The organism is Pinirhizobacter sp., from assembly GCF_036499745.1.
Lineage (GTDB): Bacteria > Pseudomonadota > Gammaproteobacteria > Xanthomonadales > Rhodanobacteraceae > Pinirhizobacter.
Genome location: NZ_DASYDG010000041.1, coordinates 1 through 57,671, shown reverse-complemented (window position 1 = coordinate 57,671; position 57,671 = coordinate 1). Strand labels below are relative to the sequence as shown.

At 60.7% G+C, this 57,671-nt stretch carries 44 protein-coding genes and 1 pseudogene (1 of these 45 running past the window's edge); 23 read left to right on the top strand and 22 right to left on the bottom strand.

All coding sequences use genetic code 11. The annotated features are described in order from the left end of the window. Positions 1-737, bottom strand: the 5' portion of a protein-coding gene (locus VGM61_RS14600) for a type II secretion system F family protein (protein ID WP_331523559.1). 532 nt of this gene lie to the left of the window's left edge; only the first 737 of its 1,269 coding nucleotides appear in the window; it begins with the start codon at positions 735-737; its stop codon lies beyond the left edge, outside the window. 131 nt (positions 738-868) lie between these two features. Next, on the bottom strand, positions 869-2,584 hold the full coding sequence (pilB, locus tag VGM61_RS14595) for a type IV-A pilus assembly ATPase PilB (protein ID WP_414694886.1): 1,716 nt from the start codon (positions 2,582-2,584) through the stop codon (positions 869-871). Between the two features lie 287 nt (positions 2,585-2,871). On the opposite strand from pilB, the gene VGM61_RS14590 reads away from it, so the two are divergent. Next, entirely contained in the window at positions 2,872-3,777 is a 906-nt protein-coding gene (locus VGM61_RS14590; protein ID WP_331523557.1) for a glycosyltransferase family 2 protein, read from the top strand. Positions 3,778-4,142: 365 nt separating this feature from the next. Next, the gene (locus tag VGM61_RS19555) at positions 4,143-4,829 is read left to right on the top strand and encodes a class I SAM-dependent methyltransferase (protein ID WP_414694891.1); all 687 of its coding nucleotides are present in this window, start codon (positions 4,143-4,145) and stop codon (positions 4,827-4,829) included. A 6-nt stretch (positions 4,830-4,835) separates the two neighbouring features. On the opposite strand, the gene VGM61_RS14585 is transcribed toward VGM61_RS19555, so the two are convergent. After that, positions 4,836-6,053: a lipopolysaccharide biosynthesis protein gene (locus VGM61_RS14585; RefSeq protein ID WP_331523556.1), complete on the bottom strand. Its 1,218-nt coding sequence runs from the start codon at positions 6,051-6,053 to the stop codon at positions 4,836-4,838. 179 nt (positions 6,054-6,232) lie between these two features. On the opposite strand from VGM61_RS14585, the gene VGM61_RS14580 reads away from it, so the two are divergent. The 4 genes from VGM61_RS14580 to VGM61_RS14565 are packed head-to-tail and all read left to right on the top strand — an operon-like array spanning position 6,233 to position 9,913. Continuing rightward, positions 6,233-7,105 (top strand): glycosyltransferase family 2 protein, encoded by an 873-nt coding sequence (locus VGM61_RS14580; protein ID WP_331523555.1) that lies wholly within the window; start codon positions 6,233-6,235, stop codon positions 7,103-7,105. Further along, on the top strand, positions 7,102-7,821 hold the full coding sequence (locus tag VGM61_RS14575; protein ID WP_331523554.1) for a class I SAM-dependent methyltransferase: 720 nt from the start codon (positions 7,102-7,104) through the stop codon (positions 7,819-7,821). Before VGM61_RS14580 ends, VGM61_RS14575 begins: the two co-directional genes overlap by 4 nt. Before the next feature lie 11 nt (positions 7,822-7,832). Further along, the gene (locus tag VGM61_RS14570; protein ID WP_331523586.1) at positions 7,833-8,948 is read left to right on the top strand and encodes a glycosyltransferase family 4 protein; all 1,116 of its coding nucleotides are present in this window, start codon (positions 7,833-7,835) and stop codon (positions 8,946-8,948) included. Continuing rightward, positions 8,945-9,913 carry a glycosyltransferase gene (locus tag VGM61_RS14565; protein ID WP_331523553.1) on the top strand — a complete coding sequence of 323 codons (969 nt, stop codon included), beginning with the start codon at positions 8,945-8,947 and terminating at the stop codon, positions 9,911-9,913. The genes VGM61_RS14570 and VGM61_RS14565 overlap by 4 nt, the downstream gene beginning before the upstream one ends. Before the next feature lie 8 nt (positions 9,914-9,921). Here VGM61_RS14565 and VGM61_RS14560 read toward each other — a convergent pair whose 3' ends face one another. The 5 genes from VGM61_RS14560 to VGM61_RS14540 all read right to left on the bottom strand — a co-directional run bounded on the left by VGM61_RS14560 (position 9,922) and on the right by VGM61_RS14540 (position 17,203). Further along, positions 9,922-11,862 (bottom strand): hypothetical protein, encoded by a 1,941-nt coding sequence (locus VGM61_RS14560; protein WP_331523552.1) that lies wholly within the window; start codon positions 11,860-11,862, stop codon positions 9,922-9,924. Further along, a complete protein-coding gene (locus VGM61_RS14555; protein ID WP_331523551.1) occupies positions 11,859-13,892 on the bottom strand; it encodes a tetratricopeptide repeat protein in 2,034 nt (677 codons plus the stop codon). Before VGM61_RS14555 ends, VGM61_RS14560 begins: the two co-directional genes overlap by 4 nt. 206 nt (positions 13,893-14,098) lie before the next feature. Next, positions 14,099-14,566, bottom strand: a complete 468-nt coding sequence (locus VGM61_RS14550) for a pilin (protein WP_331523550.1) — start codon at positions 14,564-14,566, stop codon at positions 14,099-14,101. 302 nt (positions 14,567-14,868) lie between these two features. Beyond that, the gene (locus tag VGM61_RS14545) at positions 14,869-15,309 is read right to left on the bottom strand and encodes a pilin (RefSeq protein WP_331523549.1); all 441 of its coding nucleotides are present in this window, start codon (positions 15,307-15,309) and stop codon (positions 14,869-14,871) included. A 169-nt stretch (positions 15,310-15,478) separates the two neighbouring features. Continuing rightward, positions 15,479-17,203: a peptide MFS transporter gene (locus VGM61_RS14540; RefSeq protein WP_331523548.1), complete on the bottom strand. Its 1,725-nt coding sequence runs from the start codon at positions 17,201-17,203 to the stop codon at positions 15,479-15,481. Positions 17,204-17,335: 132 nt separating this feature from the next. Between VGM61_RS14540 and VGM61_RS14535 the strand changes: the two genes are divergently transcribed. Together VGM61_RS14535 and VGM61_RS14530 are read left to right on the top strand one after the other, a co-directional pair. After that, positions 17,336-19,408 carry a S9 family peptidase gene (locus VGM61_RS14535; RefSeq protein WP_331523547.1) on the top strand — a complete coding sequence of 691 codons (2,073 nt, stop codon included), beginning with the start codon at positions 17,336-17,338 and terminating at the stop codon, positions 19,406-19,408. Positions 19,409-19,454: 46 nt separating this feature from the next. After that, entirely contained in the window at positions 19,455-20,630 is a 1,176-nt protein-coding gene (locus VGM61_RS14530; RefSeq protein WP_331523546.1) for a DegT/DnrJ/EryC1/StrS family aminotransferase, read from the top strand. A gap of 67 nt (positions 20,631-20,697) precedes the next feature. On the opposite strand, the gene VGM61_RS14525 is transcribed toward VGM61_RS14530, so the two are convergent. Next, positions 20,698-21,249 (bottom strand): hypothetical protein, encoded by a 552-nt coding sequence (locus tag VGM61_RS14525; protein WP_331523545.1) that lies wholly within the window; start codon positions 21,247-21,249, stop codon positions 20,698-20,700. Positions 21,250-21,288: 39 nt separating this feature from the next. Continuing rightward, positions 21,289-21,480: pseudogene (locus VGM61_RS14520) on the bottom strand (IS3 family transposase); the annotation flags it as partial. Between the two features lie 596 nt (positions 21,481-22,076). Between VGM61_RS14520 and VGM61_RS14515 the strand changes: the two are divergent. The 7 genes from VGM61_RS14515 to VGM61_RS14485 all read left to right on the top strand — a co-directional run bounded on the left by VGM61_RS14515 (position 22,077) and on the right by VGM61_RS14485 (position 38,803). Then, positions 22,077-23,759 carry a ShlB/FhaC/HecB family hemolysin secretion/activation protein gene (locus VGM61_RS14515; protein ID WP_331523543.1) on the top strand — a complete coding sequence of 561 codons (1,683 nt, stop codon included), beginning with the start codon at positions 22,077-22,079 and terminating at the stop codon, positions 23,757-23,759. A 166-nt stretch (positions 23,760-23,925) separates the two neighbouring features. Beyond that, positions 23,926-32,769 carry a hemagglutinin repeat-containing protein gene (locus VGM61_RS14510; RefSeq protein ID WP_331523542.1) on the top strand — a complete coding sequence of 2,948 codons (8,844 nt, stop codon included), beginning with the start codon at positions 23,926-23,928 and terminating at the stop codon, positions 32,767-32,769. Positions 32,770-33,266: 497 nt separating this feature from the next. Then, on the top strand, positions 33,267-34,715 hold the full coding sequence (locus VGM61_RS14505) for a hypothetical protein (RefSeq protein ID WP_414694884.1): 1,449 nt from the start codon (positions 33,267-33,269) through the stop codon (positions 34,713-34,715). A gap of 809 nt (positions 34,716-35,524) precedes the next feature. After that, positions 35,525-35,797 carry a hypothetical protein gene (locus VGM61_RS14500; RefSeq protein WP_331523541.1) on the top strand — a complete coding sequence of 91 codons (273 nt, stop codon included), beginning with the start codon at positions 35,525-35,527 and terminating at the stop codon, positions 35,795-35,797. A gap of 732 nt (positions 35,798-36,529) precedes the next feature. Continuing rightward, positions 36,530-36,994 carry a hypothetical protein gene (locus tag VGM61_RS14495; protein WP_331523540.1) on the top strand — a complete coding sequence of 155 codons (465 nt, stop codon included), beginning with the start codon at positions 36,530-36,532 and terminating at the stop codon, positions 36,992-36,994. 74 nt (positions 36,995-37,068) lie between these two features. Further along, positions 37,069-37,650, top strand: a complete 582-nt coding sequence (locus VGM61_RS14490; protein WP_331523539.1) for a hypothetical protein — start codon at positions 37,069-37,071, stop codon at positions 37,648-37,650. Between the two features lie 631 nt (positions 37,651-38,281). Further along, a complete protein-coding gene (locus VGM61_RS14485; protein ID WP_331523538.1) occupies positions 38,282-38,803 on the top strand; it encodes a hypothetical protein in 522 nt (173 codons plus the stop codon). Positions 38,804-38,868: 65 nt separating this feature from the next. Here VGM61_RS14485 and VGM61_RS14480 read toward each other — a convergent pair whose 3' ends face one another. From VGM61_RS14480 to miaB, 7 genes are all read right to left on the bottom strand, one after another. Next, positions 38,869-39,399 carry a hypothetical protein gene (locus VGM61_RS14480; protein ID WP_331523537.1) on the bottom strand — a complete coding sequence of 177 codons (531 nt, stop codon included), beginning with the start codon at positions 39,397-39,399 and terminating at the stop codon, positions 38,869-38,871. 79 nt (positions 39,400-39,478) lie between these two features. After that, complete coding sequence (locus VGM61_RS14475) at positions 39,479-40,507, bottom strand: magnesium and cobalt transport protein CorA (protein ID WP_331523585.1); 1,029 nt, start codon at positions 40,505-40,507, stop codon at positions 39,479-39,481. 53 nt (positions 40,508-40,560) lie between these two features. Next, entirely contained in the window at positions 40,561-41,748 is a 1,188-nt protein-coding gene (locus VGM61_RS14470) for a DUF4105 domain-containing protein (RefSeq protein ID WP_331523536.1), read from the bottom strand. After that, positions 41,745-42,611, bottom strand: a complete 867-nt coding sequence (locus tag VGM61_RS14465; protein WP_331523535.1) for an HlyC/CorC family transporter — start codon at positions 42,609-42,611, stop codon at positions 41,745-41,747. The genes VGM61_RS14470 and VGM61_RS14465 overlap by 4 nt, the downstream gene beginning before the upstream one ends. Positions 42,612-42,679: 68 nt before the next feature. After that, positions 42,680-43,162: an rRNA maturation RNase YbeY gene (ybeY, locus tag VGM61_RS14460; protein ID WP_331523534.1), complete on the bottom strand. Its 483-nt coding sequence runs from the start codon at positions 43,160-43,162 to the stop codon at positions 42,680-42,682. Further along, positions 43,137-44,129, bottom strand: a complete 993-nt coding sequence (locus VGM61_RS14455; protein ID WP_331523533.1) for a PhoH family protein — start codon at positions 44,127-44,129, stop codon at positions 43,137-43,139. Before VGM61_RS14455 ends, ybeY begins: the two co-directional genes overlap by 26 nt. A 26-nt stretch (positions 44,130-44,155) precedes the next feature. Next, positions 44,156-45,505 (bottom strand): tRNA (N6-isopentenyl adenosine(37)-C2)-methylthiotransferase MiaB, encoded by a 1,350-nt coding sequence (gene miaB / locus VGM61_RS14450; RefSeq protein WP_331523532.1) that lies wholly within the window; start codon positions 45,503-45,505, stop codon positions 44,156-44,158. Positions 45,506-45,596: 91 nt separating this feature from the next. Here miaB and VGM61_RS14445 point away from each other — a divergent pair, with 91 nt between their 5' ends. Then, positions 45,597-46,574: a lytic transglycosylase domain-containing protein gene (locus VGM61_RS14445; RefSeq protein ID WP_331523531.1), complete on the top strand. Its 978-nt coding sequence runs from the start codon at positions 45,597-45,599 to the stop codon at positions 46,572-46,574. Here the strand turns inward: VGM61_RS14445 and VGM61_RS14440 are convergent. Further along, positions 46,558-47,775, bottom strand: coding sequence for a S1C family serine protease (locus tag VGM61_RS14440; RefSeq protein ID WP_331523530.1), 1,218 nt, complete (start codon positions 47,773-47,775; stop codon positions 46,558-46,560). The two genes, VGM61_RS14445 and VGM61_RS14440, sit on opposite strands and share 17 nt — an antisense overlap. Positions 47,776-47,974: 199 nt before the next feature. On the opposite strand from VGM61_RS14440, the gene petA reads away from it, so the two are divergent. From petA to VGM61_RS14415, 5 genes are all read left to right on the top strand, one after another. Continuing rightward, positions 47,975-48,574: a ubiquinol-cytochrome c reductase iron-sulfur subunit gene (gene petA, locus VGM61_RS14435; protein WP_331523529.1), complete on the top strand. Its 600-nt coding sequence runs from the start codon at positions 47,975-47,977 to the stop codon at positions 48,572-48,574. Next, positions 48,574-49,848 carry a cytochrome bc complex cytochrome b subunit gene (locus VGM61_RS14430; RefSeq protein WP_331523528.1) on the top strand — a complete coding sequence of 425 codons (1,275 nt, stop codon included), beginning with the start codon at positions 48,574-48,576 and terminating at the stop codon, positions 49,846-49,848. Before petA ends, VGM61_RS14430 begins: the two co-directional genes overlap by 1 nt. Next, a complete protein-coding gene (locus VGM61_RS14425; RefSeq protein ID WP_414694883.1) occupies positions 49,841-50,587 on the top strand; it encodes a cytochrome c1 in 747 nt (248 codons plus the stop codon). Before VGM61_RS14430 ends, VGM61_RS14425 begins: the two co-directional genes overlap by 8 nt. Before the next feature lie 78 nt (positions 50,588-50,665). Next, positions 50,666-51,292, top strand: a complete 627-nt coding sequence (locus VGM61_RS14420; RefSeq protein WP_331523527.1) for a glutathione S-transferase N-terminal domain-containing protein — start codon at positions 50,666-50,668, stop codon at positions 51,290-51,292. Positions 51,293-51,318: 26 nt separating this feature from the next. Beyond that, positions 51,319-51,744, top strand: a complete 426-nt coding sequence (locus VGM61_RS14415) for a ClpXP protease specificity-enhancing factor (RefSeq protein ID WP_331523583.1) — start codon at positions 51,319-51,321, stop codon at positions 51,742-51,744. Positions 51,745-51,748: 4 nt separating this feature from the next. Here the strand turns inward: VGM61_RS14415 and VGM61_RS14410 are convergent, their stop codons facing one another. From VGM61_RS14410 to VGM61_RS14395, 4 genes are all read right to left on the bottom strand, one after another. Next, positions 51,749-52,198, bottom strand: a complete 450-nt coding sequence (locus VGM61_RS14410) for a DUF3301 domain-containing protein (protein WP_331523525.1) — start codon at positions 52,196-52,198, stop codon at positions 51,749-51,751. A gap of 46 nt (positions 52,199-52,244) precedes the next feature. Next, on the bottom strand, positions 52,245-53,114 hold the full coding sequence (nadC, locus tag VGM61_RS14405) for a carboxylating nicotinate-nucleotide diphosphorylase (protein ID WP_331523524.1): 870 nt from the start codon (positions 53,112-53,114) through the stop codon (positions 52,245-52,247). Then, entirely contained in the window at positions 53,111-55,396 is a 2,286-nt protein-coding gene (locus VGM61_RS14400; RefSeq protein WP_331523523.1) for a DUF1631 domain-containing protein, read from the bottom strand. The genes nadC and VGM61_RS14400 overlap by 4 nt, the downstream gene beginning before the upstream one ends. 96 nt (positions 55,397-55,492) lie before the next feature. Further along, positions 55,493-55,765: a Trm112 family protein gene (locus VGM61_RS14395; RefSeq protein ID WP_331523521.1), complete on the bottom strand. Its 273-nt coding sequence runs from the start codon at positions 55,763-55,765 to the stop codon at positions 55,493-55,495. Between the two features lie 64 nt (positions 55,766-55,829). Here VGM61_RS14395 and purE point away from each other — a divergent pair, with 64 nt between their 5' ends. Continuing rightward, positions 55,830-56,333, top strand: a complete 504-nt coding sequence (gene purE, locus VGM61_RS14390) for a 5-(carboxyamino)imidazole ribonucleotide mutase (protein WP_331523520.1) — start codon at positions 55,830-55,832, stop codon at positions 56,331-56,333. Then, the gene (locus VGM61_RS14385; protein WP_331523519.1) at positions 56,330-57,484 is read left to right on the top strand and encodes a 5-(carboxyamino)imidazole ribonucleotide synthase; all 1,155 of its coding nucleotides are present in this window, start codon (positions 56,330-56,332) and stop codon (positions 57,482-57,484) included. Before purE ends, VGM61_RS14385 begins: the two co-directional genes overlap by 4 nt. Positions 57,485-57,671 lie beyond the last annotated feature (187 nt).

Sequence of the window (57,671 nt, the reverse complement as noted above, 5' to 3'; positions counted from 1 at the left end):
ATCACCACCCACCAGTAGCTCTGCATAAACCGGGACGCAGACACCACGATCTGGGTGGGTGCCGGAAGTTCCGCGCCTGCGTTCTTGAACGTGTCTTCGAACACGGGCACCACGAACAGCAGAAGGATCATGCTAACCAACAGCGCCACCACCAGGATCATGATCGGGTAGAACAGGGCCTTCTTGATCTTGGCCTTGATGCTCTCGGTGCGTTCCTTGTAGGTGGCGACGGTGTCGAGCACCGAATCGAGCACACCGGCGGATTCGCCGGCTTGCACCAGGTTCCGATAGAGCTCGTCGAACTGCACCGGATGAAGGGCCAGAGCTTCGTTGAGCGAGGAACCGCCTTCAATAGCCTGCTTCACGTCGATCAGGATGTTCTTCATCCTGGGATTTTTCTGGCCGTTCGCGATGATGTCGAACGACTGCACCATCGGGATGCCGGCCGCCATCATGGTGGCGATCTGGCGGCTGAAGATGGCCACTTCGCGAGGCTTGACGGCCTTGCCGGCGGAGCCGAAGAGAGGCTTTGATTTCTCGCGTACCGTCTGCGGGTTCATGCCCTGACGGCGGAGCTCAGCCTTCACCAGCGCCGCGTTCTTGGCCTGCATCTCGCCTTTCATGCGCTTGCCGCGCTTGTCCAGAGCTACCCAGTCGTACATGACAAGAGCGCCGACACTTGCGCGCGCAGTGCCAATGGCCCGCGCATTCTTATTGATGGCAGTTACAGTAGCCATGGCCCAACTCCCCCTGGAAACAGCATTGTTTCAACCCCTTCCCCCCGTGGGAGGGCAAGCCGGGCCATTGTACGTAAGTTTGCGGCGCCAAGTGTAAGCCAGCGCACACTTTTTAGGTCGGCTGGCAGTCGTCAATCTTTAGTCACGCGGTCGATCTCGGCCAGGCTGGTCATGCCGTCCTTGACCTTCTTCAGGGCGGAGGCGCGCAGGTCGTTGATGCCGGTGCGTTTGGCCACTTCGGCAATCTGCATGGCATTGCCGCCATTAAGAACGATGGCTTGGATCTCCTCGGTCATCGGCATGACCTGGTAGATGCCCACGCGGCCCTTGTAGCCGTCGTTGCAGTGGTCGCAGCCCACGGGCTCGAAGATCTGCATGCCTGCGTCGATATCCGCCTGGGTGAAACCGGCGTCCAGCAACATCTTCGGTGGCAGGGCCTGGGGTTTCTTGCAATCGTGCAGGCGCCGCGCCAGGCGCTGGGCAATGATCAGGGTGACGGACGAGGTGATGTTGTAGGGCGCAATGCCCATGTTCATCAGTCGCGCGATGGTCTGCGGGGCATCGTTGGTGTGCAGGGTGGAGAGCACCATATGGCCCGTCTGGGCAGCCTTGATCGCGATCTCGGCGGTTTCCAGGTCGCGGATTTCGCCGACCATGATCACGTCCGGATCCTGTCGCAGGAACGAGCGAAGGGCTACGGCGAAGGTCATGCCGCGCTTCACATTCTGCTGAACCTGGTTGATGCCCTCGACGCGGATTTCGACTGGGTCTTCCGCGGTTGAGATGTTGCGCCCGTCGATATTGAGGATATTGAGAGCGGTGTACAGCGAAACTGTTTTACCGGAGCCGGTGGGGCCGGTGACAAGCACCATGCCGTAGGGCTTCTCGATGGCATCGAGGTATAGCTTCTTCTGGTCTTCCTCGTAACCAAGCTTATCGATGCCCAGCTTGGCGGAAGATCCGTCCAGCACGCGCAGCACGATCTTTTCACCGAACAAGGTGGGTAGCGTGCTCATTCGGAAGTCGATGGCGCGGGTCTTGGACAGGTTCAGCTTGATGCGGCCGTCCTGCGGCACACGGCGTTCGGCGATGTCCAGGCCGCTCATCACCTTTAGGCGCGAGGCAATTCGGTTGCCGAGCTTTACCGGCGGGCTGGCCACGGGGCGCAGGATGCCATCCATACGCAAACGCACGCGGTAATTAGCTTCGTAGGGCTCGAAATGGATGTCCGAGGCGCCACGCTTGATGGCATCCACAAGGATCTTGTTGACGAACTTCACCACCGGGCCATCGTCCGTGCCGGTGGCATCGATGCCCGTCATTTCCTCATCGCCCTCGCCGCCTTCCAGCGCGAGTTCGTCAAGGCCTGCATCATCGAAGGCGGGGACGGTCGCGTTTAGCGCATTTAGGGCACTTTCGATCACCCGGCGCAGCTGTCCGCGTTCCACCAGTACCGGCTCCACCATGTGGTTGGAGTGGAACTTGATCTCGTCCAGGGCGTGGGACTGCATCGGGTCGGCGATGCCCACGAACAGACGCTTGCCGCGCTTGAACAGGGGCAGGGCCTGATGTTTGGTGATCAGGGCTTCGGTAACCAGGCCCAGTGGCAGGTTGGCAGGGGCGACCGCCGACACGTCCATCAGCGGCATCCCGAACTCGGCTGAGGCCACCTGGGTTAGCTTCAGGCTATCCACCAGATTGCGATCGATCAGCCAGGAAGACAGCGCAACCTTCTGCTGCGCCGACTCCATGACGGCCTGGCGGACATCGGCCTCCGGCACCACGCCTTCGGATACCAGCCGACGTGCCATGCCGGTAAGGCCGACAAGGTTCGACTGCTGTTGCATTTGCGACGCCATAAAATCCCTGCCCAGCCCCCTGTTACGTTAAGAATCTACAGCAGAACATGACTTTGGGCCATGTTCCCGGGCGAGCCATCTCGCCTTCTGCCGGATTATTGACGCTTCCCCGGCATGTAGATGGGATGCAAGTCGCGTACCGAAGGCGTGAATGACGAGCCAAGGCAAGCTAAGATTTCATGGCCACGAGGAGCTAACTTGAGCAGATTGCCTAAGTTCCCACAGCTCCTCGCCCGCCAGAGCCCGGTTTTTCGTATATGCGGCAGAGGACGTTTGTGAGCGAAGTCGTTGCGCTGCTCCTTCATTTTCGTAATGCCGTGCAAACGCACGCCTGCGTCCTTTCCCTACTTCGAGAAGGGGTCGACCGCTTGGTAGTTGTGGACAATTCGGGCGACGGAGGGACTTCCCTGGCGGCCCTGAAGACCATGAGTGGCGTTGCAAGCTCCCCCATTTTCTACATGGAGCCTGACCAGAACCTTGGATTTAGCCGCGGCATAAATGCAGGTATGGCATTCATTTCATCGAGGTGGACTGGGGCTTCCGTGTTGGTCATCAACAACGATGCAGTGCTGTCGGAGGGAAGCCTTGAAAAACTTCGCGGTGCCGTAATTGGTGTGCTACCCGTTATTGCCGCCCCAAGAATTCAGGGGCCATACGGCGTGGTAAGCCCCAAGGTGTTCTATCGGCACCTGTCGGCAACATTACGTTCGAAATCGGGAAGTCGATTCGAACACGCCTTGCTGGGAGGGGCTTGCCTCATGGTTCATTCGTCACTTTGCACAGCGGACTTCTTCGACGAGACGTTCTTTTTCTATGGTGACGATATTGAGCTAAGCCACCGCATGGCGGCACGTGGCGTGGCGCTTGTGGAGGTTCCCGGTGCCCTGCTCGTCCATGAAGGGTCAGCCAGTAGCCGGATGGGCTCGCTATTCTATGAGTACCACATGGCCAGGGCGCACCTCCTCGTTACAGGGCGTTTGGGCTATCGTTTGCCCGGGCGCTTGGGATTGCTTGTGTGTCGCGTATTTACTCTTGCCGCTCGTGCATTTTTTAGGAGCATTCGTTTCGGCTCCATGAAGCCATGGAAGGGCCTAATCATGGCTTGGTGGGATTTTCTGCGGGGACAGACACGTGCCCTGAATCCGGCACAAGCCAGTACTTCCAAACAGGGGGAATCATGAATGTCGCCCCGGCCAACATGCCGGAATTGAAGTGGTCACATGGCGACGCGACGAGTGTCCCTATGTGTCCAGGGTGTGGCGGCACTGATCGCCATCCGGCGCTCACTAACGCGCCGGACATGATGCTTCCCGCCCGCGTGGATCGATGGTCGATGTGGACGTGCGAGGGATGTGCGTCAATTTGGCTTGATCCCCGACCGGCCGAGGCATCATTGTCTGCTGCGTACGATTTCGACTATTACACCCATTCCCCGGTTGTGACGCAACAGACGCGGCCGTCATGGATATGGAGATTGATAAACGGGTACTTGCAGGTGCGCTTCCGATTGCCCGCGAAGCCAGCATCGAAGTTTGGCAGCATCGTTATGCGATGCCTTCCGCCGTTGCGGTTGAAGCTTGATTACTACGGACGACACTTGCGCGGAGTTGGTCGTCGCTTATTGGATGTTGGGTGCGGAAATGGCGAATTTGTGGCGCGGGCGCGGGATATGGGGTGGGATTCCCATGGTGTCGACCCGGATCCTGCGGCGGTTGCCGCCGGCCGGTCCCGAGGTCTACAGATAACTCACGGAACGCTTGCCGACGTATCCGTGCCCAATGATGCCGACGCGTGGGACGTTATAACTCTATCTCATAGCATTGAGCACGTTACCCAGCCTAAAGTTGTCCTTTCACAGGTCCTCAATATGCTTCGGCCTGGTGGATACGTCTGGATGGCTTGGCCGAACCCGCAGTCCATGGGACGCTTTTATTGCGGTCGTTACTGGGAGAGTTTTGACCCGCCTAGGCATCTTTGTCTCTACAGTCGCCGATCGATGCAGCTACTTCTGTCTGAGGCCGGTTACGAGTCGATCAGGTTCCATCGACGAGGATCGCATGCCGGACGCATCTACCGCGTTTCTGCAGAGGCATCGCAGCGTGCTGGAAGCGGATCATGGCGTTTTTTAGCTCCGATCCGCATCCTGTTAACGTTGATCGCGGATCTGATCGCCACAATCGATCCTCGGTGGTCTGAAGAGCTCGTCGTGACGGCCTTCAAGCCGAAGGCTTGATCTCCGTCATTTTTCATTGGTTTTTTTCCTGACGTAGCGAATCACCATGATCACGCCAAGGATGGCGAAAACGAGTTCGCTGACAACCAGGGCAGTAGCAGCTCCAGTCAGACCCTGGCGCGGCAGCATGATTGACATGGTTGCCACGAGCACTGCCAAGCCAACGGCTTCATAGCCTGCCCTGACCAACGGATGGCCGATAGCTATAAGTATGCCTCCACAACCAATACGAACTGCCATCGGTATGGCTGCCCATGAGACATCTCGCAAGACTTGGTCGAGTCCCACGAAACCGGCGCCAAACAACTGCCCTAGTGGAGATGCCAATATTTGAATGGAGCCAGTGGCCGCAATGCCCCATCCGAAGCAGGCAAACACGATGACTTGCACAAGGCGCCCCATGCCTGGATCGGTCGCGTGCGCATGACGGAATAGCCTAGGCTGACTCGTCATAACCATGCCGATCATTGGCGTGATCGCCGCCGCGAGAGTCCGCGTGGCAGCGGCATAGTACCCTGCTGGACCTGCGCCCAAATAGCGGAGTGCCAGCGCCTTGTCTAGTTCTGCTGGATTGAGTGCAGTAAAGGCCATAGCGGCGTACGACGCGCCCTCTCTTAACTCCGAAAGCGACGCTCGACGATGGCGAAGGTCAAGGCCGAGCCGTCGTCGTCCGACTCTGGCGGCGACACCCAGTGCCGCCAGCGTGGCAAGCACGTGTAGCCCGACGTATGCCGCCAACCGTTGATCACTTGGCCAGAGATACGTGATTCCGATAGCGAGCAGTCGAAACACGAAAGGAAGCAACTGGAGGTATTGCCCGAGGGCTACAAATCCGCCCCCCTGCATGGCCGCTCCGATATTTGCAAGTTGGGGTCCAACAATTAACTCGCCGAAGGCAATGGTTAGGATGATGCCGATCGTTAGTGTCGTATAGTGCAGCACTAATGGCGCCCCGAGCACGTAGACGACGCCCAGTGTTGCGCCGCAAATCAGGGTAAGGGGCCACGCCATCCGCCAGGCGTCAAGTCCCCCCGTGGGGTCGCGCGACATCCTTGCGAGCACAATGTAGTTCGATCCGACATTAGCTATCGCCGCTATTCCAATGGCAAGCGAGGTAGCCCCTGCAAAACTCCCATACGCCTCATGGCCCAGAAGGCGGGTGACCGCCAGCAGCCACCCTGCCTGCGCTATTAGCTTTACGCTCAGCGCCACTGCCGTGCGCATGCTGTCCCGGGCTATTGGGCCCGCGAAACAACGGCCTATTCTTCGGATGAGCTCTTCGTTTGTAATGGGGTGGGATTCCTTGGACGAACTGGCGGGAATTTAGCGCACTTTCGCCGATGGGCGCATGCTGTGAGGGCGCCATGGCGGTATGATCTGCTCATCCACGGGGAGCCACGCCTTTGAGCCGCCTAAGTATTATCCTGCCCGCCAAGAACGAGGCTGCGGCCTTGGTAGACGTGCTGCCCCGCCTTAAGGCGGGATACCCCGAAGCCGAGATAATCGTCGTGGACGATGGTTCGACGGACGAGACACGCGCGGTCTGCCAATCCAGCGACGTTAGTTGCCTGAGCTCTCCTTATTCCATGGGTAACGGTGCTGCAGTCAAACGGGGTGCTCGTGCCGCCCGTGGTGACATTCTGGTATTCATGGACGGCGATGGGCAGCACGATCCCGCGGATATCGCGCGCCTTGTCGGGCGACTCGATCAAGGCCTGGACATGGTGGTGGGTGCACGCGACTGGAACAGTCAGGCTGGCGTTGGCCGTGGTGTTGCCAATACTCTGTACAATTGGCTTGCCAGCCACATTACCGGGCACGTCGTCAAGGATCTCACATCCGGATTCCGTGTTGTGCGCGCGGACAAGTTCCGGGAATTCCTTCATCTACTGCCCAATGGATTTTCCTATCCCACCACAAGCACAATGGCTTTTTTTCGTAGTGCTTATGGCGTGGCTTATGAGCCAATCAAGGCGCACAAGCGGGTGGGCCGCAGCCATATCAAGCCAATTCGCGACGGTTTGCGCTTCTTGCTGATTATCTTCAAGATCGCAACACTATATTCACCATTGAAGTTATTTTTGCCAGCAAGTTTCTTGTTTTTCACGCTGGGGTGCGCCAACTATGGGTGGACATTCTTCCATGAGGGAAGATTGACCAACATGAGTACGCTCATGTGGAGTGCAGCGGTGATCGTATTCCTTATTGGTCTCATTTCGGAGCAAATCACCGCGCTTACTTACCGTCTGGACGCCAGGCAGGATGATCGGCGATGACCTCCCCTGACGCATCCCAAGATCATCGCGAGATCCGTGATTTCTACGAACAAACTTACTATGGAAAACTCGGGATTCGTCGCTGCATTCCTTGGCATTGTCGACGAATTGCCAGAAAGTTTGGTTCGTTTGGAGGCGATATGGTGCTGGATGTAGCCTGTGGAACAGGCGAGTGGCTTGAGCATTTTGCATCGCAAGGGGCGCAAGTTGGCGGCATTGACCTGTCGGCTAGAGCAATTGCTGAGTGTGAGCGAGTTTTGCCCCAAGGTGAGTTTCATACCGGCCCTGCAGAGGTGCTACCGTTCGCCACGGGTCGGTTTGACGCTGTTACGTGTATGGGTTCGTTGGAGCATTTCATAGATAAGCCAGCGGCACTGCGGGAAATGATTCGGGTTTCCACGCCTACTGCTCGTTTCATGATCCTCGTGCCCAATGCTGGCTTCCTCACTCGCAAGCTTGGTCTTTTTCGGGGTACGCACCAGGTGGCAGTGCGGGAAGATGTGCTTGAAATCGATCAGTGGACCGCATTGTTCGAAAGCGTCGGTCTCTCGGTATATTCGCGATGGCGGGACCTACATCCTCTAAGCATTTCGTGGATCACCAACGGTTCGTGGGTACGGATTCCCCTTCGTATGATTCAGGCTTTCGCTCTCACGCTTTGGCCGGTCCGTTGGCAATATCAGGTGTATTTCTTTTGCAAAAAGAAAACCCCATAGCGCTGTGCACAATGCTCGTTTCCCGGAATCTGCCACCACTTCGCGGCGGTATGGAACGGCTAAACTTGCATATAGCACGAGAACTTTCTGCCATGGGGAAGCTCATCGTCATCGGGCCTTCGGGTTGTCGAGTTAGCCTTCCATCATCGGTCACGGTGGACGAACTGGCGGTACAACCGCTCCCTTTGTTTTTGCTTCGTGCCGCCTGGCGTGCGCTGATCCGCGCAATCGGTTCGCGTCCTCGCGTGATTGTCGCGGGGAGTGGCCTTGCTGCGCCCATCGCCGTCATCACTGCCAGATTGCGTGGCGCCCGCAGCGTCGTCTATCTCCATGGACTAGACCTCGTTGTCGACCACTCAGTCTATCGACTGCTATGGCTGCCTTGGATTCGTCGTTGCGACACGTGCATCGCAAACAGTGCAAGCACGCTACAACTAGCGATCGATGCGGGGGTGAGGCCATCGCGTCTTAAGGTTGTCCACCCGGGCGTGACTCTTCCCGATGATATTTCCACTTTGCACTGTGAGGAATTTCGTCAATCCATGGGATGGGAGGGACGGAAGGTAATGCTTTCCGTGGGAAGGCTGACTCAGCGGAAGGGATTGGTGGAGTTCGTTCAAGACGTGCTTCCGTTGATCGTCGCACGTTACCCGGGTGTTCTGCTGGTGGTAATTGGCGACGACGCCCCCGACGCGCTTGCTGGCGGTCGCTCCAACGTACGAGCGCGCGTGATCGCGATTTCCGAGCGGCTTGGCCTTTCTGGCAACATTCATTTGCTCGGCCCGTGCGACGAATCCACATTGAAGCTGTCGCTGGCCACGGCGGACGTACACGTGTTCCCCGTGCGGGCCGTTGCCGGTGATGTCGAAGGTTTTGGGATGGTGGCGATTGAGGCAGCCGCGCACGGCCTGCCAACGATCGCGTACGCAGTGGGTGGTGTGCCGGATGCTGTAGAAGACGGAGTATCCGGGTGGTTGGTAGAGGCGGGTGATGAAGTGGGTTTTTCCAACCGCATTATCGAGACCCTAGCTGACGGACGAAAGGCCTGGGACGGCGGAGCGCGACGATTTGCGGCCGCGTTCTCTTGGGACAACTTCGGCCGCAAGTTCCGCGAGACTATCGCATGACACCGCGCGTCCTGGTCGATCCGACAGACATGCACAATATTGCCGAAAGCATTCTCGAGATGGATGCCTTCGTCGCCGTGATAGTTACATTCCATCCGGATATCATGGTGCTTACACGTCAAGCGACTGCACTGGGCGAACTAGCCGCGGTAGTAATTGTGGATAATGGGTCGACAGTTGCTGAAGTGGACGGGTTACGAGCGCTGGCGAGTGGGACGACCGGTCGAATTTTTCTTGTCGAAGCCGGACGGAATCTCGGGCTCGCCGGAGGCCTGAACCTTGGTGTGGCTGAGGCAAAACGCTACGTACCCAATTCTTCTGCGGTGCTCTTGCTGGATCAGGATTCGGAGTTTTTCGATGATGTACCTGGAAAGTTGCTCGCGCGGCTGAATCAGGTGCAGGCCGAAAACGGTACAGCGTGCTGCGTTGGCCCTTCAATGGATGACATTTCTACCGGAATGTCGCACGGATTCCATCACATCGTCGGAGGCTGGCGCTGGGCGCGTGCCTATCCCACCAGCATGGGCGACTTGCCAATGTCGGTGGCTAACCTCAATGGCAGCGGCACCACGATGCCACTGGCGTTGTACGAATTGCTCGGCGGCATGGATGCGGATCTGTTCATCGACCACGTCGACACCGAGTGGTCATTTCGTGTGCTTGCGGCCGGCGGACTGTTGTTCGGCGATCCAACTGTTTCGTTCACTCATCGAATGGGTGAGGCAGGCCGTCGAATATGGTTACTGGGCTGGCGCGTGTGGCCCGAGCGATCACCTCTTCGGCACCAGTTTCTCTATCGAAACACTCTAAGACTTCTTCGGCGGCCATATGTCCCCCGGGTGTGGAAATGTTGGGCCCTCGCCAAAATGATCGTGACCTTTTTCATAACTCTTGCGATTGATTCGCGCCGAGGCGCCCAGGTGCGCGCCATGCGGACTGGAGTTGTTGAAGGCTGGCGACGTTAACACCAGGATTAATTGTCGTCGTCCGTCGAGCCGTGGGCGATGCGCTCCCGAAGGCTGCTGATCTCGGCGTCTAGACTGCCGCCTCGATTGAGAGCTTCGAGACGAATTTGTTGCTCTCTGACTTTTGACCACTGGGACGTGGCTGCGTACATTCGAGCGAGCGTAACGTGGTAGACCGGCTCGGATGGAATGGCGACCGTTGCGCGCTCTAGAAGTGAAATGGCTAGGGAGCGATTCGCTAAAGCGTTCCAGGCAAAGTCCCCATATATCGCCATAAGGCGAGCGCTCGGTCCAGGTTGTTGCATCGCGGCCTCAAAGCTGGTCTGTAGCTGCGAAGCCGGAAAGTCGCATTTCTTATCTACAAGACAGCGAGAAAGCGCGTCAAGCGAACTCTCGTCCTGGACACCTGCAGGCCGCGCCCGAAGCTTTCGATCCATACTTTGCCACCACACATCCTTGATTGGTCGATGCATGTGTGCGTTGAAGAATATTAGTGCCTGTTCGGCGAGAATGGATGACCCTGGAATTGCGGCTGCCTTTTCGAGCGGCGAGTATGCGAGTGGAGTAAAGGGTGAGGCTGGATCGTAGTGGGAATAAATGATGTAGGTGCGTCCAAGTTCATACTGGGCGCGAGGAGAGCCCGGCGCACGCCACGCGAGGTCCCTTGCAAGTGCAAGGGGATCCCCCCAGGCGATGCTTGCAATCGCAGTCTGGAAAAGCCAGTAGGACAAGAGTGCCGCAAGGAGTGCGCGACGGGCGACAGGCATCGGTAGTAGGTTGTTCCCGCACCCTCTCCGAACAATCAGCGGCGGCACTACGACAAGCAAGATTCCAATGCTAGAAAAGTAGTTTCTATGTTCATAGACGAGTTCCAGCGGGAGTATTGTTCCGGTGAGTAGATTGGAGCCAAAGTAAAGAGCGATCCCTAAGGTCGCCAATGGATACCGCGAACGAAACAGCGCGGCAAAAGCGACCAGCATCGCCAAGAAAACGTACGATGCAATTGTTGTCCATGGTGAGAATAGAGACGTCGAAATCACATAATCGTCGTGGTAGAAGGACAATGCATGTGGTGTTGGGAAGATCGTCGAAAAAATATACCCCGAAACAATTCTTCCTTCGGAGAGAAGACGAGTGGCGAGGGTAAAGTCGCGGCGTATCCATGCGGCCGGATCAAGTACTTCTGGAATAAGAATCGCAAGCCCGGCTATCGCTGGGATAGCGAGGGTCGCCATGAAGAAAACCAAGATACGTCGATCGACAGGGCGAATCATCGCGGGATCACCGTAACGAATAACCGTCATTTCGATCGCAAGGGCATACAACGGCAACATTACGGCCGTTTCCTTAGCAAGGCTGCCAAGAAATGTTCCAAGTACGACACTTCCCATCGATAACAATAGCCCTCGTTGGCTAGTGAGCGATCTCGAACGACCTTCAACGTAGCCGATCAACCCCAATAGCACGAATACATTGGCAAGGCTCTCCATGCGCTGCACGACGTAGACAACTGCGGTGACGTTGATGGGTAGTGCCATCCACGCGAACGCAACCAAGAGAGCAATCCATCGTCGCTGCGTTTCGGATTGGCTCTGATGGATGAATCTCAGGATGCGCGTTATGAGAGCGAACAGCAGCACGCCATTGAGGAGGTGAACAAAAATGTTCGTTACCTTGAACCCATACGGGTTCATGCCGGCAATCAGGTAGTTTGCAGCGAAGCTAAGCGAAGCAAGCGGGCGTCTGAATTCGCTGGCTGGAGAGGACAGCGCGGCTCGCACCAAATTTGGCACCGTCACGTTGTCAGGTTGTACCGAAGCGTTGTCGACAATATTGGGAAAGTCGTCGAAGAGGAATCCGCCACTTGTGGCAGGCCAGTAGGTGGCCGCGACGACGCCGAGTACGACGACAAGCCCGAGCCATATAGTAAGTCGATGAGGGATAGTCAATGCAGTACCTGTTGGTTTTTCTTCGCGAGGTCGGCGACAAGGGTAGCGCTCAATTGGGCTGACTCGTTCTCCCAATAGTGCTGACGGCCCAGAACCCACGCATGCACCGCAGGCATACCGAACCCAGGCTTTTCAACCCGGGTTTTGACGGATTCAAATACGGCAAGATGTTCAAGCCCTTCCCGAGGATGCCCATAAGCCCCAAGTGTTGCCGCCTGTTCCAGTGCCACTGCTGGACGTATTTGTAACAACAGCGCCTGATTGAAATAAGTCAGTGCCGCGGCGACGTTACCTTGCTGCAACGCGATCATGCCCTGCATGTGGACCAGATCCTGTTGTCGCCCGGAAGGGAGGTAGGGGTTGCGCAATCCCGAAGAAACAAGCGTCTTTAAGGCCATCATGTTCAAGTTTGCGCATTCGCCGCGTGTGGCCGAGTCGATAGCTCGGGTGAACCAAGAGCTAAGCAGTGTCCCGGGGTCGCGAGTGACCTGCAAGGCGTGCGCCGCGTCTGCCAACGTGGAAGTGTTGGCTGTTCCGAGAGCGCACTCGGCGCCGAGCAAATTGAAAGCGATCTGCACTTGATCTGGTTGGGCGAGTAGAAGAGGGCGTAGGCGTCTTATCGCGGCTTCTGGATTCCCTTGCTGAACTTCCGCTTGAGCAGCATTTGCCTGAGCTCGCATTGATCCAGGGTTAATGCGAGCCCAAACCATGCCCTGCTCTTTTTCATTGCCCCATAGTGTTGCATTCGAGAATGTAAGCGATGCGAGAAGTAGCACGAGTATTCCCGCAATCATGGGTTTGAGCCATTGTGTTCTTCTCGTCGCATCTGAAGCTGAAGCAGCATCTTTCCTTTGCCAATCACCAGCCAACCATTGCCCCAATGGCCAGAACATTAGAAGGGCTGGCACGTAGTTCCTGTGCTCGTAGTACAGTTCCAGCGGGATTGTGGTTGATTCAATGAGGTGACCCACTAGAAAAAACACTATGGCAGCGGCGACTGCTGGAAAGCGATTTCTACAGCCCAATGCGATGGCCGCTAGTGCAGCTAGCGCCGCAATCGCCACCGACGTTGAAGCTGGATGGAATAGCGAAGTGGAGATGACGACTTGGTCGTTGAAGACCCCCGGACTATAGGGTCTGGGAAGCCAGAGTAATCGCAGGTAGGTCCACAGCACGCGTGGTTCGGTCAAGAGTCGCTCGCCGATGCTCCAGGGTCGTGGCCCGGTTCCGTGAACATGTGCATTGATGCCTGCCATTACAAGATAAGCAACGACGCAAAATGTGGGAATCCATCCTGCTATAACAATTGCTAGGTGGTGACCTCGTGTTCGTCGTGTTTCGGTGTCGCATCGAAATATCACGTATTCCATTACGAGCATGAAAGTTGGTAGTAGAGCGCCATTCGCCTTGGCCATGACGCCGAGCGCGGTAGCTGCGCCAAATCCAATAACCAACAAAGTCGCGTTCGATGTGTTTCCGGCGATGAACTGTTTTCGCGCGAAAGTCCATAGCAATAGCCCGGCCAGTGTCGTCATAGCGGGGATCATTGCTTCTCGTTGGACGACATACATTGTCGTCGAGACGAATAAAGGGTGCAGAAGCCAAAGTGCGGCACCCAATAGCGCAGCAAAGTCGATACGCCAGTTTTTTTGGGTTTGGATTGTCGTGGGGGCAAGAGCCGTCCCCAGACGCCTCAGCAAAATTGCCAGCAGCATCCCATTCAGCATGTGGAGGAGCAGATTGGTGCGCTTGAAATCGAATGGGTCTGCTGGCCAGTCGTTAGCGTCAATTAGAAAGCTGAGGACCGCTAATGGTCTACCCGTGGGATCTGCGTTTCCTGACGTTATATAGCGAGCGAAGCTAGCGGCGTTGTCCACCCTCCCTTCGGCTCCGAGGGAAGGGAGGTTGGCAAAATCATCGAACAGGAAAGGGCCATGGAGCCCTGGGAGATATACCAGACTCAGCAACAGTGCTGCGGCCAGTCCAGCCTCGAAAAAGTGATGCTGGACAAGTCGTGCAAAATACTTCACGTTAGCCGCCGGCCTTTGAGGTGATGCGTCAAATAGAAGGAGAGCTATTGAATCAATAAGCGTGCGTAAACACGTTCACTATACCGACAATCAACGCCGACACCCATGTGATACGCGTTACTTTGTCTACAAATTCCAAAAAAAAGGGCCGCATAGAGCGGCCCTTTTCCGTACTTCAACAAAAAACCCTAAATCAGGATCAGCCCTTACTTGCGGCAGGATGACGGCAGGTACTTGCCATCGACACCGGCGGTAGCAGCAGGCTTGCATGTCCAGGCGATAGCGCCCGTCTTTGTGATCGGCGACAGCAAAAGAGCTTTGCTCGAGAGGTTCTTATTGGCTTTCGCGCCCAAGCCATTGCTGCCGGCACCGTAGTTGATCGTGATCACGCCGGTCGTTTCAACGTTAAGACTACCAACGTAGCTACCGCCGATAGAGGAGTTCTTGGCCAGGCCGACCGAGGCGTTACCGCCGGAATTGGTCAAGTCACCCTTGTTGGTATAGAACTCGGCAACGGCCGTCTTGGCGCCGTCAGCCAGCGACAGACCTTCCGAAACCTGCGAGCGGATGGTGTAGTCCTGATAGGCCGGGATGGCAATGGCAGCCAGGATGGCGATGATTGCAACCACGATCATCAGTTCGATGAGCGTGAAGCCTTTCTGCACAGTCTTCATGGTGATTCCTTGGATATCTGGTTAGCTAACCGGAAGATTAAAGTGATGCCCCCTGAGCCCTAGTCCCGGATCCCCTAGGTGGGTCCGGGGCCCCTCCCTTCACTTGTCAGGAACGACCAGGAAGCTCGGCCGAGGCGGTGCATGTAACGTGCCAGCCTAGGCGGCGCTATTTCCTCACATCTCTCGACGCCAGGAATGTGTGTCCAGTCACGTCTGCAGAGTCTGCTATGGAATGTTGGATCTGCGAGTTGTTGCTCTACAATACAGCAATGCCCAATCGCGTCACAAAGTGACGTGCAATGTCAGGCTGGGCGGCAAAACGAGGGAAGATATTTACTCGGCATACTTCTGCCGCCGCACTTCCAAATAATGCTGCCTGCATTGGTTATGGGTGAGAGGAGTATCGATCCGCCCTGTACGTTCGCGTTTGCCTTCGGTCCGGTGAAATCGACAGAAATAAGTCCGTCCGTCACCACCAGATTGGATGCGTAGCTACCGTTGATTGAGCCCGCTTGGGCGAGCCCGGCGGATTCATTGCCATGCGGATACCGCCCCGTATTTGCAACAAAATCCCACACTGCTGTCTTGGCCCCAGTAGCCAGGCTGATGCCCTCGCTTACCTGTGAGCGAATCAGGTAATCCTGATACGCCGGTATGGCGATGGCGGCTAGTATGGCAATGATCGCAACCACGATCATCAACTCGATCAGCGTAAAACCGCGACCGGCTCGCTGTGGCAACATGGCAAGCTCCCCTGTATGGACATCGTTTCCGCTTGGCATGTTTCGTACCAAACTACCGCCTCATGCAGGAATAGCAGGATCCATACCAGATGAGCGCTGGTCAATAAGCCGGCTGTGAAAACCGTGACAGCGTCAGCAGAGCCGGCGGATGATTGACGCCGCCTAAAGGTTACCGGGCTCCGTGCATCCAGCGCTTGATCAACGGCGCTACCACCAAGGCCAACACCGCCGCCCCAAATCCCACCCAAACCATCTTGTCAAACAACTCCCCATACTTCGCACTAGCCACCGCAAAATCAATCTTCCCATCCAGCGGAATATCCAGCGCCGCCCATTTCCCAAAGATCGAAGCCACCTGCTCGGATAGCGACGTCCCCAGCCACCAGGCACCCATCATCAACCCCACTACCTGCGGCACGGAAAGCTCCGCCACCGCCGCCAGACCGATAGGCGCCAAGGCCACCTCGCCCACCTCGATCAGGAAATAAGCCAGTACGATCCACCACACGCTACCCAGCGATGTTGCGGTTACCGTGGCATTGCCCATAGCCAGCGGCAGGAAGGCCAGCCCCGCAAAAGCCAAACCGATGGCACTTTTGTTCGCCTTGCTGGGGTTCCAGCCTCGTCGTTCCAGCGCCGGCCATAGCCAGGCAAAAAACGGGGAAATCAGCACAATGAAAAACGCACCCAGGTAGGTAAGCGAACTCGCCGTCTGCGGCAGCACCACGCAGTCGCGCAGGATCAGCACAGTGCCCACCACGGTAAGACCACCCAGCAGCAACTTGCGCAGCCGCTTGGATTTCATCGCCAGGGCAGCGCCCACCACGAACGGGCTGGCAATCAGCGGGATGATCGACCACGGCACAGGGTGACCCTCGCGGATCACCATCGAGGGAAACAAATCCTTGCCCAGCATCCGGTCGTTGAACAGCACCCACGAGCCGTAGGTCTGCTCATATAGAGAGAAAAACAGCAGGCATACCGCCACAAAGAATACGCAAGCCAGCATGCGGTGACGCTGCACCTTGTCGCAGCGCACGGTCACGTACCAGGCAAGCCATCCCAGCCAGCCGGCCATGGTCGCCAGCTGCAGCCACAGCACGGCATTGCCCAACTGCATCAGCCCCCAAAGCACCGGTAGCGCAAAAGCCGCGCCCAGATAAATCGCCCACTCGGCATTGATTGGCCCCAGCACCCGTCGCTTCAGCCGCTCCATGCTGGGCGGCTCGGCATGCCCCTGCAGGTGCCGTTGCCCGGTGACGAATACCGCTAGCCCCGCCAGCATGCCGATGCCCGCCGCGCCGAAGCCGTAGCTCCACCCATAGGCTTCACCCAGGTAACCGCAGATGATCGCCGAGAACAGCGCGCCCACGTTGATACCGGCATAAAACAAGGTAAAGCCCGAATCTAGCCGGGGATCGTTCTCTGGGTAAAGCTTGCCCACCACGGTAGAGATATTGGGCTTCAAGAACCCCACGCCGCTGATGATCAATGCCAGCGAAAGATAGAAAACGCCCAGCGCAAAGAGGTCCCGATGCACCACGCCATCGGCGCCCATCGTGGCCTGATGGCCCTCCACCGCCATACCCAGGTGACCCAGGCAAAGCAACACGCCGCCCAGCACCACCGCCTTGCGCATCCCTAAAAACCGGTCAGCCAGGATCCCGCCGAGCACCGGGGTGGCATACACCAAGCCGCCATACGCCCCGATCAGGGTCAGGCTTTCGACGTCGGAAAACCCATGGTGCTTGATCAGGTACAGCGCCAGCAGGGCCTTCATGCCGTAGAACGAAAACCGCTCCCACATCTCGGTAAAGAAGCAGACGTACAGGCCCTTGGGGTGGCCGAACAGGTCTTCGCCCGGATCGTAAGCCGGGGCGTCGTCAAGGGTCATGCGTTGGAGCCTGCCGCGTGGTAACGGCCCGGAGTATGCCGGGAAACGGCGGGCTGATGGGGGACAACCCTTGCGCCACGCCCGCGCGCCGCTTACCGTCACGGCCTGGAACGTCACGCCCACGGAGTGCCCATGAAACCCTTGTTCGCCGCGCTTGCCCTGGCGCTTGTCGCCGGCCCCGCCCTGGCCGCCGACGGCCCGCATCCGTTCTCCGTTCGCGACCTGGTGATGATGGATCGAGTAGGCGATCCCCAGCTTTCGCCGGATGGCCGCTTCGCCGCCTTCACTGTGCGCTCCACCGACTATGCGGCCAACAAGGGCAACACGGCGATCTACCTGCTGAACCTGGACAAGGGCGGCATGCCGGTAAAGCTCTCCGACAAGGGCAACACCCCGCGCTGGGCGCCGGATGGCTCGGCCGTGTACTACCTGGCCAACGCCGGGGATACCTCGCAACTCTTCCGCCAAAACGTAGATACCAAGGGCAAGTCGCTTGCCGCAACCGGTGCGGCCACCCAGGTGACCTCCACGGTGCTGGACGTCGACAGTTACAAGCTGTCCCCCGACGGAAGCCACGTGCTGCTGTCGATGGAAGTGTTCACCGACTGTGCCGACCTTTCCTGCACCAAGGAAAAGCTGGACGGTCGAGAGAAAGACAAGGCCTCTGGCACCATCTATAACAAGGTGTTCGTGCGCCACTGGGACACCTGGGAAGACGGCCGCCGCTCGCAGCTCTTTATCGCCCCAACCACTGGCGCCACCGCCGAGCCTACGCTCCTCACTCGTGGCATCGATGGCGACGTCCCGGGCAAGCCCGAGGGTAGCGACGATGAGTTCTCGTTCTCGCCCGACGGCCGCTCGGTGTTCTTCGACGTGCGTATCGCCGGCACCAGCGAGCCATGGTCAACCAACTTCGATATCTACCAGGTGCCCGCTGATGCCTCGGCTGCACCGAAAAACCTGACCCAGGCCAATCAGGCCTGGGACGCCAACCCGTTGGTGTCGCACGATGGGCAAACGCTGTACTACACCGCGATGAAGGAGCCCGGCTACGAGGCCGACCGCTTCGGCATCATGGCTATGGACCTGTCTACGGGCACCGCCCGCGAAGTGGCGCCGAACTGGGATCGCTCCGCCGGCAGCCTGCAGATCAGCGCCGACGGCAAGACGCTCTACACCACCACCGACGACAACGGCCAGCATGCGCTGTTCGCCATCGACGTCGCTTCAGGCAAGGCAACCAAACTCACCGACAAGGGATCCATCGGCGGGTTTGCGCTGGGAACGAAGCGCATCCTGTTGCAGCGTGACGACCTTAAAGTACCCGCCGACCTTTACATCGCCGATACCCGCGGCAAGGGCCTGAAGCAGGTCACCCATTACAACGCCGCGCGCATCAAGAACGCCAAAACGGGTGAGCCCGAATTCTTCACCTTCAAGGGCTGGAACAACGAGATGGTGCAGGGCTATGTGGTCAAGCCCGTCGGCTACAAGAAGGGCAAGAAGTACCCGATAGCCTTCATCATCCACGGTGGCCCGCAGGGCGCCATGAACGATAGCTGGAGCTATCGCTGGAATCCGCAGACATACGCCGGCCAGGGCTTCGCCGTGGTCACCATCAACTTCCATGGTTCCACCGGCTACGGCCAGGCCTTCACCGAAAGCATCTCCGGTGACTGGGGCGGAAAGCCGCTTGACGACCTCAAAGCCGGCTGGTCGGCGGCGCTTTCCAAGTACACCTTCCTCGACGGCGACCGCGCCTGCGCCCTGGGTGCCAGCTATGGCGGTTACATGGTGTACTGGATGGCCGGCAACTGGAACCAGCCGTTCAAGTGCTTCGTCGACCACGACGGTGTGTTCGACGCCCGTGCCATGTACTACGAAACCGAGGAATTGTGGTTTGAGGAAAAGGAAAACGGCGGCGAGCAGTTCGAGCACCCGGAAAACTACGAGAAATTCAACCCGGTCAACCATGTGAAGGACTGGCGCGTACCGATGCTGATCGTCCACTCGGCCAAGGATTACCGCATCCCTGAAACCCAGGGCCTGGGTGCCTTCAACGCGCTACAGCGTCGCGGCATCCCCAGCCAGCTGCTGCACTTCCCGGATGAGAACCACTTGGTGCTAAAGCCGCAGAACAGCGTGCAGTGGCATGAGACGGTGAATGCTTGGTTGAAGCGGTGGACAGCAAAGGATTCGGAGTAGCGCCAAAAGGGGTCAGAGTAATTATTCCGACCCCCTCGGCCATCCCATGGACGAATTACCTTTCCTGATCTTCGGCGCCCCCGCTATCGGCGAAGAAGAAATCGCCGAAGTCGTCGACTGCATGCGCTCGGGCTGGCTTGGTACCGGGCCCCGAGTGGCGCGGTTCGAGGCGGATTTCGCTGCCTACCGGGGTGTGGGCCCACAGCACGTGGCGGCCGTCAATTCCTGCACGGCCGCCCTGCACGTAAGCATGGTGGCGGCGGGCCTGGAACCGGGCTCCGAAGTTATCACCACGCCGCTCACCTTCTGCGCCACGGTGAACGCGATCATGCACGCGGGGCTTACCCCGGTGCTGGCCGACGTGGACGAGACCACGGGGAATATCGATCCCGATGCCATCGAGGCAGCGATAACCCCGCGCACGCGTGCCATCGTGCCGGTGCATTTCGCTGGTCGGCCGTGCGAGATGGACCGTATCGTGGCTATCGCGGAAAAACACGGCCTGGTGATTATCGAAGATTGTGCCCACGCCATTGAAACCGAGTACCACGGCACGCCGGCCGGGCGCTTCGGTGACTTCGGCTGCTTCAGTTTCTACGTCACCAAGAACGTGGTGACGGGGGAGGGTGGCATGATCCTGGGGCGGGATGAGGAAAAGATCGCGCGGGCGCGGATCCTGGCCTTGCACGGCATGAGCAAGGACGCCTGGCATCGTTTCGGCGACGCAGGCTACAAGCACTACCAGGTGGTCGAGTGTGGTTTCAAATACAACATGATGGACATGCAGGCGGCGATTGGTCTGCACCAATTGGCCAAGGTCGAGAAGCATTGGCTGCGCCGACAGCAGATATGGCATGCATACGATGAAGCACTGGCAGAGCTGCCGATCACGCTACCTGCCGAAGCAGCTCCATATACCCGGCATGGGCTGCATCTCTACACGATTCGTGTGGACCACGAGCGTTGCGGAATCGCGCGCGATGATTTTCTCGATGCGATGAACAAGCAGCGCATCGGTACAGGCGTACATTATCTCTCTGTTGCCGAGCATCCGTACTACCGGGAAACTTTCGGCTGGGAGGCGGAGCGATGGCCCCACGCCATGGCTTGGGGTCGGCAGACGGTGAGCTTGCCGCTTTCTCCCGGCATGAGTGATGCCGATATTGAAAGCGTAGTCAGTGCAGTGCGTGCGGTAGTGCGGGCACGATCGCAGAGAAAGTAATATCGCAATAAAGCATAGCCTAGAGTCGAAAAATCGATCGACGGAAATGGTTCCGGGGTGTGGGCCGCTATTTTGTCTTGCCCGATAAAGTCCGTTGCAACGCCCAGAGTAGATTCATCTTGTTTTCTTGTGTCCAGCGAGGATCATCCAGGATTTTAATGGCTCCTTGTAGCCGTCGCTCAATTTCCAGGCGACTAGTCTCCTTCATACCTTGGGGACGAGCGCTCTGTAGTGACGCAAGTTGAGACTCGTAGAATGAACGAGCTGCTCCGAAATCGTTCAATGTGACGAGGAGAAAGCCAATGTCCGGTAATCCATATTCGTGAGGTGATAATTCCCTTATCGCTGCTCTCGACCTAGCCTCAAGTTTAGGTGTCGGCTTAAGAAGGTAAAGGCCCATGTAGCTATTTATGATTAGCTGCTTGTCCTTTGGTGGGCACGGTGTGGCTTCTGTCATTGCAATAGCTTCTTCAAACAACGCTTGACGATATAGAGCTATTGCCTTCCGCCAAGTATCGTCATGAAGAGTGCATTTCGGTGGGCCGTCTGTCGAGGTGCATGCACTCAACAACGATGCTGCTAGCACTAAGAAAAGCAACTTGTTTTTTTGAGTCTTCATATTGTCGATTCCATGGACAGAGTTCCTTATCTGTAGTGGTCAACTAACCCCGGACACCGGGTTAAGTTTTTCCTCGGCAACTGCCGGCTCGAGGCCGCCGTTGAAATGATGCGGTCGAATCTTGTTGTAACGCCGCACCAAGTAATAGCTGATGTCGCGACCTGCTTCTACTGCGGTGGCGTAACCGGTCGACTGACAGGTGTACCGCTTGCCACTCATAAAGACCTCCTCGGTTGCCAGAAATCACGGCTCGGAGTGGTCTACAAAGGCTGGTCGGTCCATCTATCAACTGCCCAAGGTTGGACGCGTAGCCCAGAGACGAAGCGCATTGAGCATAGTTGGATGTTCATGTCCACATCACTTTTGCGACGATTCGCATATGGCTTCGCAGCGCAAGACCCGGGATCATTGACGGGTTGCCGAGGAACCGGCAACCGGGTGTCGAAACCTGTACGTTCGTCGGGCCCCGCAGCATCGTCTGCGGGGCCCGGGGTTTACCGTCTTGCGGCGGGCGACCAGGCGGGCGTATGCCCGGCCGTTGACGTACGGTTTTCGACCCTGGCTCGCCCGCCACCCTACCCATAAACGGGCCCGGCCTACGAGCTATGGGGGCGGATGAGCACGCCAGGCTGGCGTAAGTAGCCCGGGCTCGTTGTCGCCACGCGGTGACAGGGCCCCGGTGAGGGTGCAGTGCCTGGCGTGTTCATCCGCCCGATCCGTTATCCGCGGAGCGGTTGTAGGAATAGGCCCATTCACCACGAGAACACCGGTCGGTCGACATTCGGCTAGACTCCGCAGCCACTCGCGACCACGGACGGAAACGAACGGTGCCAGTCTTGCCACGCCGGCGCGCCATCGCGCTCGGCACATTAATGCTTTCCAGCAGCGTGTACGCTCAGTTCTCCCCCGATCAGCAGGAGCAGCGTGACCGCGCCCAACGTGAAGCGCGCGCACGGCAGGCTCAGCAGCAAGCGCCCGATGTACGAATCGAGGGGCCAGCTTCACACTATCAATGGCGGCAAACCACGCTTCCAGTGGAAGAGGGGTGCCATCGCCTCGCCGCCATTCATCTGGAGGGCGAACACGCCGGGCGCTTCGCCTTCGCCCAGCGCTACCTTGATCGCTACCGTGGCCAATGCGTCGGTACCGAAGGCCTGAACCTGATCGTACGACGTGTATCCGACCTGATCGTGGAACGTGGGTACGTCACCACGCGTGTTGGCGTACCGCCCCATGCTTTCGACGGTGGCGCGCTGCGATTGGCGCTTGTGGCCGGTACGATCCATGACGTTCGCATGGCCAACTCCGGCGCCGTTACCGGCGATTGGCGATTTGCCCTGCCGTCTCGCCCTGGCGACCTGCTTAACCTGCGCGACATCGAGCAGGCGGTGGAGCAGTTCAAGCGTTTGTCTTCCCAGGACGTCAGCATCGACATCGCGCCAACCGATGTCCCCGGTGCGTCGGACCTGGTGATTTCAGTGGCGCGCACACGGCCCTGGCATGTGTTCGCCTCGCTCGATGACAGTGGCGCGCCGGCTACCGGTCGCCGCCAGGGCGCGCTGAACGGTACGTTCGACAACGTGCTGGGTATCAACGACGTGTTTAACCTGGGCATCAGTTCCAGCGTTCCGCAACTCGCCACGGCCGGTACGCGCGGGTGGAACGGCTTCTACTCCGTTCCGTGGGGACGATGGCTGGCGAGTATGTCGATGTCGGATTACCGCTACCAGCAGCAGGTCGACGGATTCCAGCAATCCTTCTTGAGTAGTGGCAAGTCGCGCACGGCGGATGTCACCCTGCAACGACTCGTCCACAGGGATTCCCACGGCAAGACGGCTGTAGAACTACGCCTGGGCAAGCGATGGGCGCATAGCTTCATCGAAGATGTCGAGATCCAGTCGCAGCGGCGCGATGTCACCTATGCGGAGCTTGCCCTGGTGCAACGGCAGTATCTGGGGCGCGCCCAGCTTGACCTGCGCGTGGCCCATCGCCGGGGCTTGTCGTGGCTGGGCGGCCAGGGCGATGCCGCCGGGCATCGCCGGGGTGAGCCGAGTTTCGCCTACGCGCTCACGACGCTTGATGCCAGCCTGGGTGTTCCCTTTGCCGTGGGCAAACTGCCCGTGCAGTGGACCAGTGAATACCGCGCGCAGCGAAGCGGTGAATCGCTCTATGGGTCGGAATTCATCAGCCTGGGCGGTCGTTACACGGTACGTGGGTTCAACGGCGAGCAGACCCTGGCGGGTGATCGCGGCTGGTATTGGCGAAACACGCTGTCCGCGCCGCTGGGTGCGTGGCCGGTGGCGGCCTATGTGGGTTTGGACACCGGGCACGTGGGAGGCCCGGGGGCAATCGGTTTGCAAGGAAAGTCGTTGCGCGGAACCGTGGTCGGTGTTCGAGGCAGCGTGGGAAAAGCAAGCTTCGATGTTTTCCTGGGCCGGCCCGTCGCCGGTGCAGGCCCGCTCGACGCACGTGCCCTGACGTCCGGTTTCCAACTTTCCTACGCGTTTTGATTCTGGTACCTGTCGGCGGTTTATACGTACGCATTGCGATGGCATGAACTTTATCGGCCACGCCGGCGCTGATATCGTCGTTTTATGAAAGCGCCAGGAAGGCGCACGGCCTAGATTCGGCTGTTTACATCAACAGTCCGCTGTGGCGGGCCAAGCAGGGATGACCATGAACAAGGACGTACGTCGTTTCCGCCCCACCCTGGCGGTGCTGGCGCTGGCCATTGCGCAAGCCCTGGCCCCGGCATACGCGCAGGTCACTCCCACGCCGCATGGCCCCGGCGTGGACCACGCCCCCAACGGCGCGCCTGTCGTCAATATCAAGGCTCCGTCGGGCGCGGGTGTCTCGCACAACACATACGAACATTTCAACGTTGATCGCCAGGGCCTGATCCTCAACAACGCGGGTAAGGTCAGCCTTACCCAACAGGCGGGTTACATCGCCGGCAACCCCAACATCACCGGCAACGGCGCGCGGGTGATCCTGAACGAGGTCACCTCCACCTCACGCAGTCACCTCAATGGCTTTACCGAAGTCGCCGGCCACAAGGCCGAGGTGGTGATCGCCAACCCCAACGGCATCACCTGCAACGGTTGCGGCTTCATTAACACCTCGCGCGGCACGCTCACCACGGGCACGCCCGTGTTCGGGGCCACGGGGAATCTCGATGCGTTCCGGGTCACCCGCGGGGACATCCGCCTGGAAGGCGAGGGCCTCAACGCCACTTACACCGATCGACTGGATTTGATCGCCCGGCAAGTCACGGCCAACGCCAAGGTCTGGGCCACCGAACTCAATGTCGTCGCCGGCAGCAACCTGGTCAGCCGCGACAGCCTCGCCACGACCGTGATCGCCGGCGAAGGCGCGGCGCCCTCACTGGCCGTGGACACGGCCCTGCTCGGCGGCATGTACGCCAACACCATCCGCCTGATCGCCACCGAAGCCGGCGTGGGCGTGCGAAACGACGGCGAGATGGCCAGCGCGGGGCAGTTCGAGTTCACGGCCGCGGGCGACGTGGTGCTCAACGGTAAGACGACGGCCGGTGGCAGCCTGGCCATTTCGACGCGAAACCTGCACAACGACGGCACGCTGGCGGCGCAGCAGAACCTTATCGCGCATACAACGGGTGACTTCACCTCCACCGGCAAGCTGTACGCCCTCGAGGGGACGCTCGATGCGGCAGTGTCGGGCACGTTCCGCAACACCGGCGATGCCTTCGCCAAGGGGCTCGCCAACGTCACGGCGGCGTACATCGTCAACGACGGCAGCTTTCAGGCTGGCACTGTGAGCTGGCTGGCGCACGCCTCGGTCGCACAGCGCGGCCAGTTGCTGGCGTCGGACACGCTTCGTATTGAGGCGGATCAGGCCGTACTCGGCGGCGACGTCCAGGCGGGCAACCTGTTGTCGGCCAGGGCAAACACGCTGGACCTCAGCGGCACCCTCGTCACCGGCCACTTCAACGCCGTGGTCGGTCGCTTCATCAGCACCGCCAGCTTGAATGGCGCTCGCTTCGACATCACGGCTGACCAGGCTGATGTGAAGGGCAACGCCTATGCGCGGGACGGCGCGCGCTGGACCGTCGGTGGCCTGTTCGCCCAGGAAGGCACCTTGGCCAGTGGCGGCGACCTGGATATCGAGGCGGGTCAACTCATCGCGGGCGGCGTGTTGGCTGCGGGTCTTGGCCTGGAAGGTGATCTCGGAAATGTCGGTGCGCTACGCATCCATGGTGGCGACCTAGCGGCTCATGGGCGCCTGCTGGCAGCGCAAGGCGTCACCGTGGATGGCGCGGCGGTGAACCTGCGCGGCACCCAAGTGCGCGGCCCGCAGGTGACATTGCGAGCACGCGAAGGCCTGGTCACGGCGGACGCCGATATCGCCACGGCCGGCGCGCTTTTCCTGCAGGGCGCGTCAATCGACAACCAGGGCGGTGAACTGCAGGGCACCGACGTGATGATCCAGGCGGGAAGCCTGGACAACCGCGGCGGCAGCCTGGTGCACACCGGCATTAACGCGCAGCGCCTGGTGTTCGCGGGCGACCTGTTGAACGACGACGGCCGTATCGCCAGTAACGCGGCGGTGTTCTACCTGGAGGCCGCCAACCTTTTCAATCGGCGTGGTGCCATCGAACACGCGGGCAGCGACTCGCTGATGTTCCGGACAGGGCTGATCGACAACCACCAGGGCCGCATCGCCGGCAACGGCCGCCTGATGGTCGACGTTGGCACGCTGGTGAATACCGGCGGGACGATCATCGGCGGCAACGTGACTGTCGCTGCCTCGCAGGCCTTCACCAATGGCGGCACGCTACAGGCCAGCGATGCGCTGACGGTGAATGCTTCCTCGCTGGACAACGGCGAAGGCGCCATCAAGCTCACGGGTGCAGGCCTGCTATCCATCTCGGCGGGCATGCTGCGTAACGCCGGCTTCATCGGTGGCAACGGTGCGTTGCAGCTGCGCGCCGAGACCTTGTTCAACCAGGGCCAGCTCTACGCTGGTACCTGGTTGGATACGGTGGTGACGGGCAGCGCCGTCAATCGTGGTGCATGGCAGGCGTTTCATGGGTTCACCCTGGTGGCGGGCTCGCTCGACAACGACGCGGGTGTGATCGAGGCGGGTAGTGAGAAGGATGACGCTACCCTCGCTATCACGTCGCGCTCGGTCAGCAATCGCGTGGGGCGCATCGCCAACGCGGCCGGTGGCGCGACGACGCTCCAGGTGGCCGACGCGTTGCTTAACGTGGGCGGCACGTTGGGTGGCCAGGGCGCACTGACACTCAGCGCCACCCGCGTCGACAACACCGGCGGAACCCTGGTCGGCAACGGCGACGTCACCTTGATCACCGGCGCGCTGGATAACACCGACGGCACGCTTTACGCCGCCGGCAGCCTTCTGTGGAACAACACCGCCGCCGGCTTCACCAACACCCGCGGCCAGCTCGGCGCCGGTGTGGACCTGGCCCTCACGCTCGCCTGGCTGGACAACGCCGGCGGCGCCGTGACCGCGCAGAACGATGCGGCACTCGCCCTGGGCGGCTTCTCAGGCATCGGTCGTGTGATCGCCGGGCGTGACCTCAGCTTGAGCCTTCCCGGCGACTACGTGCATGCGGCGGGGCAGGTCCTGAAGGCCAACCGCAACCTCACCCTCAACCTCGGCGGCGCCTTTCGCAATCAAGCGGGTGCGCTGCTGGAGAGCGTCGACGGGCTCACCGTGCGCGCGGCTTCGATTTACAACGAAGGCCATCTGATGGCCTTCCGCACGACGCTGGCGACGGGCTATCTGGACAATCGCTCGCGCATCGAGGGCGATGTCGTCGACATCCATGCCACGACCATCAATAACACCGGCAGCGTGATCGGCAGCGATGTCACCCTGCGCGCCGTGAACCTCACCAACGGCGCGGACCTTGGCACGACCATCCCCGATGGCCGCTACGACACGGGCCTGCTGGCCGCGACGCAGCGGCTGGCATTGTTCGTGTCCGGGACCTTCCTCAACCGCGATGCCCAGGTCTTCACCACCGGTGACCTCATCATCGCCGCCAATGAAGAAGGCGCCCGTGCCGGTGCCATCATCAATCGATCCGGCAGCATCGAGGCGGACGGCAACGTCGTGCTAGCCGCCACACAGATCACCAACGAGCGCCGCGTCTTCGACACCAGCACCGTGCAGCTGACCGAGGCCGAACGTGCCGCCAACCAGCTGGTGCATACCTCGGAAGTAAGGTTCCGCTACGACGATCCGGATCCCTTGCATCACCCGCCTTACGTGGATCCTTCACAGGTGATAAGCCGCGAGGAAATCGCCGCGGCCGAGGCCTTCTGTGCCGCCATGGCCAGTGACGACCACCTGCGCTGCATGGGCTATCGCAACGGCAGCGGTACCCCGTCGACCTTCGAGCGCATCATCACCGACACCATTACCGCGCGCACGCAGATCGACCGCACCAGCGCCGAAGGACGGATCCTGGCCGGCGGCGACATCGTCATTTCCGGCTCGCTGCGCAACGACAAGTCCACCCTGGCCGCGGGCCGCAACCTGGTCGTGAACGGGCAGGCACCGGGCCTGCTGGGCGAGGGAAGCCGCATGATCGGCGGTGAGCGCGTGGAGAATATCGGCTGGGTGCCCACGGCCACCATCGAGCGGTCGACCGCGCTGCGCGTGCTGTTCCAGCGCAGCAATGGCGGTGACGCGCCGTGGTTCACGGAAGGCTTCCGCACCTATGACACCCAGTTCTGGCACAGCGACATCGATCTGTCCGGCGGACTGCCCTCGTGGATCACGCTGACGCCCGGCCCCGTCGCGCAGGCGCGCATGACCGCGGGTGAGGCAGTGGACATCAGCGGCGAGGACATCACGCTGGGCAGCGTGGACGCCGACGGTAACCTGATCAATCCGGTGAACCTGGGCAACAACGGCGGCGGCAAGCCCGTCACCGGCGATGGCACCGGCATCGGCACCATCGGCGGCAGCACCGGCGTAGACCACATCGGGCCACCACCCGGGGCGCAGACCGTGGGCCAGATCACCTATCCCTCCGGTGGCCTGTTCACCAAGCGTCCCGACGGCGGCCTGCCGTATCTGATCGAAACCGATCCCCGCTTCGCCAACTACGGCAACTTCATCGGCAGCGACTACTTGCTGGGCCGCCTGAACTGGAGCGGCGAAGGCACCCTCAAGCGCCTGGGTGACGCCTTCTACGAGCAGCGCCTGGTGCTGGACCAGATCGCCTCGCTCACCGGCCGCCGCTTCCTGACCGACAGCGGCGACGCCATGGCCGAATACCGCGCCCTGATGGATTCAGGCGTGGCGGCCGCTGACCGCTTCGAGTTGAGCGTTGGCGTGGCGCTCACCACCGAACAGATGAGCCAGCTCACCGACGACCTGGTCTGGATGGTGAAGCAGAACGTCGACGGCCACGAAGTGCTGGTGCCGGTGGTGTATCTGTCGGCCGCACGCGCCGCCAGCGTCGCCACCGACGGCTCGGTGATCGCCGGCAGCACGGTGAACATCAATGCCAGCGGCACGCTGGAGCAGGCCGGTCGCGTGCAGGCCAGCAAGGATGCCAGCCTGAAAGCGGGAACACTGCTGAACAAGGGCGTAGTGTCGGCCGCAGGTACGTTGTCGTTGAACGCAGCGCAGGATCTGTTGAACACCGGTACGGTGTCGGGCGGCAATGTCAGCCTGGTTGCTGGTCGTGACCTTACCAGCCGTAACGATGCGCGCGTGGACCTTGGTTTTGCTGCTGGCGGCGCACTTACGGCCAGCGGTGACCTGACTGCGCAGGCGGGTCGTGACCTTACGTTGGGCGCCGTGCCTGTGACCGCCGGGCGCGACTTGGGCCTCGCCGCTGGCCGCGACATCAACCTCACCGCTACGCCGATCAAGGCCGGCGGTGATGCGCAGATTGTGGCGGGTCGCGACCTCAACCTGCTGGCGACGGGTAAGACGGAAGCCGCGATGCTGCCGAATGGCCGCAGTGAAGCCACTACGCACACGGTGAGCACGGTGACGGCGGGTGGTCATGCTTTGCTGGCGGCCGGTCGAGACCTGACATCGCAGGGTGCTGACGTCACTGGCCAGACGGTGACTGCTACCGCTGGCCGGGATATTGTCTTGAACGCCGTCACTGATCGCGCCATCGAGGCCACCGGCGGTAAGCAGGGCAAGAAGCAGGTCAGCACCACCACCATGGATGAGACCTTGCGCGGCACCAGCCTCGCGGGCAAAGAGGGCGTGCTGCTGGCCGCCGGTCGCGACCTGTCGGCCACCGCCGCGTCCGTCACCAGCGACAACGGCGACGTCACCCTTTCCGCCGGCCGCGATCTCACCCTCGACGCCGGCCACGAACGCCATACCGTCGAGACCACGACCAAGTCCAAGAAGAAAGGCCTGCTCGGCAGCAAAACCACCACCACCCGCGACACGGTGGATCAGAACCTTGCCATCGGCAGCCTGGTCAGCGGTGACAACGTGATGATGGCCGCCGGCCGCGACCTTACGACCCGCGCTGCCCAGGTCGGCGCCACGGGTGACGTGCTTCTGGCTGCCGGGAATAACCTGCACATTGGCACCGCAGAGAGCACCTACGAGGTGACCTCGTCGAAGAAGGTGGTGCGCAACGGCCTGATGGGGCAGGGCGGAAGCCTTCTGATCGGGCAGTCGAGCCAGGAGCAGGGATATCGCGAGAAGGTGACCACGCCCGAAGGCAGCCTGGTGGGTTCCACCGGTGGCAGCGTGACGCTCACCGCTGCCAACCTCGCGCGAATCACGGGCTCGGACATCTTGAGCGCTACGGGCACCACCATCGTGGGTAAGGATGTGACGGTGGAAGCGGCGCTGGAGACCCGGGAGACGACGCAGACGCAGAAGCAGAAGAGTGCTGGCCTGACCTTGGGTGTGTCCGGAGCAGCAGTGAGCGTCGCGCAGGGTGTCTATGGTGCGGTCAAACGATCCACGGAAGTCAAGGATGGGCGCCTGAAGGCTTTGTACGCCGCTCAGGCTGCACAAACTTTGTATTCCCCCGGTGCTGCATCCGGCATGGACCTCCCGCCCGGTCAATCGGGGGCGGACGTTCTCGCGGGTACACCCGGGCAGGTCGCCAGTGGCGCGGAGAGCGGCGGAGCCGAGGGCGCATCGCAAGCCAGCGGTATAAGTCTTCGCATTGGCCTTGGAGCGAACAGCGCCAGCAGTAAGGCAACAACCTACGACGAGCGAGCCATTGGTAGTTCGATCCGGAGCAGCGGCAACATAACGATCGCAGCGACAGGCGGTGACCTGACCATCGCAGGCAGCCAGATCGTGGGCAACAACGTCGCGCTCGCCGCCGCAAATGACATCCACCTGGTCAGCCAGCGAGAAGATCACCGCCAGGATACCGAGAACAAGAATTCAAGCGGCGGAATCGGACTCCAGGTCGGGACCAACATCGGTATCTATGCAGAAGCCTCCGCAGGTCGAGGCACTGGGACAGGTCGCGGCACGACAAACGCGGAATCCACCATCGACGCTACCGGAGTTCTGAGTCTGATTTCGGGCAACGACACCACGATCAAAGGCGCGCAACTTCGCGGCGATAGTGTCATCGCCACCATCGGCGGCAACCTCCGGATCGAAAGCGAACAGGACACTGACGACTACAAAAGCAAGCAACAGCAGGCTGGCGGAACGCTCATGGTGGGCATCGGCACCGGCAGCTATGGCGTCGGCGGCGGCGTCAACTACAATAAGAGCACCATCGACAGCACCTACGCAAGCGTCAACGAAGTCAGTGGGATCAGTGCCGGGGAAGGCGGTTTCGATATCTATGTGGGCGGAAAGACCCACTTGAAGGGCGGCGTGATCGCCAGCGCCGCGGATGCGTCGAAGAACATCCTGGACACCGGGTCACTCACATTCGAAAGTATCGAGAACCAGGCGAAATACAAGGCCACTCAGGTCGGCGTGAATCTCAGTACCGACGTTACGGCCATGGCAATCAGCAATGGCATCGGAGCTGCGGCAAGTATCGCCGTTCCAACGACGGACAACGGCAAAAGTACGACCCAATCGTCAGTCGCCCACGGCACCATAATCACCCGGGACGGTACCGCCGATCTGAGTGCACTCAATCGCGATGGTTCACTGGACAGCCAGGCATTAAAGCCCATATTCGACGAGGCGAAGGTCAGGGAGCAGATCGAGCTCGGTCAGGTTGCGTCGCAAGTGGGCATGACAGCGGTCGGTGACCTTGGTTTCAAGCCGGGAAGTAAAGAAAACGCGATTGCTCACGGAGTCGCCGGTGCCGCTATTGCTGCCCTTGGCGGTGGAAGTGCGCTTCAGGGCGCCGCAGGTGCGGTTGCAGGTGAGTTGGCGACGCAAGCCATGGCCAACTATCTCCGGAACGAGGCGCACATCGACCCGAATTCGGAACTGGGCAAGACGCTGATGCAGGCCGGAAGCATTCTGGTGGGCGCTTCCATGGGTGGAGAAAGCGGTGCGGCGACTAGCCTCGCTGGTATGAAGTTCAATGAACAGTTGCATCCGGATGCAGTGCATAAGGTCGGAAACGAATTGGCCGCAGCCTACGCGGCCGAACGCGGGATCACCAAAGAGCAAGCCGAAGGCGAATTGTTGCGCGCCATGATGGCGACGAACGATGGGTTTGCAGATCGGTATCTCGCCGACAAGGATTCTACCGAGAACCGCCAGTCGGCACTACAATTCCTCGTTGACAACAATGCAGTTACCCCGGACGGCCTTACTTACAAGCTTTACGCTAACGACAACGAACGGGACAACTCACAGCTAGGTGCATGGACGCTTCAGAAGGATTCGGAAGCCTATCAAATGATACTTTCAGCAATGAATCCCTCGGGTGCGCCAGAGAACTACCTTGCGTTGAATCAATACTTTAATGGATACACCGCCTACGACGCGGCAGAAGAACACTTTGCAAACGAAACACAGAAATTCGTTGACTTCAATGCCTCGATTGCAATGCTCGGGGGCGCGCCGTTTATGTTGCGGGCAGTCCCGCTTGTCGGATCGTCGGGCGCGACGGGTGTTACAAAAGGCGCTTCGGTCCTGCAGTACATCTGGGCTGGCAGGATTGGTATGGGAGCAACGTCGGGCGCTGTAAATGCCTTGGCTCAATCCGCCTCAGGAGGAGACGTGAGGTGGGCAGGTGTAGCCGGTAGCACCATTATTGGAATGGCAAGTCCTGGCGGTAGCATGTGGTGGACCGTCGGCGTGAACGCGTACGGCTCGGCAGCGGTAACTGGCTTTGAGAATCACATTTATGGCGAGAATAAGAGTATCGCCCAGAGCTTTGCTGTAGGTGGTCTTGGCGGCGCGGTCGGCCACGGAACCGGTGGCGTAACATTGAACTATCTGCGGGGCCTGATACCTGGACGAATTCATCCCGTAATAATTTCAAACACGACATCATCACTCTCTCAAGAGATGGTTACGACGACCGCGAGTCAGAGTGCGACAAATCCAAGCACGAAAATGAAAGAGAGTGTCGCACAGTGATAAAGCGTCTACTGGAGGCCACGGCGGCTTCGCTTATTCTAACGTTAGTCGGTTATCTCTTCCTGTTCGCTCTAGGGTTTGTATCCTCTTTATTTCGTGGCTCCGAGTTCCCTCTCGCGCACGTTGCCACCTTCGCCTTGCGCGGATCGGCAATTTTGGGTGCAGTGACATGGCTCTCGACGTTCTTTATCCGTGACTAGGACTCAGACGAGGACAAGGGCTTGGGCGCAAGCCTCATCCAGGGCGCTGCTACTAGTGCGATTGGTTACGGTTCGGGTGCTGCCACGACATTTGGTTGCGTTGCGTCATCCCTCTCAGGACGAAAATAGGGCGGTCGTGTAAAGATGCGAGTTATGATGATTCGACTAATGTTTACCGCGTCATGCTCAATGCGTTGAGCAAAACATCGCTGTTGGCGTTTGCTCAAATGGCTCTGTGGTTCGGGCTAATCCGGAAACGACACGACCATCAAGGGCGCGCAGCTTGCCGGCGACCGCGTGCTGGCAACCATTGGCGGCAACCTCCGCGTGGAAAGCGAGCAGGACACCGACGACTACGCCAGCAAGAGCGTCCAGGCAGGCGTCAAGGTGGTCTATGGTGCCGGCGTCAGCGTCAGTGCGAACTTCGACCAGAGCAAAGTCAAGAGCAACTATGCAGGCGTGAACGAGGTCAGTGGTATCAAGGCCGGCCAAGGCGGGTTCGACATCACAGTGGGCGGCAACACGCACCTGAAAGGCGGTGTGATCGCCAGCACGGCCGATGCCTCGAAGAACATCCTGGATACCGGCTCGCTCACCGTCGAGCATCTGCTCAATAAAACTGAAGCCTCGTCAAACAGTTCCGGCTACGGCTTCGATACGTCCATGGCGTCAAGCAAATATGGCGCTTTCAAGGGTGCACTTGCCAATGCATTGGACGGGGGTTCGGCGGACAAGGATAGGAGCAACGAAACGCGCAGCGACATCGCGGCGGGCACCGTGATTGTGCGAGACGGAAATGTCGGTGCACTCGCCGAACTGGATCGAACGGCAACGGATCTCGCGAATACCGCGCTCGCCCACATCGATTTGGACAAGCTCCAGGAGAAGGCCGAGATTGAGCGCGGCATCAACGGGCTGGCGAACGTCGCCATCACGCACGTCACTGACGAAGCGCACAGAACCATGTTCGAAAAGGAAGCGCAGCTATACGTGATTGAACGAGATGCCGAAGGCAATCCTCTACCGAGGCGGCTCCTTACCCTGGATGAACGCAATGCACTGCTAAGCAGCTCGGACGGTAAGGTTCATATCGCCAACAATGGAATATTCAATGACGTGGATGGCGCCGAGAAATATGCCCTGCAACACTCTAGTGCCGATGGCCCTCAGTACTTCCTGCATTTTCCAAAAGCGGACAATAAGTTGTCGGAAATCTTGGTCGCCGGATACATGGACAAGCTCGAGGGCAGCTTTTTTGGCTATACCAATGCAACAAGCGAACTTATCGGAATTATGTCCGATTACGGGCAGCAAGGCCTTCATCTTGACGGCCACAGTCGCGGTTCGATGACTGTAGGAAATGCCATGATGAAGCTGGTCAACTCGGCACGATACGGTTCCTTGTCATCTACGACTGTAGATTTAATTGGGCCTGCTTACAACCTAGACACGGCTGCGCAATCGCTCATCTATCTAAGGGGTAACCTTATCCAGCCAGATGGAAGTCCCGCACTGACCTACGCTAATCACATCGCCGACGTTGTTGGCCGAAAGGTTGGTTTCAATTCGCCCACCGGCGGATCTGTTCCCGAAGGCTCCTCGAAACTGCTGCAGTATATTCGGGGCGGATTGGGGCTTGATACCACAGCCCACAACTGCTACGGAAATGCTGGTCCTTCTTGCGTGAATTTTTGGAAAAGCGAGACAGGACAGCAGTCACAGGCGCAAGGCGTCTATATCAAATGATAAATATCAGAGCCGCATTTTTCACGATTGCTGTGCTGGTAGTTATTGGCACAACCGCTGGCTGTCCAGCGCGTCCGTGGCCTCCGGCGCCGTATGCATACGAACTCTGGGAGAAAGCGGGAGTAGGTCGAGACACGTTGTTTAAGACGCTATTGGAGTGTGGATATCAATCTCCATTCTATTCACGAAGCCTGGCAACTACAGCAAGTTTTGTCGACACTCAATCATGCATGGAGAAACAGGGCTTTAAGTACAAAGGTCGATACTCATGGAGGGACGTGTGTACCGCCGATGACGCTGGGTCTGCCCCGGGTTGCTTGCCCGGCTATGTTGCCCCGGATCCGGATGCAAACAAGCGATTAAGCAGCAAACATTGCCTCGACTTTCCCCTCGCAAAGGTTTGTAGGCCTTGACAATACGTTTCGGGTTGATAGTTGCGGCGGTGGCTCCATGATGATCGCTCGAACAAATATGCCGATAGCCGCATCTGTGATCACTTCTTTCTTGCAGATTGGCTGCACTTTTCATCCGTGGCCGCCCGCACCATATGCCTACGAGGTCTGGGAAAAGTCGGGGTTGAAAGAAACGAAAAAGTCAGGACTTTGTTGGAATGTGGCTTCGAGTCACCGTTTTATTCGCGTGGATTTGGTACGACTTCCCAAGCGCAACGGTTTTCAAGACTTAGCATCAAGCCTCATTTTCTTGCGCGCCGAAACACCGGTTTATATGCCCTTGTACCGGTAAGGTGGCGATAGGAAACGCAATGGACGTGCTTAAAACCGTCCAACACACATCACAAGGAAGTTGAGGTGATCCACAACACTGTAAGTTGCGAGCCTGCCGCGAGAATGATCGTCGTCTCCGCTATTCTTTTTGCGCTTATGGGATGCGCAATTTTTCCGAAGATTGACGAAGCTGATCGCGAGAAGTTCCGTGCGCATGGCGCCAGACCCGGGGCAGTCCTCGGCATACAAACCCTGCAATTTCCAGGCAGTCCTGAGCTAGCGTCACCCGGTGCATTGGCGAGTTTGGAGTCGCCAGCCACCGCGATGCTCAGCTCGCTGAAGAATCTTCAGGAATGAAGAATAGCGCTCACAATTGTTATGGGAGCGGCGGCGGCGGGTGTGGATCACTTTGGAAGTCTGGTAATGATTGATCCAAATAATACGCCGTGCCACGAAAGTTATCGGCGCCTTAGGTTAGCCAAAATCCTCGCCGCCTTCTTCGTACTGACAACGGCAACTGGATGCACTTTAAGGCCTTGGCCACCTGCAAAGTACGCTTATGAGCTATGGTCTCGCCCGGAAACTTCGGAGCTAGAAACGTACAAATATCTTCTAGAATGTGGTTTTTCCTCGCCCTTTTACTCGAAACACTCTGCCACTGTCGCGCTTGTCGCATCGCTCGCTTGCATGGAGGGGCAAGGCTTCATATACCAAGAGTCTCCATCATGGAGAGGGGTTTGCAAATTCGCGGATATCGCGGTTGCCAATGGATGTGGTGCGGGGGATGTTCCGCCGCTGCCAGACCCGAGAAAAAGACTCGAAAGCAAACATTGCCACGACTTCCCCAATGCGCTGGTTTGTAAGCCTTGATACTCCGTGACGGGTTGATTGCCGAGTGGAAGTCCCGCATTGACCTACGCGATCACCGATTTCTTCGGTCGAAAGTTTGACTCAACTTTATTCGCAGAAGCGCATTGAGCGATTCTAGTCGGCGTCGTTTACGGAGATGTTTTAGATGTGCGATTGCTTGGGCATGGTTCGATTTTTAGTGCTTGTACGAATGGAAGAAACATGAAAGGAGCGAGGGTAGTGGACGCTGATAGAAAGGAAGGCAAGACTGATAGTCGATCGCGGCTAAACTTTGCCATGCGCTTGATCGTAGCTTCACTTTTTGTGGTCCCCGTGGTTGCCGCCGCGGATCCGGAGTGTCAATCCGAAAAGATCGATGGTGTTCTTATTGAGATGTGCCTTCTCAGGGGCGGCCACTTCAAGCACGACGTCTATCTTATGCGTTCGAATGGGATTCCCGTGTTCGGGATCGCTGACGACTTTGTGGAAAAAGTTTCTTTAATTCACAAGCTTTCGGAGGGTCTCGCACTAGAATTTCCGTTTTCCCGCGGCGGGTCGGATCCGGTGGAGATCAAAGGTGGTTGCGCACCGGTGACTCAACCCTTCAAGCCTGGGGACAAGTTGATCGTTGAAGTTGCTCGGGTCTGCAATTTCACTTGGGGGGCTCGCCAAGTCGTTAAGAACGTTCGCTTTAGCTTTGACTAGGTGATGTGCGCGAGAACGTTGGAAGTCGGAGATTGCACGCCAAACAAGGTAGTTAGAATAATCAAGGAGGATTTATGCGTTATCTGTCAGGGATAGGAATGACAGTAGCTCTGGTGGCTCTTTCAGGTTGCCAGTCTGCTGAGACGAGACAAGCAAGTCCGTATAACGACAGTTTTGTTGGGCCGAAAGCTCGAGTTCGCATGGCTCTCGAAGAGCTCGGCGTCTACGCTACGCCTGGTTTGACTTGTGTCAGGCCGCAAGGCTTCTGGGGCTCACATCGCGGTAGCCTGAGTGCCTACGATGAGCCAAGCCACAACCTACTTAAGTTCAGAGTTTTTCCTGCGAAGCGCGAGATCGGTATGCCGAAAACGGCCGATATGACTCGCATATACAAGGAATTCAATGTGAGGGCTAACCAACCGATGCTCCTTACGGCGGGCGGTGGATCGTCGAACGGCTGGAGAAACGTGCAGTGCAAGGTAAGCAACGCTGTGTTCTTGCCAGAGGAGGGCAAGGACTACGATATTCGTCTAGTTGCTCCAACCATTTGCCTTCCTCAGGTATCAGAAATTGTCGAAAGCCGAGACGGTACGTGGAAGCGTAAGAAGGTAACGCTTACTGTTGCTGAGCGATGCCCCGATTCCGAGGATTCTTGAAATTGGTTTACACAATTCCGAGTTTTAGAGCCGCATCTACTTGTGCATTGGTAGTAGCGTCTGTTTTCTTCACATCCGCGTCTGATGCTGCCTGTTCATCTGCCAACGAAGACGAGCTCGCGACCTTGGTCATCTTTCGCCCCTACAGCGACGTTAATTTTGGAAGTGGCGCCACGACGGTTGTTAACGTAGACGGAAGAAAGGTTGCTCGCATCAAGCGGGGACAGTACGCGTCCATCAAAGTGGTGCCCGGCGTACATCTGATCGAAACGGGGCCGAGGATGTCGTTCCAACAGACGCCGCGCTTAAAGGGAGATACTAGGCTGGTCGCCGGGAGAGCTACCTTTATTCGGGACTTCGAGGAATGGGTGGCGCCCAATGACGATTTCGCCTTGTCTCAGGTCGACATCGCTGTTGCGCAGGGTCGCGTTATCTTCTCTGCTTTGATGAAGCTTTCGGAAGTGGAGGCGGGTCCATACTTATCATCTCTCACGAGAGTAGAACCTCTCGTCAAGTGCGTGGACTAAGCTGATTTGGTTAGGGATGTACCCCGGCCGCTAGTGGGTTTCGCAGCCGCGGCCTGAGTTCTAACTGCCCGATCTAAGCGCTCGGGAACGACAAGGAATAGTTCATGAAGCGATTCTATAAAGCTGCGCTACTGGCTCCGGTAGCCCTGGCATGCGCCTGCGCCAGCATTCCACCCGTTACCGTCCGCGACAAACTCCCATCCGGAGCAGACGTAGCCGTGGTGATGTTTCGAGACTGCACGATAGTGGGGCAGGAAGACTGCGACGGCTCTGGCATGAGCGCCGGCGGAGCGTTCACGCGAGGGTTGACCCAAAAGTCGGGTCTCAAGGCTGCTCCGCTTAGCCGTCCCGTCGGTCCCAAGGAACCACTAATCGATGACCAGGCCGTCGCCTACGCAAAATCCAAGGGATTTGCCTACGTGGTCAATGGGGACGTGACCGAATACTACCGGGTGGCTCCCTTCACCTTCCGGACGGAGCGGGCAGGGATTTCGATTCGGGTACTGCGCACGTCAGACGGGGCTGTCGTGTCTTTCTTCGACGACCGAACCAACTCGACGAGCAATCTGACGACCCCAGACGCCATGATCGAGAAAATGGCCAAACACGTGGCTGAGTCAATCTAGTTCGCATCGTCCTTGGCCATCGCAGCGCGTCTTGCGGTGGCCAAGGACGACAGATGGCATAGCCGTTACTCAGACTGACGACGAAAGACATCGATATAAGGCGCACCCATAGCAGTCAGATACACCGCCTGCATCCGCACGTGATCCGGATCATAAGTGAACCCCGGCTTCAACTCGACAATGAATTCGCCGCTCAAACGATAGTCCTGAGCGTCCTTCTGGCTAAACATCATCGCGAATCCGGTACCCACCGGCGCCGTGATCGAACTGATGGGATTCGTGGGATCGTCGTTGACGGAAGGCTGGAAGGGCCACAGATACAAACTTGGCGAGCCGATATACAAACCGTCCGAATAAACAAACACATCCTTGCCCGCCAGCGCGTAAACAAACGTGGCCTGGCCATCGAGCGCCATGGCGGGGAAGTCGCTTGGCTGGATCCGCGTCTGCCCCGTCAGAACATATTTGATGCGATACGGCGCGACAGATAACACTTCTTCACGGTACTGGGTGTTCTGACTGAACTCAGCCGCGATGCTGAGTGCGGGTACAGCCACGGCGAACATTACCAACCAGCAGGCAAGCCATTTCTTCATCGGGTGATCGCTCTATGTAGAAGGAGCGACCATCATTTCACATGCCGCAAGTTCTTTCGGCGGGCAGAACGCAAAGTGATTAAAACCACTTAGCCTTCTTCAACCCAATGAAAATCCCACCCACAATACAAGCCACCAGGGCCGTAATCGCCGGATAAGCCCACGGCTGCTGCAACTCCGGCATATGCGCAAAGTTCATCCCATACCAGCTCGTAATCAGCGTAGGCGCCGCCAACATCGCCGCCCACCCTGCAAGCTTCTTCATCACCTCGTTCTGGCCGAACGTCACCAGCGAAAGGTTCACGGTGATCGCCGCGCTAAGCATCTCGCGCATGGCGTTGGTGGATTCATTCACACGAAACACATGGTCGTAAACATCACGGAAGTAGGCGCGCATTTCGTCGTGCACCAGATGCGGATGCATGCGCACCAACTGGCTGATCACATCCTGTAGCGGCGCCGCGGCCAGGCGCATGCTCATCAACTCGCGCTGCATGTCGTACAGGCGCTTGATGGTCTGCCGGTTGAAGGTGTCGGCGAAGATGTCGTTTTCCAGGTCGTGCAGTTCTTCCCGGAAGTCGCGCACGATGGGCAGGAAGTTGTCCACCACGAAGTCGAGCACGGCATACAGGCCATAGCTCGGCCCCAACGCCAGCAGTTCCGGCGAGCGCTCGCAGCTCATGCGGGCGGGGGCGTAACTCAGTGAGGCGCCATGGCGCACCGTGATCAGGTAGTGCTTGCCCAGGAAGATCTGCGTTTCGCCGAAGGCGATGCTTCCACCCAGCAATTGCGCCGTCTGCACCACGATGAACAGCGAGTCGCCATAGGTTTCGATCTTGGTGCGCTGGTGGGCGAACTTGGCGTCTTCCACGGCAAGATCGTGCAGGCAGAATTCCTCCTGCAGCTTGTCCAGCAAGTGTTCGTCTGGCTCGTGCAGGCCCACCCACACGAAGGTGTCCGGGGTTTTCAGCACCTCGCTGATATCGTCCAGCGTGATGTCGCCGATTTTCGAGCCATCCTTGCGGTAGGCGACGCAGTTGACCACCATCGAATTATTCAATGGGGCGGGAGTTTCCGGGGCGGCGATGTTCAAGGACATGGCCGGCATCATGCCGAGGTGCGTGTTACAGGGCAATCATTACCGCATGGACGCTTTCGTAGTTACTTTCGAAACCGCGATGCGCCTAGCGCTAGCCAGATGGGCAGGCCCAATCCCACCCAGGGGAAATTCCGCTGGGTATAGAGGGGCAGGGCATGCAACACCAGGGCCAGCACGGCCAGGGCCACACAAATCCAGATAATCCGCCCGGAAAACGCCTTATAGCCCCGCCATACGGCCGGCAGTAGCAGGAAGGCCAAGGGCTGGTAGATCAGCAGGTTGGCGTTCGCCCATGCCGACTGGTGCTGGGTAAATGCCCACAAACCCAGCATCACCAGGCCAGCAGCGCCGGCGAACAGCAGCCAGAGGGTCGCCACCGTGCCGTAGACGATGCGGGCAGCCAGGTATTCCCGGTAGGCGCCGGCTACCAGCAGCAGCACGGCCAGCCCCAGGCCCACGCCAAACAGCGGCAGGCCCAGTTCCGGCGCCATCACCGGCGGTTGCTCGATGGTGGCCTTGGCCAATACCTCGGTGGACTGCACCAACGGCCGGCTGCCGCCGGCTCCGTCGCTCACGGTCATGCGGGCCACTTCGTCGCTCAGCACCATGGGCAGGAAGCTTTCTTTCAGCGCATCCATGGGCTGGTCGGCGTAGGGGCCTAGCCCCAAGTCCATGCCCAGCATCAGCCAGGTGTGATTGCTCATCGTGCGCGCGGTCTGCTGGCGGTAGGTCATGCCGCCTGGACGTTTGGCCAGGGCGGCGCGCAGCTGTCCGCCGAGCGCGCGGTCCAGGGCATCGCGTACGCGCGTGGCGCAGTTGTCCACGTAGTAGTTGTAGTTGTAGCGCGTGTTCTGCGGCTGGATGTTCCAGAACAGGAAGCGGCGGAGGTCCTCAGCCTGTGCCGGCGTGAAGGCCAGCTGCTGCCGCGTGATGCCACGGCCCTCCGAGACGTAGAACTGCACGTCTTCGGACGTGGGAACGGCGTCCATGCGGTAGTTCATGATGCCGCGGGCGAAGTTCAGCAGGAAGCCGGCCTCGTCGAAGTCGAACACGCCATAGTTGAAGGCAATGGCCTCGCCCGAGGCGGGATCGCGCAGCTCCACGGCGTCGTGGCCGAAGCGCTCCCAGTAGATGTCGCCCGGCCCATAGGTGATGAGCGACACCTGCAGGGTATCGGCCGGCGCTTCGGCAATGCCGGCGAACGCAGGCGTGGCCACCAGGGCCAGCAGCAGGAAAAGCAGGCGTTTCAAGGCGTCGGCGTCTCGCCTGGGCGCGCAACCGGCGTGACGCGGAAGCGCTGCACGCGGCGGTCGTCGGCTTCGGTCACGTGGAACAGGAAGTCGCCGATGGTCACTTCCTCGCCCACTTCAGGCAGGTGGCCGAATTCGGAGGTCACCATCCCGCCCACGGTATCGAATTCCTCGTCGGAGAAGTTCGCGCCGGTTTCTTCGTTGAAGTCTTCGATGGTGGTCAGCGCCCCGACGTCGAAGGCGCCGTCGCCGGTGGCCTGCATCAACTGGGGCTCTTCCTCGTCGTCGTGTTCGTCGTCGATCTCGCCGACGATCTGTTCGAGCACGTCTTCGATGGTGATGAGGCCGGCCACGCCGCCGTATTCGTCGATCACCAGCGCCATGTGGTTGCGGCTGCGGCGGAACTCGGCCAGCAGCACGTTCAGGCGCATGGATTCAGGGATCAGCACGGCGGGGCGCAGCAACGAGGAAATATCGCAGCCTTCGCCGTCGCCGAAGTACTTCAGCAGGTCCTTCGCCAGAAGGATGCCGAGGATTTCGTCTTTGTCTTCGCCGTGCACGGGGAAGCGCGAGTGGCCCGATTCAACCACGGTGGCGAGCACTTCATGCAGGCTGCCATCCGCGGGGACCATGACGATCTGGGCCCGGGGCACCATGACGTCGTCGACGGAGAGCTCGGTGACCTTGATCGCACCCTCGACCATGGTCAGGGTGTCGTTGGAGAGCAGGCCGTTGGCCCGTGCCGTGCGCAGTTCCTCGATCAGTTCGTCGCGGTTGCGCGGTTCTCCGGAAAACATGTGGCCCAGTCGATCCCACCATGATCGGTGGGCCGGGCCGACGGTACTGCCAGGGTCCTCGTTCATCACGCTTGTAGCCGAGCCCCATCAAGGGGCGGAAGGGTCAGTCTAGCCGATCTTGATGACACTTGCGGCTAGGAAAGGTACGGGTCCGGGATGCCTAAGGACGCCAGGATGCGGGTTTCCAGGCCTTCCATGCGCTCAGCGTCGGCATCATCCAGGTGGTCGAAACCAAGCAGGTGAAGCACGCCGTGCACCGTCATGTGGGCCCAGTGGTGGGCAGGCTTCTTGCCTTGTTCGGCGGCTTCCCGGGCCACCACGGGTGCGCAGATGGCAAGATCGCCGATCAGCGGCAGGGCAACACCTGGCGGTAATTCGGCGGGAAAAGACAACACATTGGTGGCGTAATCCTTGCCCCGGTAGTCGCGGTTGAGTGCCCGGCCTTCGTCGAGCCCGACGATCCGGATGGCCAATTCGGTGGCCTTGCGGCGTTTTGCCCCGCGAAGGGCGGCTTCCACCCATGTGCGGAAGCTCACCGCCGACGGCACACCCGCCCGTGGCACGCCGTAGCCCACGGAAAGGGTCACCGCGCTACCTGGTATGTGTGTTGTCGGCATTCTCGGTGGTCTCGAACGCCTCGTAGGCGCGGACGATCTTGGCTACCAGCGGATGGCGCACTACGTCGCGCGAGGTATAGAAGGTGAAGCTGATGCCGTCGACCCCGCGCAGTACCTCGATCGCGTGGCGCAGCCCCGAACGGACATGGCGGGGCAGGTCGACCTGGGTGACATCGCCGGTGATCACCGCCACCGTGCCGAAGCCGATGCGGGTGAGGAACATCTTCATCTGCTCGACCGTGGTGTTCTGCGCTTCGTCCAGGATCACGAACGAGTCGTTGAGGGTGCGGCCGCGCATATAGGCCAGCGGTGCGATTTCGATCACGTTGCGTTCGATCAGCTTGGCCACTTTCTCGAAGCCGAGCATTTCGTACAGCGCGTCGTACAGTGGACGCAGGTACGGGTCGACCTTCTGGCTAAGGTCACCAGGCAGGAAGCCGAGCTTCTCGCCGGCTTCCACCGCCGGACGCACCAGCAGCACACGCTGCACGCGGTTTGCTTCCAGGGCCTCCACGGCGCTGGCCACGGCGAGATACGTCTTGCCGGTACCGGCGGGGCCCACGCCGAAGTTGATGTCGTGCGTGGCGATGGCGTGCAGGTAGCGCGCCTGGTTCGGGCCGCGGCCCTTGATCACGCCACGTTTGACCTTGATCGAGACTTCCTGCGTGCCGCCAGTGTCGGCGTTCAAGGCGTCCACGCCGCTCTCGGCCAGGTGTAGGTTGATGCTCGGGCCGGTCAGTGCCTCGGATTCAGTGGCCTGATATAGCGAGCGCAGCACTTTCTCCGCGGTGCTGGCGGCGGCTTCCTCGCCGATCACGCGGAAGATATTGCCACGGTGGTCGATCTCCACGCCCAGGCGCAGTTCCACCTGGCGCAGGTGCTCGTCGAAGGGGCCGCAAAGATTGGCAAGGCGCGCGTTGTTTTCCGGGTCGAGTGGGAAGTCGCGCTGGGTAAGGCCGTCGGTCATGGTGTCTCGAATGGGCGGATCGTGGATCAGGCGGTGGCGGCAATCGCGTCAGGCAACGCCACGCGGCCACGCAACGAGTTGGACATCGCCTCGGTGATGGTGACGTCCACGAAGGTCCCGATCATGCGGGCATCGCCGGGGAAATTCACGTAGCGCATGTTCTCGGTGCGGCCGGACAGCTCGCGTGGGTCCCTGCGGCTGGGCTTTTCCACCAGCACCCGCTGCACCGAGCCGACCATGGCCTGGTTAATGCGGTTGGCGTTGGCGGTGACGGCAGCCTGCAGGCGGGTGAGCCGCGCGTGCTTAACGTCCATCGGCGTGTCGTCGGCAAGGTTCGCCGCCGGCGTGCCCGGACGGGAGGAGAAGATGAAGGAGAAGCTTTGGTCGAAGCCGACGTCGCTGATCAGCTTCATGGTTTTTTCGAAATCGTCGTCCGTTTCGCCGGGGAAACCCACGATGAAGTCCGACGACACGCAGATGTCCGGGCGCACGGCGCGGAGCTTGCGGATCTTCTGCTTGAATTCGATCGCGGTGTAGCCGCGCTTCATGGCCGACAGGATGCGGTCGGACCCCGCCTGCACGGGAAGGTGCAGGTAGTTGGCCAGCTGCGGTACCGAAGCATAGGCCTCGATCAGGGAGTCGGAGAACTCCAGCGGGTGTGAGGTGGTGAAGCGGATGCGGCCAATGCCTTCGATGCCGGCGATGGCATGGATCAGTACCGCAAGGTCGGCTTCGCCACCGTCGAACGTGGGGCCGCGGTAGGCGTTGACGTTCTGGCCCAGCAGGTTTACCTCGCGCACGCCCTGGGCGGCCAGTTGGGCCACTTCCACCAGTACGTCGTCGAAGGGCCGGCTGATTTCCTCGCCGCGGGTATAGGGCACCACGCAGTACGAGCAGTACTTCGAGCAGCCTTCCATGATCGAGACGAATGCGGTGGGCCCTTCGGCGCGGGGCTCCGGCAGGCGGTCGAATTTCTCGATCTCGGGAAAGCTGATGTCCACCTGCGGCTTGCCGGTGCGGCGGCGGGCGTCGATGAGTTCGGGCAGGCGGTGCAGGGTCTGCGGGCCGAACACCAGGTCGACATAGGGTGCGCGCGAGACGATGGCTGCACCTTCCTGCGAAGCCACGCAACCGCCGACGCCGATCACCACGCCTTCCTTATGTTGTTTGTAGCCCTTCCAGCGGCCGAGCTGGCTGAAGACCTTTTCCTGGGCTTTCTCGCGGATCGAGCAGGTGTTGACCAGGATCACATCGGCCTCGGTTTCATCGAGGGTGAGTTCCAGGCCGTGCGAAGCCTTGAGCACGTCGGCCATCTTGGCCGAGTCGTACTCGTTCATCTGGCAGCCGTGGGTCTTGATGAAAAGCTTGCCGCTCATGGAGTTGCCGCGGTGGGTGGGTCGGTCATTTTACCCGCTATGGCGCCCGGCGTGGGGTGACAACTCGAAGCGCTCCGGCCAAACTTGCGCCATGACGCATCGTGGCCGCCTGACCATCCTCCTGGCCCTGGCGGCCCTTTGGCTCGCCAGCCCCGTGTGTGCGGCCACCCTTTACCGCTGCACCGGCGCCTCCGGCGAGACCGTCTTCGCCAGCTCCACGGCGGGATATAAGAACTGCAAGAAGCTCGATATCCCGGTGTCCGTACCCTCGCGCCATGGCCCAGTGAACGCAAGGCCCGTGGCCCAGGGCGTCTCGCCGGCCTCCACGCCAAAGGTCGATCCGGGCCAGAAGGTGGTGGCCGCTCCCCAGGTGGTGGCCCCGAAGAGCCACTGGGACTACCAGGAAACCAAAGAACCCCTGCCGATCGCCGAAGAGCCGCCCCAGCCGAAGGCGGCGAAGGTGCTGCGCGGCTCAGTGTATCGGGTGACCCGTGCCGATGGCACGGTGGAATACACCAATGTGGCCCCGGCGGGTACGAAGGGCAGCGCGGTCACCATGCTCTTCAGCTACATCGCCACATGCGTGGCCTGCGACCTGCATTCGAAGATCAATTTCGAGACGGTGGCTCTGAACCTGGGCGCCTATGCCGAGGTGATCCGCCTGGCCAGCGCCGAATTTGGCGTGGATCAGGCCCTGTTGCGGGCGGTGATCCATGCCGAAAGCGGGTACAACCCGCGCGCATTGTCGATCAAGGGCGCCCAGGGCCTGATGCAGTTGATGCCCGGGACGGGCCGCGACATGGGCGTGGCCGATGCCTTCGACGCCGAACAGAATATCCGGGGCGGTGCGCGATACCTTGCGATCCTGCTGCGCGCCTTCAACGGCAATGAGCGCCTGGCGGCTGCGGCCTACAACGCGGGACAGCGCTCGGTGGAGAAGTACAACGGGGTGCCCCCCTACGCCGAGACCCAGGTCTATGTCGAGCGCGTGGGTATCCTCCGCCGCCGCTACGGCGCCGCCGTGCGGGCGGGTGCACCGCTGGCCTTGCGGGCTAACGCTGCGGAGTGATCGCCGGCGAGGCGCCCTGGGCATTGGCTGCCGGCTGCACCGGAATTGGCGGACGCTGCACCATCTTCACCGGTGCAGTGAACGGTATGCCGTTACGCAATCCTGAGACATTCACCGTGCTGCCCGGCGCCTGCATGGCCTCGCGGCGGCGCAGGTCGTTGGGGTCGACGATGCCCGTGTCGCCGAAACGCAGCAGCACGTCGCGGGGCTGGATGCCCGCGTTCGCAGCGGGGCCGCCGGGGTAGACATCGTTCACCATCACGCCGCGCGCGGCCGAAGGCAGGCCGCTGTCCGCCGAGACGGCAACGGCGCCGTAGTCGGCGCCCATCCAGCCGCGGGTGACGTGGCCGGTGGCGATGATCTGGTCCAGCACCTGCTTGGCGCTGGCCACCGGGATGGCAAAACCAATGCCCTCGGCACCCACCGCCTGGCCGATCAGCGCTGTGTTGATGCCCACCAGCTCGCCATAGGCATTGACCAGCGCACCGCCGGAATTGCCCAGGTTGATGGCCGCATCGGTCTGGATGAAGATTTCCGGGCTGGAGAGGTTCAACTGTCTGCCCATGGCGCTGATGATGCCCATGGTCACCGTCTGGCCGATGCCGAAGGGGTTGCCGATGGCCAGCACCACATCGCCCACACGTTGCTTATGGGCCGGGGCGGCAAGGGGAATTTCTGGCAGGCTCCCGGCTTCGATCTTCAGCACCGCCAGGTCTGTTTCGTCGTCCGAGCCCACCACGCGTGCCTTGAACACCCTGCCGTCGTAGAGCAGTACCTGGATGTCGTAGGCGCTGGCGATCACATGATTGTTGGTCAAAACATAACCATCCGGCGAGACGATCACCCCGGATCCCAGATTCTGCTCGCGGCGTTTGGTAACCGGCCCGGTGGGCACGCGCAGGATGCGCTGCATCACCGGATCAGCAAAAACTTGTGAGGGCTGTTCGCTCACCAGGCGGTTGGCATAGATGTTCACCACCGCCGGCGCGGCGCGGCTGACGGCGTCTGCGTAGCTGGCAGGGCCTGACGCAACCGGTGGCGTGGCCACGGTCGACGGCGCGGCTGGCGAGGGCCCGAAGCCCAGACGCTCCCGCAGGACCTGACCGGTGCCGGGCCAGACCAGGCCGATGGTAAAGGCAACCGCCAACCCCAACACGACGAACTGGGCGATGAAGGCGATGCCGCGGGCGGCCGGTTTCATGGGTAGAGCGGGTCCTTCGGACGGTCGTCGGATGGGCGGCCAATCGGTGCCGATACGGGGATTGACCACGGACCGGACGCATCAGTGTAAGTCAACGCGTTCAGTTTTATTGTGTGCCCCCGGACCAAACGCTACACTAACGCGATTTTTGCGGGTGGTGAAAACCCGCATCTCAATGGCATATGTTCCGGAGAGCCTGATGGCGAACGAAGTCGTCGATCACGGCCGACGCCGTTTCCTCACCATCACCACGGCAGTGGTGGGTGGTGTGGGAGTGGTGGCGGCGGTCGTGCCCTTCATTAAATCCTGGGAGCCGAGCGCCCGCGCGAAAGCCGCCGGTGCACCGGTTACCGCCGACATCTCGAAGATCGAGCCAGGGCAGAAGGTAACTTTTGCCTGGCGTAGCCAACCGGTATTCGTGGTTAACCGCACCAAGGAACAGCTTGCCGCGCTTCCCTCGCTCGACGTCCGCCTGACGGATCCGAAGTCCGAGGTGACCGACCAGCAGCCGAAGTACGCGCAGAACGCCACCCGTTCCATCAAGCCCGAGTGGCTGGTGGTGGTGGGCCTTTGCACGCACTTAGGTTGCGTGCCTGACTTCGAACCGGTGATGAAGCCCGAGCCGTTCGACCCGAACTGGAAGGGTGGCTTCTACTGCCCCTGCCATAAGTCACGATACGACCTGGCCGGCCGCGTTTTCCAGGGCGTTCCCGCCCCGAAGAACCTGCCGGTGCCGCCGTACCACTTCGTGGACGACAACACGATCCAGATTGGCGTCGACCCGAAGGGGGCTGGCTAATGGCTAATGTATTCACCCGCATGGGCGATTGGGTCAACGAGCGCGCGCCGAACCTGGCGCCGACGTACCGCAAGCACATGACGGAGTACTACGCACCGAAGAATTTCAATCTTTGGTACTACTTCGGCTCGCTCGCGCTGCTGGTGCTGGTCAACCAGATCGTCACCGGCATCTTCCTCACCATGAACTACAAGACCAGCGCCCTGGAGGCGTTCAATTCGGTCGAGTACATCATGCGCGATGTGGAGTGGGGCTGGCTCATTCGTTATATGCACTCCACCGGCGCCTCGCTGTTCTTCATCGTGGTGTTCCTGCACATGTTCCGCGGCCTGATGTACGGCTCGTACAAGAAGCCGCGCGAACTGGTGTGGCTGCTGGGCATGCTGATCTTCCTGGTGCTGATGGCCGAGGCCTTCATGGGCTACGTGCTGCCGTGGGGCAACATGTCGTTCTGGGGCGCCAAGGTGATCATCTCGCTGTTCGGCACCCTTCCTTACGTGGGCCACGCCCTGGTGGAATGGATCATGGGCGACTTCCTGCCCGCCGATGCCACTCTCAACCGCTTCTTCGCCCTGCACGTGATCGCCTTGCCGATCGTGCTTCTGTTGCTGGTGGTGCTGCACCTGGCCGCCCTGCATGAAGTAGGTTCGAACAATCCCGACGGCGTGGATGTCAAGCACGGTCCCAAGGGCAACCGCTGGGATGCAGGCAAGCCCACCGATGCCATCCCCTTCCACCCGTACTACACGGTGAAGGATCTGGTCGGCGTCGGCTTCTTCCTGATGATCGCGGCATTCATCATCTTCTTCGCGCCCACCTTCGGCGGCTGGTTCTTAGAGCACGACAACTTCATCCCGGCCAACAACCTGGTCACGCCCACGCACATCAAGCCGGTGTGGTACTTCACGCCGTTCTACGCGATCCTGCGCATGATCCCGTCGATGTTCGGCACGGCCGTGTGGGGCGTGCTGGCCATGTTCGCCGCCATCGTGCTGCTGTTCCTGGTGCCGTGGATTGATCGCGGCCAGGTGCGTTCCATCCGCTACCGCGGCGCGGGCTTCAAGGTGTTGCTGTTCGGCTTCGTCCTGTCGTTCGTCGCGCTGGGCGCGGTCGGTGCGGGTGTCATCGCCGAGATCATGCCTTCGTGGGAAATCTTCTTCGGCCGGGTCTGGACCATCGTCTACTTCGGGTTCTTCCTTGGGCTGTGGGCTTACACGCATTTCGGCTGGGAGAAGACCAAGCCGGTTCCGGAACGGGTGACGACGCATGACTAAGCGGTATTTCTCCACCATCGCACTCGCCTTCGGCCTCTTCGTCGGCGGTACGTCCGCTGTCATGGCCGAGGAAGGCCCGGAGATGCCGGCCGCCGGTGCCAACGTGAACGACACCGCCTCGCTGCAGCGCGGCGCCAAGTTGTTCTTCAATTACTGCGTAGGCTGCCACTCGCTCAAATACGTGCGCTACTCGCGCATTGCCGAGGACCTCGGGCTCTCCGAGCAGGATGTGATGGACAACCTCAATTTCACCGGCGCTAAGTTCGGTGAAACGGTGGTCTCGCACATGCCGGAGGATTCCGCCAAGGAGTGGTTCGGCAAGGCACCGCCGGATCTTTCCCTGGAAGTGCGCGCCAAGGGCCAGGACTGGGTATTCAATTACCTCAACTCCTTCTACCTTGACCCGTCCCGCCCGGTGGGCTGGAACAACACCATCTTCGCCAACGCCTCGATGCCGAACCCGCTATGGGAACTGCAGGGTGTGCAGGTGGCGATCAAGGGTAAGCCCGATGCCCAGGGCGAGGCCGCGGTCGAGAAACTGGAACTGGCCCAGCCCGGTCGCATGACCCCGGAGCAGTTCAAGGGTGCCACCCGCGACCTCACCGCCTTCCTGGAATACGCGGCCGAGCCCGCGGCGCTCCAGCGGCAGTCGATGGGCGTATGGGTGATCCTGTTCCTGGCCGGTTTCACCTTCCTGGCGTATATGCTCAAGCATGAGTACTGGAAGGACGTCCACTAAGGGCGCAAGGGCGGCGCAAGCCGCCCTTCTTCATAGGGTAGGCTAAGCCGGCATTTCCCAGGGGAGGAGAGCAAGGTTATGGTGCAAAACGCCCGTTCGCGGACCGTACTCGCGCTCTACACCACCGCCGAGGACGTCCAGTGTCACCGTACGCGCCTCGTGCTTGCCGCCAAGGGCGTCAGCTACGAACGCGTGATGGTCGACCCGGAGAAACCGCCGGCCGACCTCGTCGACCTCAATCCCTATGGCACCTTGCCGACCCTGGTCGATCGCGACCTCACGCTCTACGACACCTCTGTGGTGTGCGAGTACCTCGACGAGCGCTACCCGCACCCGCCGCTGATGCCGATCGACCCGCTGTCCCGGGCCCGCCTGCGTCTGGCCTCGGTGCGCATCGAGCGCGACTGGCTACCCGAGATCAACGTGATCCGTGCCGGCGGCAAGCCCGCCGAGGCCGCCCGCAAGCGGCTGCGCGAGCACCTGCTCGAGGCGCTGCCGCTGTTCAAGGCCTCGCGTTTCTTCCTGAATCCGGAAATGAGCCTTGCCGATTGCCTGGTGGCGCCGGTGGTCTGGCGCCTGTCCATGCTTGGGATTGACCTGGGCAAGGACGGCAAGCCGATCATCGATTACGGCGAACGGCTATTCCACACCCAGGGGTTTGCTCGTAGCCTGACGCCTGAAGAAAAAGCGATGCGCGAACTGTAATGACTGAAACCAGCGAACCCACCGGCATGACTTCCAATCGCCCGTACCTGTTACGTGCGATCTACGACTGGATCAGCGACAACGGGCTTACCCCCTATGTGCTGGTCGATGCTGGCCAGGCCGGGGTGAAAGTGCCCAGCCATGTGATCAAGAACGGCCAGGTGGTGCTTAATCTGGCCATGCGAGCCGTGGCCAATCTCGACCTCGGCAACGATGTCATCAGCTTCCAGGCACGTTTTTCCGGCGTGAGCCAGTCGATCAGCATCCCGGTGGCGGCGGTGCTGGCGCTGTACGCGCAGGAGAACGGCCAGGGCATGATGTTCCCGGCCGACGAAAATGCCTCGGTGGCGGGCGAGGGTGGTGGTGGCAACGACGCCGACGGCGACTCCGAGCCGCCGCCGTCCGACGACCGTCCCAAGCGCGGCGCGCCGCACCTGAGGGTGGTGAAGTAACTTCTTACGAAGGATCTTTCGGCTTTGGCCGGAACGGGATGACGTTGTCGGTACTGCCCTCGGCAATGCGCCTGGGCGTGACCGGTGGCCGCCGGGGGCCATAGACGGCTTCGGGGTAATCGGGCTCGGCAGACGCCAGGGCCGATACATCCCGCTCGGGTATCACCAGCCGGGCTACCCGGCGTCCCCGCATCCAGATCTGGCCCCGCTGCCGTGTGCGGCCGTCCAGGCTCACTTCGAAGCCATAGCGCACTTCCACGCCCAACTGGCCGTCATGCCGGTACAGGCGAAGGGCCGATAGCGCCACGCTCTGGTCCAGCAACTGCACGTCGCGCTCGCTGCACAACCGCGATGCCTGCGCCACGGCGCGCTCCCGCGCAGCGGTCAGCCCGATCCATGAGGCCACCAGGCCGCATAGCGCAAGCATGACGAAAAGGTCGGTAAGCGAAAGCATGGAAGCAGTGTGTGGCCGCCGGGCCCCACTCGCAAGCGCTTAAGGGCTAATCCAGCTGAAGTCGCAGCGAAAGGTCGATCGCCCGCACGTGTTTGGTCAGGGCGCCACTGGAAATGAAGTCGACGCCCGTGGCGGCGATCCGCGCCAGCGAGGCGATCTCCACATTGCCCGATACCTCCAGGGGTACGCGGCCATCGGCCATGCGTACCGCTTCGAGAAGGTTCTCGTGGGTGAAGTTGTCCACCAGGATGCGGTCGACGCCGGCGTCGATGGCCTGGCGCAGTTCATCGAGCGTCTCCACCTCCACTTCCAGCAGCAGCCGAGGATGCATGGTGCGACCGGCGCTGACGGCGCGGTCGATGCCGCCGGCGGCCATGATGTGGTTTTCCTTCACCAGGATGGCGTCGAACAGGCCCACCCGGTGATTGGTACCGCCGCCGCAAAGCACGGCGTACTTCTGTGCCATGCGCAGGCCCGGGAGTGTCTTGCGTGTGTCCAGGATGCGCGTGCGGGTGCCGGCGACTTCCGCCACGAAGCGGGCGGTGGTGGTGGCCGTACCCGAAAGCAGCTGCAGAAAATTCAGCGCCGAACGCTCGGCCGTTACCAGGGCACGGGCGCTGCCGTGAAGCATGCAGACCACCTGGCCGGCGGCAAGGCGATCGCCGTCGGCCGCGTGCCAGTGGATCACCGCGTGCGGGTCAAGATGACGGAAACAGGCGTCGAACCAGTCCTGTCCGGCAAGGACAGCGTCTTCGCGGCAGGTCAGCACCGCGCTGGCCGTAGCATCGCGGGGAAGGAGGTCGGCGGTGACGTCGCCGCCGCCGATGTCCTCGGCCAGGGCGCGCGCCACATCGGCGTCCACGCGAATGGGATCCGGCCGCGCCAGCGGCGCAGCCGGGGAAGGCGGTGTGGTCATGGAGTATCGGAACCTGGCTGGCGCAGCTTCTCGACGATGGCGTCCATCGCCCGGTCGAACAGCAATGCGGATTCGAGTACCGTGGCGCGGCCGTTGGCGAGCGCGGCAGCCAACGACACCTGGCTGTGGTCGGCCACTTTCAGGCCACGGCGGTTGACGAACAGGTAGCGGCCGCTGATCGGGCTGATCCACGACAGCTTGGCGCGCTCGCTGTTGTCGTCTTGGTCGGCGAAGGCCACCCACTGGCCTACGCGCAACTCCGCGGCCTGGGCCAGGAAGTTGTCGGCGATGGCATCGTCGTCGATGCCCAGGTCGTGGTCTTCGGGTTCGAGCAGTTCCGGTTCGACGATGGCCTGGATGGAATCGGGGATCGGCAGTGGCGCGGCCGGGGTATCCGGCGACGGCGCCCGTACTTCGCCCAGCTGCTGGCGGTAGAACTCCTGCAGCTGCGTCATCAGTTGTTCGGTGTCCGCTTCCTGGAACGCCACCGCAGTCAGGCCCCGGCGCAGGTTGCGCTCGATGAAGGGCAGGCGGTTACGCAGCAGCTGGCGTGTGGTGGCATCGGACATCGGCTGCACGGTGGCGATGAAATCATCGACGAAGCGAAGGGCCTCGCGAAATTCGGGAGACTCATCACCCTGGCGCAGCAGGGTCAGCACCAGATAGTTGGCCCAGGCCCGCGTGAGCACCCCATGCGCCAGCGCCGGCAGGTGCCGCTGGCCGATGCGGTCGACGATCTCGCGTGCGGCGCGGCGGCGCGCCTGCTCGAGTTTCTCGCGGCCACGGGTGGATTCGGCCACGCGCTGCTCGGCAAGCTCAGCGCGCTTGCGGCCGACGTCCAGGAACTCCTGCAACTCGCCCGATAACCGGTCGAAGATGTGCATGTCGTCGTCGAAGTCCTGCAGCAGACGATCGACGATGGATTTGACCTTGTCGTACAGGCGGTGGTCGCGGTCGGCATCCAGCGACCAGCCCTTGCCGGCATCGGCCAGCGCGTCAAGCAGGCGACGCGCCGGATGGTTGCGATGGGCGAACATGCGCCGGTCGATCAACGCAACCTTCAGGTAAGGAATCTGCAGGCGAGCCAGCAGCACCTGCATCTCGGCCGGGAGGTTGCGGTCTTCGAGGATGAACTCGAAAAGCATGCCGACCAGATCAATGGTGTCCTCGTCCATGCTGGCCACGTGCGTGGACGGTTGGCCACGCAACTGGCCCAGCTGCAGCAGCAGCTGTTCCTTCAGGTGGCCAACTTCTGCATTGCTCTCGGCAGGGCTGAGCGGCAGGCCTTGCGTGGTCCCGGCAATCTGGCTCTGCAGCAGGGTGAGTGCGCCCAGCAGTTCCGCCGGGCTCGGTGGTGGCCCCGCCGGGCCGGCTGCGTAGTGGCTGCCTGCCGCGCCCCCGCCAGCCTGGCCGCCGTGGCCCACCGCGCCGCGCCGGGCGCTGAAAAGCGACTGCAGGGTAAGCATGATGTCGGCGGTGTAGTCGCCGGGGGCGCCTTCCTCGGCTGCGTATTCGGCGGGCAGGGGCGTGCCGTCGGTCGAAACGCGCGGGCTCGCGCCGTCGGTCCGGCGTCCGGGAAGTTCATGGCGCAGCTGCGGCAACACGCCGGCATTGGCCAGCTCGTTGTTGACCTCGTCGTAGAGCTCATCCAGGCCCGACAGCACGTAGCGGTCGAACAGCTTGTAGATGATCAGCTTCACCCGGACATCCACGCCCAGCTCGCGCACGGCCTGGCGGAAGGCCTGCGACAGCGCACCAGGGCCGATGGGATTGTTTGCATCGTCGGTGCGGGTGCCACCACAGATCACTGAAAGGCGCTGGTTCACCGCGAACAACGCGCGCGCCATGCGGGTTTCGTTCTTGCCCACCATGCTGGTGATGGCAAGTGATTCCTCAAGCTCACTTTCGCCAACGAGCGAAAGCTCAGGGGTCATGAAGGCGTTGCGCTCGGCGTTGTCCGGTTCGCTGCGGGCACGGCCGGCGGAGAAATCGGCGAAGTCGCGGGTGGTCTGGCCAAGGAAACTGCGCTCCACCAGCGCCCGCTTCTTGCGCACCTCGCGCATGCCGTCGAAATACTGGGTTTGCGCCGCATTGCTCTCGGCCTTCTCGGCGAGGTCGAACAGGGCGTCGTCGACATTCTCGAACATGTTGCTGGCCAGCGCGTGCAGCTTCTGCGTGGCAATACCGCGTACGGCGATCAGGAGGTCTCCCACCCGGCTTTCTCGCGGGTCGAGCCGCGCGCCCAGATCCACCACATTGGAAGGCTCTTTGGCGTTACTCATCGCCGCACCTGGATTCACTTGGGAAGCCCCCGCTCCGAACGGCAAGTTTGCCGGAAAGCAGGTTTTGATTTGTGACCCCTATCACGGACGGGCTGTTCAAGGGTTTGCCGGCCACTCGTTGAACTGGACGGTACCAATACCTTGTTCGGGAAGCATGACGGGAATGCCATCGTCCACCCGATAAACCACCTTGCCGTCGGTAGTAACCAGGCCTTCGTCCACATGCTGGGAGACTTTCTCGCCCGCCACGTTTTGCACCTGGCCTTTCTCGATGCCGGCGTTGAGCATCTCCAGTTCACCCGCTTTGAGGGTTCGCAACGGGCGCTTGCTGACGGGGCAGCAGAGGATGTCGAGCAGACGCTTGTCCATGGGATGGGGCCATGCCTAATGCCGGGAATGCGCTTACAATAACGCTTTTTTGGATATCCAGGCGATGACTCCAGCGGCTTCGGCGCCCCGCGTGGGCGTGGTAATGGGCTCGTCTTCCGATTGGGAGACCATGGAGCACGCCTGCAACATCCTGACGGACCTGGGCATCGGGCACGAGGTCCGCGTGGTCTCGGCGCACCGCACGCCGGACCTCCTTTTCTCCTACGCCGATGAAGCGGTGGGCCGCGGTCTGCAGGTGATCATCGCCGGCGCAGGCGGTGCGGCCCACTTGCCGGGCATGCTGGCCGCCAAGACACGCCTGCCCGTATTTGGTGTGCCGGTGCAGTCCAAGGCCCTCAATGGCATGGATTCCCTGCTGTCCATCGCGCAGATGCCCGCCGGCATCCCGGTAGGCACGCTGGCCATCGGCCGCGCCGGCGCCTGCAATGCCGGCCTCCTGGCCGCTGCCGTGCTGGCCCTGCACGATCCGGCGGTGGCCCGCGCCCTGGACGAATTCCGCGCCCGTCAGACGGCCGCGGTACTCGACAAGCCGGACCCCCGCCCATGAGCCGCCGCCAGCCTGTGCTTGGCATCCTGGGTGGCGGCCAGCTGGCCCGCATGCTCACCCTGGCCGCCGCACCCCTGGGCGTACGCACCTATGTGGTGGATGGCGCGGCCGATGCGTGCGCCGGGCAGGTTGGCCCGCTACTGGTGGCCGACTACGGCGACGCCCAGGCCCTGGCGGGCTTCGCCGGCTCCGTGGACGTGGTCACCTTCGATTTCGAGAACGTTCCGGCCGAAGCCGCCGCCGGGCTGGCGTCGCGCGTGCCGGTGTACCCGGCGCCCCAGGCCCTGGCCGCGACCCAGGACCGCCTGGCCGAGAAAACCCTGTTTCGCGAGTGCGGCCTGGACACCCCCGATTTCCATCCCGTGGACACCCGGGCCGACCTCGATCTGGCGATCAGCCGCATCGGCACCCCGGCGATCCTGAAAACACGCCGTCTGGGCTACGATGGCAAGGGCCAGTTCCGGCTGCGCAGTTCCGACGATGCCGACGCCGCGTGGGCCGCGCTAGGCCGCCAGGCCGAAGCCCATGGACTGATCCTCGAAGCCTTCGTGCCCTTCGACCGGGAGTTGTCGGTACTGGCCGTGCGAGGTCGCGACGGCGACTTCCGCACCTGGCCGCTCACCCGCAACTGGCACACTGACGGCGTGCTTGCGCTCAGCCTGGCCCCAGCGCCGAACATTCCCTCGAACCTGCAGGTCGATGCCGTGCGCCACGCGCGCACCCTGGCCGAGCGCCTCGATTACGTCGGCGTCTTCGCCCTGGAACTGTTCGTGCGCGGCGGCAAGCTGCTCGGCAACGAAATGGCACCACGCGTGCACAACTCAGGGCACTGGACCATCGAAGGCGCCCACACCAGCCAGTTCGAAAATCACGTGCGCGCGGTACTCGGCATGCCCCTGGGCGACACCGGCGTCCGCGGCCCCTGCGTGATGTTCAATTTCATCGGCGAACTACCCGATCCCTCACCGGTACTCAAGGCTACCGATGCGCACTGGCACGACTACGGCAAGCAGCCGCGCATCGGCCGCAAGGTGGGCCACGCCACGGTGTGCGCGAAGGACACCGACACCTTGCGTTCGCGGGTCGCATCGCTCGCCGAAGCCCTAGGCCGGCAAGAGCAGGCGCGACCAGCCGTTGACGCACTCGGGTAAAAGCGCGTGGCGGCTTCGGGGGGAGGCGTCGGGTGGCATTTTCTTCACTAAGTCCTCGTCCGGCTTCGCCGTCCTGCGGAAGCGTTCCGAAAACGCCACCCGACGCCTCCCTCCGGACGCTACGGTGGGTTGTTGGGACAGCGGGCGGCGTTTGCTTTGCACTCAGGGGTCGGAGGGGAGTCGGGGG

Bases quoted from the DNA above. Each gene is read 5' to 3' on its own strand.
- VGM61_RS14570 (WP_331523586.1), top strand. From the start codon at position 7,833: ATGCTCGTTTCCCGGAATCTGCCACCACTTCGCGGCGGTATGGAACGG.
- purE (WP_331523520.1), top strand. From the start codon at position 55,830: ATGACTCCAGCGGCTTCGGCGCCCCGCGTGGGCGTGGTAATGGGCTCG.
- petA (WP_331523529.1), top strand. From the start codon at position 47,975: ATGGCGAACGAAGTCGTCGATCACGGCCGACGCCGTTTCCTCACCATC.
- VGM61_RS14545 (WP_331523549.1), bottom strand. From the start codon at position 15,309: ATGTTGCCACAGCGAGCCGGTCGCGGTTTTACGCTGATCGAGTTGATG.
- VGM61_RS14585 (WP_331523556.1), bottom strand. From the start codon at position 6,053: ATGCGCACGGCAGTGGCGCTGAGCGTAAAGCTAATAGCGCAGGCAGGG.
- pilB (WP_414694886.1), bottom strand. From the start codon at position 2,584: ATGCAACAGCAGTCGAACCTTGTCGGCCTTACCGGCATGGCACGTCGG.
- VGM61_RS14535 (WP_331523547.1), top strand. From the start codon at position 17,336: ATGAAACCCTTGTTCGCCGCGCTTGCCCTGGCGCTTGTCGCCGGCCCC.
- VGM61_RS14480 (WP_331523537.1), bottom strand. From the start codon at position 39,399: ATGAAGAAATGGCTTGCCTGCTGGTTGGTAATGTTCGCCGTGGCTGTA.
- VGM61_RS14530 (WP_331523546.1), top strand. From the start codon at position 19,455: ATGGACGAATTACCTTTCCTGATCTTCGGCGCCCCCGCTATCGGCGAA.
- VGM61_RS14540 (WP_331523548.1), bottom strand. From the start codon at position 17,203: ATGACCCTTGACGACGCCCCGGCTTACGATCCGGGCGAAGACCTGTTC.
- VGM61_RS14525 (WP_331523545.1), bottom strand. From the start codon at position 21,249: ATGAAGACTCAAAAAAACAAGTTGCTTTTCTTAGTGCTAGCAGCATCG.
- VGM61_RS14410 (WP_331523525.1), bottom strand. From the start codon at position 52,198: ATGCTTTCGCTTACCGACCTTTTCGTCATGCTTGCGCTATGCGGCCTG.
- VGM61_RS14445 (WP_331523531.1), top strand. From the start codon at position 45,597: ATGACGCATCGTGGCCGCCTGACCATCCTCCTGGCCCTGGCGGCCCTT.
- VGM61_RS14400 (WP_331523523.1), bottom strand. From the start codon at position 55,396: ATGAGTAACGCCAAAGAGCCTTCCAATGTGGTGGATCTGGGCGCGCGG.
- VGM61_RS14565 (WP_331523553.1), top strand. From the start codon at position 8,945: ATGACACCGCGCGTCCTGGTCGATCCGACAGACATGCACAATATTGCC.
- VGM61_RS14510 (WP_331523542.1), top strand. From the start codon at position 23,926: ATGAACAAGGACGTACGTCGTTTCCGCCCCACCCTGGCGGTGCTGGCG.
- nadC (WP_331523524.1), bottom strand. From the start codon at position 53,114: ATGACCACACCGCCTTCCCCGGCTGCGCCGCTGGCGCGGCCGGATCCC.
- VGM61_RS14395 (WP_331523521.1), bottom strand. From the start codon at position 55,765: ATGGACAAGCGTCTGCTCGACATCCTCTGCTGCCCCGTCAGCAAGCGC.
- ybeY (WP_331523534.1), bottom strand. From the start codon at position 43,162: ATGCCGACAACACACATACCAGGTAGCGCGGTGACCCTTTCCGTGGGC.
- VGM61_RS14425 (WP_414694883.1), top strand. From the start codon at position 49,841: ATGACTAAGCGGTATTTCTCCACCATCGCACTCGCCTTCGGCCTCTTC.
- VGM61_RS14415 (WP_331523583.1), top strand. From the start codon at position 51,319: ATGACTTCCAATCGCCCGTACCTGTTACGTGCGATCTACGACTGGATC.
- VGM61_RS14550 (WP_331523550.1), bottom strand. From the start codon at position 14,566: ATGAAGACTGTGCAGAAAGGCTTCACGCTCATCGAACTGATGATCGTG.
- VGM61_RS14485 (WP_331523538.1), top strand. From the start codon at position 38,282: ATGAAGCGATTCTATAAAGCTGCGCTACTGGCTCCGGTAGCCCTGGCA.
- VGM61_RS14475 (WP_331523585.1), bottom strand. From the start codon at position 40,507: ATGCCGGCCATGTCCTTGAACATCGCCGCCCCGGAAACTCCCGCCCCA.
- miaB (WP_331523532.1), bottom strand. From the start codon at position 45,505: ATGAGCGGCAAGCTTTTCATCAAGACCCACGGCTGCCAGATGAACGAG.
- VGM61_RS14455 (WP_331523533.1), bottom strand. From the start codon at position 44,129: ATGACCGACGGCCTTACCCAGCGCGACTTCCCACTCGACCCGGAAAAC.
- VGM61_RS14490 (WP_331523539.1), top strand. From the start codon at position 37,069: ATGCGTTATCTGTCAGGGATAGGAATGACAGTAGCTCTGGTGGCTCTT.
- VGM61_RS14440 (WP_331523530.1), bottom strand. From the start codon at position 47,775: ATGAAACCGGCCGCCCGCGGCATCGCCTTCATCGCCCAGTTCGTCGTG.
- VGM61_RS14385 (WP_331523519.1), top strand. From the start codon at position 56,330: ATGAGCCGCCGCCAGCCTGTGCTTGGCATCCTGGGTGGCGGCCAGCTG.
- VGM61_RS14465 (WP_331523535.1), bottom strand. From the start codon at position 42,611: ATGAACGAGGACCCTGGCAGTACCGTCGGCCCGGCCCACCGATCATGG.
- VGM61_RS14575 (WP_331523554.1), top strand. From the start codon at position 7,102: ATGACCTCCCCTGACGCATCCCAAGATCATCGCGAGATCCGTGATTTC.
- VGM61_RS14420 (WP_331523527.1), top strand. From the start codon at position 50,666: ATGGTGCAAAACGCCCGTTCGCGGACCGTACTCGCGCTCTACACCACC.
- VGM61_RS14430 (WP_331523528.1), top strand. From the start codon at position 48,574: ATGGCTAATGTATTCACCCGCATGGGCGATTGGGTCAACGAGCGCGCG.
- VGM61_RS19555 (WP_414694891.1), top strand. From the start codon at position 4,143: ATGCGATGCCTTCCGCCGTTGCGGTTGAAGCTTGATTACTACGGACGA.